This is a genomic window from Xanthomonas sp. DAR 80977 (genome assembly GCF_041240605.1).
Lineage (GTDB): Bacteria > Pseudomonadota > Gammaproteobacteria > Xanthomonadales > Xanthomonadaceae > Xanthomonas_A > Xanthomonas_A bundabergensis.
This window is the reverse complement of record NZ_CP162487.1, coordinates 2793384-2848727: the sequence shown is the minus strand read 5'-3', so window position 1 is coordinate 2848727 and position 55344 is coordinate 2793384. Positions and strand designations below refer to the sequence as shown.

Annotated in this window: 53 protein-coding genes (2 of these 53 running past the window's edge); 5 read left to right on the top strand and 48 right to left on the bottom strand. The window is 69.4% G+C overall.

Going from position 1 to position 55344, the window contains the following annotated elements:
- The 46 genes from AB3X10_RS12075 to AB3X10_RS11850 all read right to left on the bottom strand — a co-directional run.
- A protein-coding gene (locus AB3X10_RS12075) for a diguanylate cyclase (RefSeq protein WP_369975258.1) crosses the window boundary here: on the bottom strand, positions 1-2352 show its 5' portion. It extends 537 nt beyond the left edge of the window; 2352 of the gene's 2889 nt are visible here — the first part of the coding sequence; it begins with the start codon at positions 2350-2352; its stop codon lies off the left edge, out of view.
- Positions 2353-2549: 197 nt separating this feature from the next.
- The gene (gene fliR, locus AB3X10_RS12070; RefSeq protein WP_369975257.1) at positions 2550-3341 is read right to left on the bottom strand and encodes a flagellar biosynthetic protein FliR; all 792 of its coding nucleotides are present in this window, start codon (positions 3339-3341) and stop codon (positions 2550-2552) included.
- Positions 3342-3357: 16 nt separating this feature from the next.
- Complete coding sequence (locus AB3X10_RS12065; RefSeq protein WP_145708136.1) at positions 3358-3627, bottom strand: flagellar biosynthetic protein FliQ; 270 nt, start codon at positions 3625-3627, stop codon at positions 3358-3360.
- A gap of 4 nt (positions 3628-3631) precedes the next feature.
- Positions 3632-4462: a flagellar type III secretion system pore protein FliP gene (gene fliP, locus AB3X10_RS12060; protein WP_369975256.1), complete on the bottom strand. Its 831-nt coding sequence runs from the start codon at positions 4460-4462 to the stop codon at positions 3632-3634.
- A gap of 2 nt (positions 4463-4464) precedes the next feature.
- Positions 4465-4875 carry a flagellar biosynthetic protein FliO gene (gene fliO / locus AB3X10_RS12055; protein ID WP_369975255.1) on the bottom strand — a complete coding sequence of 137 codons (411 nt, stop codon included), beginning with the start codon at positions 4873-4875 and terminating at the stop codon, positions 4465-4467.
- Complete coding sequence (gene fliN / locus AB3X10_RS12050; protein WP_369975253.1) at positions 4872-5210, bottom strand: flagellar motor switch protein FliN; 339 nt, start codon at positions 5208-5210, stop codon at positions 4872-4874. Before fliN ends, fliO begins: the two co-directional genes overlap by 4 nt.
- A complete protein-coding gene (fliM, locus tag AB3X10_RS12045; protein ID WP_369975252.1) occupies positions 5207-6214 on the bottom strand; it encodes a flagellar motor switch protein FliM in 1008 nt (335 codons plus the stop codon). The genes fliN and fliM overlap by 4 nt, the downstream gene beginning before the upstream one ends.
- A gap of 12 nt (positions 6215-6226) precedes the next feature.
- Positions 6227-6754, bottom strand: coding sequence for a flagellar basal body-associated FliL family protein (locus AB3X10_RS12040; RefSeq protein ID WP_369975250.1), 528 nt, complete (start codon positions 6752-6754; stop codon positions 6227-6229).
- Positions 6755-6980: 226 nt separating this feature from the next.
- On the bottom strand, positions 6981-8270 hold the full coding sequence (locus tag AB3X10_RS12035; RefSeq protein WP_369975249.1) for a flagellar hook-length control protein FliK: 1290 nt from the start codon (positions 8268-8270) through the stop codon (positions 6981-6983).
- A complete protein-coding gene (gene fliJ, locus AB3X10_RS12030) occupies positions 8267-8734 on the bottom strand; it encodes a flagellar export protein FliJ (protein WP_179564511.1) in 468 nt (155 codons plus the stop codon). The genes AB3X10_RS12035 and fliJ overlap by 4 nt, the downstream gene beginning before the upstream one ends.
- Positions 8735-8737: 3 nt before the next feature.
- The gene (locus tag AB3X10_RS12025; RefSeq protein WP_369975248.1) at positions 8738-10114 is read right to left on the bottom strand and encodes a FliI/YscN family ATPase; all 1377 of its coding nucleotides are present in this window, start codon (positions 10112-10114) and stop codon (positions 8738-8740) included.
- Complete coding sequence (locus AB3X10_RS12020; RefSeq protein ID WP_369975247.1) at positions 10111-10731, bottom strand: FliH/SctL family protein; 621 nt, start codon at positions 10729-10731, stop codon at positions 10111-10113. The genes AB3X10_RS12025 and AB3X10_RS12020 overlap by 4 nt, the downstream gene beginning before the upstream one ends.
- Complete coding sequence (gene fliG, locus AB3X10_RS12015) at positions 10728-11717, bottom strand: flagellar motor switch protein FliG (protein ID WP_145708158.1); 990 nt, start codon at positions 11715-11717, stop codon at positions 10728-10730. The genes AB3X10_RS12020 and fliG overlap by 4 nt, the downstream gene beginning before the upstream one ends.
- A 10-nt stretch (positions 11718-11727) precedes the next feature.
- A complete protein-coding gene (fliF, locus tag AB3X10_RS12010; RefSeq protein ID WP_369975245.1) occupies positions 11728-13440 on the bottom strand; it encodes a flagellar basal-body MS-ring/collar protein FliF in 1713 nt (570 codons plus the stop codon).
- A gap of 11 nt (positions 13441-13451) precedes the next feature.
- Positions 13452-13814, bottom strand: coding sequence for a flagellar hook-basal body complex protein FliE (gene fliE, locus AB3X10_RS12005; RefSeq protein ID WP_369975243.1), 363 nt, complete (start codon positions 13812-13814; stop codon positions 13452-13454).
- Positions 13815-14074: 260 nt separating this feature from the next.
- Positions 14075-17596: a glycosyltransferase gene (locus AB3X10_RS12000; protein WP_420018509.1), complete on the bottom strand. Its 3522-nt coding sequence runs from the start codon at positions 17594-17596 to the stop codon at positions 14075-14077.
- Between the two features lie 200 nt (positions 17597-17796).
- Positions 17797-18918: an FkbM family methyltransferase gene (locus AB3X10_RS11995; RefSeq protein WP_369975242.1), complete on the bottom strand. Its 1122-nt coding sequence runs from the start codon at positions 18916-18918 to the stop codon at positions 17797-17799.
- Complete coding sequence (locus tag AB3X10_RS11990) at positions 18915-19544, bottom strand: acetyltransferase (RefSeq protein WP_369975241.1); 630 nt, start codon at positions 19542-19544, stop codon at positions 18915-18917. Before AB3X10_RS11990 ends, AB3X10_RS11995 begins: the two co-directional genes overlap by 4 nt.
- Positions 19541-20680, bottom strand: a complete 1140-nt coding sequence (locus AB3X10_RS11985; protein ID WP_369975240.1) for an aromatic ring-hydroxylating oxygenase subunit alpha — start codon at positions 20678-20680, stop codon at positions 19541-19543. The genes AB3X10_RS11990 and AB3X10_RS11985 overlap by 4 nt, the downstream gene beginning before the upstream one ends.
- Positions 20681-20693: 13 nt before the next feature.
- Positions 20694-21341 carry a NeuD/PglB/VioB family sugar acetyltransferase gene (locus AB3X10_RS11980; RefSeq protein ID WP_369975239.1) on the bottom strand — a complete coding sequence of 216 codons (648 nt, stop codon included), beginning with the start codon at positions 21339-21341 and terminating at the stop codon, positions 20694-20696.
- Entirely contained in the window at positions 21338-22117 is a 780-nt protein-coding gene (locus AB3X10_RS11975) for an SDR family NAD(P)-dependent oxidoreductase (RefSeq protein WP_369975237.1), read from the bottom strand. The genes AB3X10_RS11980 and AB3X10_RS11975 overlap by 4 nt, the downstream gene beginning before the upstream one ends.
- A complete protein-coding gene (locus AB3X10_RS11970) occupies positions 22114-22875 on the bottom strand; it encodes an SDR family NAD(P)-dependent oxidoreductase (protein WP_369975236.1) in 762 nt (253 codons plus the stop codon). The genes AB3X10_RS11975 and AB3X10_RS11970 overlap by 4 nt, the downstream gene beginning before the upstream one ends.
- A gap of 2 nt (positions 22876-22877) precedes the next feature.
- The gene (locus AB3X10_RS11965) at positions 22878-23918 is read right to left on the bottom strand and encodes a ketoacyl-ACP synthase III (RefSeq protein WP_369975235.1); all 1041 of its coding nucleotides are present in this window, start codon (positions 23916-23918) and stop codon (positions 22878-22880) included.
- A 1-nt stretch (position 23919) separates the two neighbouring features.
- Positions 23920-24144, bottom strand: coding sequence for an acyl carrier protein (locus tag AB3X10_RS11960; RefSeq protein WP_003466862.1), 225 nt, complete (start codon positions 24142-24144; stop codon positions 23920-23922).
- The gene (locus AB3X10_RS11955; protein ID WP_369975234.1) at positions 24141-25313 is read right to left on the bottom strand and encodes a DegT/DnrJ/EryC1/StrS family aminotransferase; all 1173 of its coding nucleotides are present in this window, start codon (positions 25311-25313) and stop codon (positions 24141-24143) included. Before AB3X10_RS11955 ends, AB3X10_RS11960 begins: the two co-directional genes overlap by 4 nt.
- Positions 25314-25606: 293 nt before the next feature.
- Complete coding sequence (locus AB3X10_RS11950; RefSeq protein ID WP_145708185.1) at positions 25607-27097, bottom strand: sigma-54 dependent transcriptional regulator; 1491 nt, start codon at positions 27095-27097, stop codon at positions 25607-25609.
- A complete protein-coding gene (locus AB3X10_RS11945) occupies positions 27094-27477 on the bottom strand; it encodes a response regulator (protein ID WP_010341669.1) in 384 nt (127 codons plus the stop codon). Before AB3X10_RS11945 ends, AB3X10_RS11950 begins: the two co-directional genes overlap by 4 nt.
- A 13-nt stretch (positions 27478-27490) precedes the next feature.
- Positions 27491-28888, bottom strand: coding sequence for an RNA polymerase factor sigma-54 (gene rpoN / locus AB3X10_RS11940; RefSeq protein WP_369975233.1), 1398 nt, complete (start codon positions 28886-28888; stop codon positions 27491-27493).
- A gap of 272 nt (positions 28889-29160) precedes the next feature.
- Positions 29161-29793 (bottom strand): response regulator, encoded by a 633-nt coding sequence (locus AB3X10_RS11935; protein WP_369975231.1) that lies wholly within the window; start codon positions 29791-29793, stop codon positions 29161-29163.
- Between the two features lie 91 nt (positions 29794-29884).
- A complete protein-coding gene (locus AB3X10_RS11930; RefSeq protein WP_369975230.1) occupies positions 29885-30463 on the bottom strand; it encodes a PilZ domain-containing protein in 579 nt (192 codons plus the stop codon).
- On the bottom strand, positions 30460-30762 hold the full coding sequence (locus tag AB3X10_RS11925; protein ID WP_369975228.1) for a hypothetical protein: 303 nt from the start codon (positions 30760-30762) through the stop codon (positions 30460-30462). Before AB3X10_RS11925 ends, AB3X10_RS11930 begins: the two co-directional genes overlap by 4 nt.
- Positions 30759-31178: a flagellar export chaperone FliS gene (fliS, locus tag AB3X10_RS11920; protein ID WP_369975227.1), complete on the bottom strand. Its 420-nt coding sequence runs from the start codon at positions 31176-31178 to the stop codon at positions 30759-30761. Before fliS ends, AB3X10_RS11925 begins: the two co-directional genes overlap by 4 nt.
- 171 nt (positions 31179-31349) lie before the next feature.
- Positions 31350-32684 carry a flagellar filament capping protein FliD gene (fliD, locus tag AB3X10_RS11915; RefSeq protein WP_369975225.1) on the bottom strand — a complete coding sequence of 445 codons (1335 nt, stop codon included), beginning with the start codon at positions 32682-32684 and terminating at the stop codon, positions 31350-31352.
- Between the two features lie 200 nt (positions 32685-32884).
- A complete protein-coding gene (locus AB3X10_RS11910) occupies positions 32885-34069 on the bottom strand; it encodes a flagellin (protein WP_369975223.1) in 1185 nt (394 codons plus the stop codon).
- A 333-nt stretch (positions 34070-34402) separates the two neighbouring features.
- The gene (gene flgL, locus AB3X10_RS11905) at positions 34403-35611 is read right to left on the bottom strand and encodes a flagellar hook-associated protein FlgL (protein ID WP_369975221.1); all 1209 of its coding nucleotides are present in this window, start codon (positions 35609-35611) and stop codon (positions 34403-34405) included.
- A complete protein-coding gene (gene flgK / locus AB3X10_RS11900; RefSeq protein WP_369975220.1) occupies positions 35608-37482 on the bottom strand; it encodes a flagellar hook-associated protein FlgK in 1875 nt (624 codons plus the stop codon). The genes flgL and flgK overlap by 4 nt, the downstream gene beginning before the upstream one ends.
- Before the next feature lie 11 nt (positions 37483-37493).
- Positions 37494-38723 (bottom strand): flagellar assembly peptidoglycan hydrolase FlgJ, encoded by a 1230-nt coding sequence (gene flgJ / locus AB3X10_RS11895; RefSeq protein WP_369975219.1) that lies wholly within the window; start codon positions 38721-38723, stop codon positions 37494-37496.
- A 1-nt stretch (position 38724) separates the two neighbouring features.
- Positions 38725-39843 (bottom strand): flagellar basal body P-ring protein FlgI, encoded by a 1119-nt coding sequence (locus tag AB3X10_RS11890; RefSeq protein WP_179564558.1) that lies wholly within the window; start codon positions 39841-39843, stop codon positions 38725-38727.
- Between the two features lie 8 nt (positions 39844-39851).
- The gene (gene flgH, locus AB3X10_RS11885; protein WP_369975217.1) at positions 39852-40553 is read right to left on the bottom strand and encodes a flagellar basal body L-ring protein FlgH; all 702 of its coding nucleotides are present in this window, start codon (positions 40551-40553) and stop codon (positions 39852-39854) included.
- Positions 40554-40577: 24 nt separating this feature from the next.
- Positions 40578-41363 carry a flagellar basal-body rod protein FlgG gene (gene flgG / locus AB3X10_RS11880; protein WP_369975216.1) on the bottom strand — a complete coding sequence of 262 codons (786 nt, stop codon included), beginning with the start codon at positions 41361-41363 and terminating at the stop codon, positions 40578-40580.
- 117 nt (positions 41364-41480) lie between these two features.
- Positions 41481-42236, bottom strand: a complete 756-nt coding sequence (locus tag AB3X10_RS11875; RefSeq protein ID WP_369975215.1) for a flagellar basal body rod protein FlgF — start codon at positions 42234-42236, stop codon at positions 41481-41483.
- 150 nt (positions 42237-42386) lie between these two features.
- Complete coding sequence (flgE, locus tag AB3X10_RS11870) at positions 42387-43610, bottom strand: flagellar hook protein FlgE (protein WP_369975213.1); 1224 nt, start codon at positions 43608-43610, stop codon at positions 42387-42389.
- Between the two features lie 25 nt (positions 43611-43635).
- Positions 43636-44310: a flagellar hook capping FlgD N-terminal domain-containing protein gene (locus AB3X10_RS11865; RefSeq protein ID WP_369975212.1), complete on the bottom strand. Its 675-nt coding sequence runs from the start codon at positions 44308-44310 to the stop codon at positions 43636-43638.
- A 40-nt stretch (positions 44311-44350) separates the two neighbouring features.
- On the bottom strand, positions 44351-44758 hold the full coding sequence (flgC, locus tag AB3X10_RS11860) for a flagellar basal body rod protein FlgC (RefSeq protein ID WP_145708233.1): 408 nt from the start codon (positions 44756-44758) through the stop codon (positions 44351-44353).
- Positions 44759-44760: 2 nt separating this feature from the next.
- Positions 44761-45162, bottom strand: coding sequence for a flagellar basal body rod protein FlgB (flgB, locus tag AB3X10_RS11855; protein ID WP_369975211.1), 402 nt, complete (start codon positions 45160-45162; stop codon positions 44761-44763).
- Positions 45163-45333: 171 nt separating this feature from the next.
- Positions 45334-46278: a chemotaxis protein gene (locus AB3X10_RS11850; RefSeq protein WP_369975210.1), complete on the bottom strand. Its 945-nt coding sequence runs from the start codon at positions 46276-46278 to the stop codon at positions 45334-45336.
- A gap of 118 nt (positions 46279-46396) precedes the next feature.
- On the opposite strand from AB3X10_RS11850, the gene flgA reads away from it, so the two are divergent.
- The 4 genes from flgA (at position 46397) to AB3X10_RS11830 (ending at position 49120) form a co-directional block, all read left to right on the top strand.
- Positions 46397-47041 (top strand): flagellar basal body P-ring formation chaperone FlgA, encoded by a 645-nt coding sequence (gene flgA / locus AB3X10_RS11845; protein ID WP_369975208.1) that lies wholly within the window; start codon positions 46397-46399, stop codon positions 47039-47041.
- A gap of 65 nt (positions 47042-47106) precedes the next feature.
- The gene (gene flgM / locus AB3X10_RS11840) at positions 47107-47424 is read left to right on the top strand and encodes a flagellar biosynthesis anti-sigma factor FlgM (RefSeq protein WP_369975206.1); all 318 of its coding nucleotides are present in this window, start codon (positions 47107-47109) and stop codon (positions 47422-47424) included.
- A complete protein-coding gene (locus tag AB3X10_RS11835) occupies positions 47421-47765 on the top strand; it encodes a flagellar protein FlgN (protein ID WP_369975204.1) in 345 nt (114 codons plus the stop codon). Before flgM ends, AB3X10_RS11835 begins: the two co-directional genes overlap by 4 nt.
- Positions 47766-47890: 125 nt before the next feature.
- Positions 47891-49120, top strand: coding sequence for an ATP-binding protein (locus AB3X10_RS11830; protein WP_369975202.1), 1230 nt, complete (start codon positions 47891-47893; stop codon positions 49118-49120).
- A 176-nt stretch (positions 49121-49296) separates the two neighbouring features.
- Here the strand turns inward: AB3X10_RS11830 and AB3X10_RS11825 are convergent, their stop codons facing one another.
- Both AB3X10_RS11825 and AB3X10_RS11820 read right to left on the bottom strand, forming a co-directional pair.
- Positions 49297-51021 carry an EAL domain-containing protein gene (locus tag AB3X10_RS11825; protein ID WP_369975200.1) on the bottom strand — a complete coding sequence of 575 codons (1725 nt, stop codon included), beginning with the start codon at positions 51019-51021 and terminating at the stop codon, positions 49297-49299.
- Positions 51022-51025: 4 nt separating this feature from the next.
- Positions 51026-53125, bottom strand: coding sequence for a PAS domain S-box protein (locus AB3X10_RS11820; RefSeq protein WP_369975198.1), 2100 nt, complete (start codon positions 53123-53125; stop codon positions 51026-51028).
- Positions 53126-53298: 173 nt separating this feature from the next.
- Here AB3X10_RS11820 and AB3X10_RS11815 point away from each other — a divergent pair, with 173 nt between their 5' ends.
- On the top strand, positions 53299-55344 hold the 5' portion of the coding sequence (locus tag AB3X10_RS11815) for an EAL and GGDEF domain-containing protein (RefSeq protein ID WP_369975196.1). It continues 744 nt past the right edge of the window; 2046 of the gene's 2790 nt are visible here — the first part of the coding sequence; its start codon is at positions 53299-53301; its stop codon lies off the right edge, out of view.

Here is a 55344-nt window from a genome sequence, read left to right as displayed (position 1 = left end):
TGCCTGCTCCAGTTCGCGCTTGTCGTGTTCCAGTTCGCGGGTGCGCTCGGCGACCAGCCGTGCCAGGGTGCGCTCGCGGCCCAGCAACTGCTGTACCCGCCAACGCCATACCGCGGTCACCAGCAGCGCCGCGGCCAGCGCGTACGCCATCCACGCCAGCGGGCTGCGCCACCAGGGCGGCAAAATGGTGAATTCCAGGCGCACCACGTTGCTGCGTGCGCGCTGGCGTTCGTCCAGCGCCTGCATTTCCAACGTGTAGCGGCCAGGCGACAGCAGGGTGTAGCTGAGATGCGCCTGCTGGGTGCTGGCCCATTGCTCCTGCAGGCCTTCGAGGCGGTAGCGGAAGCCGAGGGTGTCGTTGCCGCCGACCGCGCCGGGCACGGCGAAGGCGATCTCGATCGGTTGCTGCGACCAGGGCAGCTGCGCGCCAGTGGTGACCGGGCGGCCGGCGCGGGTGGCGTGCAGCAGTTGCAGGTGCAGCGGCCGCGCGGCGAACAGCCGCGCCGGGTCCAGGATCTGGCTCAGGCCCTTGCTGTTGCCGATCCACACCGAGCCGTCCGCGTCCTCGAAGAACGCCGATTCGGAAGTGTCGTCCCACAGCAGGCCCTCGGCCTGGGTGACCCGGATCCAGCGGCCGCCCGACCACAGGTCCAGGCCCTGGCTGCTGCCGACCCACAGCCGCTGCTGCCGGTCCTGGCGCAGCACGTAGGGCACGATCCGCGCCAGCAGCGGGTCGTCGACCTTGCGCAGGTCCAGGGTGGCGCTGCGCGGCTCGAAACGCCCGCGCCAGATCCCGACGTCGCCGAAGGACAGCCAGGCCTCGTCGTCGGCGCCGATGCTGAACTTGTCCAGTTCCGCGTCCGGCAGCGCGGTGCCGCGCAGGCGGATCGACTGCCAGCCCTGCGCCTGGCGCAGGTACAGGCCGTTCTGGCCGACCAGCCACAGGCGGTGGCGGGCATCGTAGCCGCCGCCGACGAACTGGTCGCGCGGCAGGTCGCGCGCCGGCTGCGCCTGGGCCTCGCCCGGCGGCAGCTGGAACAGGCCGCGGGTGGTCAACAGCCACAGCGTGCCGGCGTCGTCGAAGAACATCCATCTCAATGCCGAGGGCACCTTGGTCCGCTCGAGCATGCGGCCGCTGTCGCGATCCAGCCGCAGCACCCGCCCCGACGACTGGCCCAGCCACAGCGTGCCGTCGGCGGCATCGACCAGTTGCACGGTCTGCCGCAGCGCCTGCCCATCGCGGTCGGTCAGCGGGCGCATGCGCCCGCTGGCGGCGTCGAGCACGTTGGCGCCCATTTCGCTGCCGACGTACAGGCGGCCGTCGCCGCGGCTGCGCAGGATCGCCCAGGTCGGCCCGGTCGCCAGTCCCTGCGGCTCTTCCCAATGCTGGATCAGCCCATAGCCCAGCCAGCGTTGCACGCCGCGGCCGCGCGTGCCCATCCACAGGCGCCCCTGGCGGTCGCTGAGCAGCGGAGAAATGTTGGGCGCCAGCGCCCCCAACCCCTGCGCGCGCTCGAACGCGTGCCAATGCGTGCCTTCCCAGCGCAGCAGGCCGGTGTCGCTGCGGGTCAGCACCCGGCCGGCGGCGTCTTCGACCAGGTTGATGCCCACCGCCATGGTCGACAGGCCGCTGCCCGGCGGCGGCACACGCTCGGCGAAGCCCGCCGCCCCGGCCGGCCAGGCCAGCACATGGTGGATGCCGCGCGCCCACAGCGTGCCGTCGCGGTCGCGCAGCAGCGCCAGCCAGATGTCGTCGGGAACGCCGTCGGCGCGGCCGAGCCGGCGCAACCGGCCCTGCGCATCCAGCCGGCACAGCTGCCGGCCGCAGCCCAGCCACAGCGCCTCGCCGATCGCGGTGACGCTGGAGACCTCGGCCAGCGCCGCGCCGTCGGCGCTGCGCAGCGGCGCGACCTGCCAGCGGCCATCGGCAGCGGCGGCGATGCGCAGCGGCCGCTTGCCGCTGAGCGCGACCATGTCGGCGCCGAAGGCGGCCAGCGCTTGTCCCTGGTCGATCGGCAGGCGTCGCCCGTCGGCGCCGGGGACCGCGGCGAAGCGGCGGCCGTCGCCCACGTACAGCGCATTGGAGGCGCCGACCCACATGCGTTGCCGGCGATCCTCGGCGATCGCATAGACCAGCGGGCTGCCGAAGCCGCTGTCGGCGCCGACCTGCTCGAAGCGTTCGCGCTCGTAACGGTGCAGGCCGAGCTCGGTGCAGGCCCAGACCACGCCATGCCGATCGGCATACAGGCAATTGATGCTCAGGCCCTGCAGGCCGTCGGCCTGCGCGTAGTCGCGGAAACTGTATTCCTGCGCCGGCGCGGCGGCGGCGCAGACGCATAGCGCGAACAGCACGACGAGCCGCCATGCGATGCCGCGCGACAGGGGAGGCGATGGCGGCGGGTGGCTGATCGGCACGGCGATGACTGGCGTCCCCGGGAGGCGCGGCGCGGCAATGGGCGCTGCACCTGCAACGCCCTGGAAACACTATCGGCGCCGCCACGCACGGCTTGAATCGCTCAGGGCCGGGCGGCGCGCTTGCGGCAACGATTCTAGGCGGTGACCTGCCGCGCGGCGTCGAAGGCGGCATCGAACAGGCGCTGCACCGGCGGCCCCATCTCGCCGACCAGCACCGCCAGCAGCGCCAGGCCCAGCACCACCGCCACCGGCAGGCCGAGCTGGATCGGGTTCAGCGCCGGCGCGGCCTTGGCCAGCGCGCCGAACGCCAGGTTCACCGCCAGCATCGCCACCATCACCGGCAGCGCCAGGGTCACCGCGCCGCGCATCATGCTCATGAAGAAATCCGGCGCCACCGAGGCCATCGCCTGCGCGTCCGGCAGGGCGTTGCCGATCGGCAGCGCCTTGTAGCTGTCCACCAGCAGCTGCACCACGGCCAGATGCCCGTTGGCGGTGAAGAACAGCAGGCCGAAGGCCAGGTAGAACCATTGCCCGATCACCCCGGAGGTGACCCCGCGCAGCGGATCGGCCATCTGCGCGAAGCCCAGGCCGGTGCTCTGCGAGACCAGTTCGCCGGCCATCGCGCCGGCCTCGAAGATCAGCCGCAGCATGAAGCCCATGCTGGCGCCGACCGCCAGTTCGCGGGCCACGCTCAGCACCACCGCGGCGTCGAAGCCGTCCCAGTCCGGGACCGGCGGCAGCAGCGGCGCCAGCGCCATCGCCAGCGTCGCCGCCAGCATCACCCGGATCCGTGCCGGTACCGCGCGGGTGCCGACCAGCGGCATCACCATCAGCATCGCGCCGATGCGCAGCATGGTCCACAGGATCGCGCCGACCATCGCGAAGGCCTGCTGGCCATCGATGACCATTTGCGTTGCGGAATCCATCGGCGTGCGAACCCGGCTAGCCGATCAGGTGCGGGATGCGCTGGAACAGCATCGTGGTGTACTCGACCAGGTGCGCCAGCAGCATGCTGCCGGTGGCGAACAGCATCGCGGTCAGGGTGATGACCTTGGCGATGAAGGCGATGGTCGGCTCGTTGAGCTGGGTGGCGGCCTGGAACACGCCGATCACCACGCCCACCACCAGCATCGACAGCAGCAGCGGGCCGGCCACCCACAGCACGGTGATCAGGCCGCCGCGCAGTTCGGTCAGGGCCAGTTCGGGGCTCATCGGCTCAGACTCCGTTGAAGCTGGCGGCGAGGGTGCCGACGGTCAGCACCCAGCCGTCGACCAGCACGAACAGCAAAATCTTGAACGGCGCCGAGACCAGCATCGGCGACATCATCATCATGCCCATCGACATCAGCACGCTGGCCACCACCAGGTCGATGATCACGAACGGGATGAAGATCAGGAAGCCGATCTCGAACGCGGTCTTCAGCTCCGAGGTCACGAACGAGGCCACCAGCACCGGGAACGGGATCGCATCGGGGCTGCTGTAGGTGCCGTTGCCGGCCATGCCGGCGAAGGTCATCAGGTCGGCCTCGCGCACCTGCGCCAGCATGAACGCGCGCAGCGGCTGGGTGGTCAGGGTCCAGGCGGTCTGGAAGTCGATCTGGCCGTTGAGGTAGGGGCTCATGCCCTGGCCCCAGGCCTTCTCCCACACCGGCATCATCACCAGCGCGGTCAGGAACAGCGCCAGGCCCATCAGCACCTGGTTGGACGGGGTCTGCCCGGTGCCCATCGCCTGGCGCAGCAGGCCGAGCACGATGGTGATGCGGGTGAACGCGGTCAGCACCAGCAGCATCGACGGCAGCAGGGTGATCGCGGTCATCAGCAGCAGGGTCTGCAGCGGCAGGCTCACCGGCTGCGCGCCGACCTTGCCCACGTTGACCTGCGGCAGCGAGGGCAGGGTCGGCGCGGCGTTCTGCGTGGCCGGCGTGGCCGGTGCGGCGGGCGCCGCCGGCGCGGCCTGGGCCCAGCCCAGCGCGGGCAGCAGGCTCAGCGCCAGCAGGATCAGCAGCAGGCGCAGGCCGCGCGCGTAACGGTTCCAACGAGGCAACATGATCATTTGTCCTTGCGCAGCTTCTGCGCCAGCAGCTGGGCGAAATCGGGGAGGTTCTTGAGCTGCTTGAGGTTCGGCAGCGACGGCGCCGGCGCCTGCGGCAGCGGCTCGGGCAGGCGATGCAAGGTGCGTACCCCGCCCGGCGACACGCCCAGCAGCAGCTGCTCGCCGTTGACGTCGACCACCACCACGCGCTCCTTGGCGCCGACCGCCAGGCTGGCCACCACGCGCAGGCCTTCGGCCGGGCGGAAGCCGCTGCCGGGCAGGCGCTTGAGCACCCAGGCCATGCCCAGGATCAGCCCCAGCACCAGCAGCAGGGCGAACACCGCGCCGAGCAGGCTCGGCGGCGACGGCGCCGCGCTGCCGACGCCGGTCCTGGCCGCCTGGGTGGCGGCTGCGAGCAATGGGCTCACCGCAGTCTCCGGATGCGCTCGCTGGGGCTGACCACGTCGGTCAGGCGCACGCCGAAGCGGTCGTTGATCGTCACCACTTCGCCGTGCGCGATCAGGGTGCCGTTGACGTACACGTCCAGCGGCTCGCCGGCGCCGCGCTCCAGTTCCACCACCGAGCCCTGGTTGAGCTGCAGCAGGTTGCGGATCGGAATGCGGTTGCGGCCCACTTCCAGCGACAGCGTCACCGGCACGTCCAGGATCATGTCCAGGTTCAGCTCGTTGCCCTCGCTGCCGGCCTCCGGCTGCAGGCTGTCGAACTGGGCGGGGACGGGCTCGGGGATTTCGTTCTGGCTCATGACGCGTCTTCCTGGAAGGCGGGGCGGCGGCGCAGCGCGCCCGGGGGTTGGGTCGAAGTGATCTTCACCGCGTTCTGGCCGCGGGAAATGCCGAACTCGCCGGTGAACACCGGGATGTTCTCCACGCACAGCGGCACTTGCTTGGGCAGCTCGATCGGCAGGATGTCGCCGATCTTCAGCCGGGTCAGCTCGCGCAGGCTCATCTGTTTCTGCGCCAGCACGCTGGAGATGGTGACCTCGGCGGTATTGAGCTGCTCGCGCAGCATGATGTTCCAGCTCTCGTCGCGGTCCACGCGGTCGCTCTGGATGCCGGCGTCGAGCAGTTCGCGGATCGGCTCCAGCATCGAATACGGCAGGGTGATGTGGATCTCGCCGCCGCCGCCTTCCAGCTCCACGTGGAAGCGGCTGACCACCACGTACTCGCGCGGGGTGACGATGTTGGCGAAGTGCGGGTTGACCTCGGAATTGAGGTACTCGAACTCCACTTCCATCACCGGCGCCCAGGCCTCGTGCAGGTCGGCGAAGGTCTGCTTGAGCATCAGCTGGATCACCCGCATCTCGGTCGGGGTGAACTCGCGGCCCTCGATGCGGGTGGGGTAGCGGCCGTCGCCGCCGAAGAAGTTGTCGACCACGGTGAACACCAGGGTCGGCTCGAACACGATCAGGCCGGTGCCGCGCAGCGGCTTGAACTTGATCAGGTTGAGGTTGCTCGGCACGTACAGCGAGTGCATGTAGTCGTTGAACTTGATCAGGTCGATGCCGCGCACCGACAGGTCGGCCGAGCGCCGGATCAGGTTGAACAGGCCGATGCGCCACAGCCGCGCGAAGCGCTCGTTGACCATCTCCAGGGTCGGCATGCGCCCGCGGATGATCCGGTCCTGGCTGGAGAAATCGTACTGGCGCGCCTCGCCCGGCAGCGGCGGCGCCGGCCCGGTGTCGACCGCGCCGGCGTCGACGCCATGCAGCAGCGCATCGATCTCGTCTTGGGAAAGCAGGTCGGTCATCGCGGCGGCGCCTTACTGGGTCACGAAGCTGGTGAACAGCAGGTCTTCCACGCACTTCTTGCCGGTCTCGGCGGTCATCAGCTTCTGCGCGTCGGCCAGCGCCGCGGCCTGCAGCTTCTTGCGCCCGGCGATGTCGGCGATGTCCTGCGCCTGCACCTGCGAGAACAGCATCAGCAGGTGCGCGCGGATCGCCGGGGCGTTCTCGGTGATCAGCTTCAGTTCTTCCGGGTCGCGGGTCATCAGCTGCACTTCCATCTGCAGGTAGTGCGGGCCGTCCTCGGCGGCGCCGTTGAGGTTGACCACGAACGCCGGGTCCATCGGGAAGTACTGGGCCGGCTTGGGCAGCTCGGCGGTCTTGGCCGCGGCCTTGCCGTGGGCGGGGTCGGGCTTCTTCAGGAAGAACCACGCGCCGGCGCCGCCGCCGCCCAGCACCAGCACCGCGGCGGCGACGATGATCAGCAGCTTCTTCTTCGACTTGCCGCCTTCCGGGGCATCCTTGGCGTCGGCGGATTTCTTCGATTTGTCGGCTGCAGCTGCCACGGATTGGCTCCTTAAGGGGGGACTCTGCCCCTATGGATGCAATCGGCGTGCCGAAACGGCGGGCGTGGCCTGCCGGAGATTTGACGGCGGCGCTCGGCGCCGCCGGTGCAGGCTTCTTGGGGAAGGGAATCCAAGCCCGGCGGGCATTTCCGGCGAGGCCCGGCGGGGCCGAAGCCCCTCCCGCAAGCAGGGGTGGGGCCGGCGCGGCCGCGGTGGCGCGGCTGGATCAGGCGTAGGCGTCGAGCAGGCCGCGCTGGCGCAGGACCACCGACGGAATCCCGACGCTGCCCAGCAGCTCGTCGCCGCCGGCATCGCCGCCGCCGGAGCCGCCGCGCTGCGGCGCGTTCTGCGAGGCCTGCTGTTGCTGCTGGCCGACGTCGGCCTGGCCGAGCTGGAAACCGTGCTGGCCGAGCATGTCGCGCAGCCGCGGCAGGCTGTTCTCCAGCGCCTGGCGCACCTCGGGCTGGGCGCTGCTGAAGCTGGCGTTGACCTGGTCGCCGTTCAGATGCAGGCGCACCTCGACCGGACCCAGCTCGGCCGGGCTGAGCTTGATGTGCGCGTGGCCGATCTTCTGGTCGGCCAGCCAGCTCATGCGCGCGCCCAGTTCGTCGTCGAAGTTGTCGCCGTGCAGGTTCGGCGTGGGGGTCGGCGAGCCGGTGAACGGCGTGGCGCTGTCCGTGCTGCGCGACGGCGCGTGGATCCCGGCCGGCGCCATCAGGTTGGCCGCATCGGTGCCGGTGCTGGCGACCTCGCTGCCGCTGTCGGTGCTCTTGTCCGCGGCGGTCGCCAGCGCCGCCAGGGCCGCGACCGGGGCCGCGGCGGCGTCGCCGCCAGCGGCCTGCGCCGCGGCACCGGCGACCTGCGCGAGCATGCCGCCGAAGCCGCCGGCGGCGCTGGCGCCGGCAGTGGCGCCGGCCGCGGCCGGTGCGGCGGCGGTCGCGGCGGCACCGGCGGCCGTGGTGTCGGCAGCGGCCGCCGCCGCGGTGTCGCCGCCGAGCAGCGCGGCCACGCCCTGCGCGGCGGCACCGGCGACGCCGATCGCCAAGCCCGCCGCGCCCAGCGGACCGGCCGCCGCCGGCAGCGCCGCGCCGAGCGCCGGCAGCAGGCTCAGGCCGATGCCGGCCAGGCCCGCCGGCGGCCAGCCGGCGTCTTCCTCGGTGTCCTCGCCTTGCTTGGCGTCGCTCTTGCCGGCCTTGGCCGGCGCCTTGGCGTCCTCGCTGCTCTTGTCGGTGTCGCGCGCGGCCTTGGCGCCGGCCTCGGCGCTGCGCGCCGGCTCGCTGGCGGTGTCGTCCGCGGCCTCGGGCCGCTTCGCCGCGGCGTCCTTGTCGGCGGCATCCTGCTGCGACTTGGCGTTCGGCCGCGGCGCCGGCTTGGGCGCGGCGCGCGGGGTGCCGTCGTTGCCGAGCAGCTTGGCGAAGTCCTGGCCGCCGCCGCGGTCCTGGTCCTGGCTGTCGGCGCCGCCGCCGAGCTGGCTGCTGCGGGCGCTGCCGCCCAGCGCGGAAAGTGCGTTGCTCATCGGCTGTCCCCGTTGTCGTTGTCGCTGTCGGCCGCGGCCACCGCCAGGCGCACCCGGCGCGCGCCGAGGTCGTCCATCTCGCGCTGGCTGCGGCGGTCGTCGACCTTGCGTTCCTGGGCGCGGTAGCTGGCCGCCAGCTGCTCCAGCACCTGCTTGTCACGGCTGGCCAGCAGCAAGCGGCTGCGTTCCATCTCCACCTTCTCGCGGTTGCGGTCCACGGTCTGGCACTGCTGCTGCACCGCGCTCTCCAGACGGTCCAGGAACGCGCGCCGGTTGGCCAGTTGCGCCAGGCTGGTCGCGGCCATCTGGCTGTTGGCGTATTCCTCGGCGTAGCGGCGCAGTTCCTCCAGCCGCGACTCGTGGGTCTCCAGCGCGCGCTGGCGCTCGGCCAGGTCGCGGGCGACCTCGTCCTCGTGCTGCTGGGCGCGGCGGAGCAGGGGATCGATACGCTGTGATTGCATCATGGCTTAGTTCTCACGTTCGACCAGCCGCTTCAGGGCGGCCTGGCTGTGGGGCAGATCTGCGGCCTTGGCGACGTCCTGTCCGAGGAACTCCATGATCTCCGGCCAGCGCTCCAGCGCTTCGTCCACGGCCGGATCGTTGCCGCGCTGGTAGGCGCCGATGGTGATCAGGTCGCGGTTGGACGAGTACGCCGAGACCAGCCGCTTCAGCGCGCGGATGCGCAGCCGCCACGGCTCGTCGGCGATGTCCTGGACCACGCGGCTGACCGAGGATTCCACGTCGATGGCCGGATACAGGCCGCTGTCGGCGACGCGGCGCGACAGCAGGATGTGGCCGTCGAGGATGGCGCGGGCGGCGTCGGCGATCGGGTCCTGCGGATCGTCGCCTTCGGTCAGCACGGTGTAGAAGGCGGTGATCGAGCCGCGGCCCTTGGCGCCGTTGCCGGCGCGCTCGACCAGCGCCGGCAGCTTGGCGAACACCGACGGCGGGTAGCCGCGGGTGGTCGGCGGCTCGCCGACCGACAGGCCGATCTCGCGCTGCGCCTGGGCGAAGCGGGTCAGCGAATCCATCAGCAGCAATACGTTCAGGCCCTGGTCGCGGAACCATTCGGCGATCGCGGTGGCGCGGTAGGCGCCGTGCAGGCGCGCCAGCGGCGGACGGTCGGCCGGCGCGGCCACGACCACCGCGCGGCGCAGGCCTTCCTCGCCCAGCGTGGTCTCGACGAAATCGCGCACTTCGCGGCCGCGTTCGCCGATCAGCCCGACCACGATCACGTCGGCGGCGGTGTAGCGGGTCATCATCCCGAGCAGGGTGGACTTGCCGACGCCGGAGCCGGCGAACAGGCCCACGCGCTGGCCGCGGCCGATCGGCAGCAGCGCGTTGATCGCGCGCACGCCCACGTCCAGCGGCATGGTGATCGGTTCGCGCGCCAGCGGGTTGATCGACACGCCGGCCATGCCCACCGAGCCTTCCGCGCGGATCGGACCCTTGCCGTCCAGCGGCACTCCGTCCGAATCGATGACCCGGCCGAGCAGGCCTTCGCCCACTTCCACGCCGCCGCGGCGGCGCACCGGCACCACCCGCGCGTTGGGCAGCAGGCCGTAGGTCTCGGCGCTGGGCATCAGCGAGGTGCGCTCGCCGGAGAAGCCGACCACTTCGGCATCGACCCAGCCGCCGTCGACCTCGACCTTGCAGGTGGCGCCCATCGGCGCCTCGCAGCCGACCGCTTCCAGGGTCAGCCCGACCGCGCGGCGCAGGATGCCTTCGCGGATCAGGCCGCGGCCGGCGGCGGCGTCCAGGTCGAGCTGGCCCAGGCGCGAGGCCAGGCGCAGGTTGCGCGCGTCCAGCCAGTCGGCCGGATGGGTGCCGGACAGCGCGCTCACAGGCCCGCTCCGGACTTGCGCATCACCGTCTCCAGCGCCGCGCGCAGGCGCGCCTCCAGGGTGCCGTCGATGCGCACCGCCTCGGCATGCACGCGCAGGTCGCCGCGGCTCAGGGTCAGGTCCGGCACCAGCCGGGTGCCGTCGGCCATCGACGCCAGCAGCGGGGTCAGCGCGGCGATGTCGTCCGGGTGCAGGCGCACCTCGACCTCGCGGCGCGCGCCGCCGACCGCGTCCAGCGCCTCGCCGACCAGCTCGGCCAGCAGCGCCGGATCGGCCTCGTAGGCACGCCCGACCAGGCTGCCGGCGATGCGCACGGCCAGTTCGCCGAGCGCGCCGACCACTTCGTTCTCCAGCCGCGCCAGCGGCCGCGAGAAATTGTCCAGGATGCCTTCGATCTGCGCGGTCAGGCGGCGGATCTCGGCCTGGCCCTGGGCCAGGCCCTCGGCATGGCCGCGCTCGAAGCCCTCGTGCTGCGCGGCGGCCTCGATCGCCTGGATGTCCTCCAGGCTCGGCGGGCGCAGCACCGGTTCTTCGGGCAGCAGCTCCTCGTCCTGCTGCACCGGCAGCGGGACCGCATTGAGCTCCGGCGCCAGCCAGCGCACCACGTTGCCGCTCATACCATCGCCTCCGCGCCGGCGCCGCCGAGGCTGATCACGCCTTCATCGGCCAGCCGCCGCACGATCGTCAGGATTTCCTTCTGCGCGCCTTCCACGTCGGCCAGGCGCACCGGACCGCGCGCTTCCATGTCCTCGAGCAGGATCTCGGCGGCGCGCTGGGACATGTTCTTGGTGATCTTCTCGCGCACCTTGATGTCGGCGCCGCGCAGGGCCAGGCCGAGGCGGTCGCCGCTGACTTCGCGCAGCAGGGTCTGCAGCGCGCGGTCTTCCAGCTCGACCAGGTTGTCGAACACGAACATCAGGTCCTGGATGCGGGTGCTGAGCTCGGCGTCGATCTTGCTGATCGCCGCCAGCACGCCCTGGTCCTGGCCGCTGTCCATGAAGTTGAGGATGTTGGCGGCGACCTTGACCCCGCCGACGTTGGACGACTTCAGGTTCTGGTTGCCGGAGAACTGCCGCTCCATGATCTCGTTGAGCTCGTTCAGCGCGTTCGGCGGGATGCCGTCGAGGGTGGCGATGCGCATCAGCACGTCGGCGCGGGTGCGCTCGGGCAGCAGCTTCAGCGCCTCGGCGGCCTGGTCGCTGTCCAGGTGCGCCATGACGATGGCGATGATCTGCGGGTGCTCGTTGCGCACCAGGTCGGCGACCGCGCGCGGGTCCATCCACTTCAGCGTGTCCAGGCCGGTGGTGTTGCGGCCGAGCAGGATGCGGTCGATCAGGTTGCCGGCCTTGTCCGCGCCCAGCGCCTGCACCAGCACGTTGCGGATGTAGTCGTCGGCGCCCACGCCCAGCGAGGTCTTGCTGCCGAGCTCGGCGTTGAACTCGTCCATCACCTTCTCGACCTGGTCGCGCGAGATGCCGCTCATGGTGGCCATGGCGATGCCGATCTTCTGCACCTCCTTGGGGTCCATGTGCTTGAGCACTTCGGCCGCGTCGCTCTCGCCGAGCGACAGCAGCAGCACCGCGGCGCGCTGGGTTCCGTTCATGGCAGACGTATCAGGCTTCACTGGCGACCCATCCCTTCACGACTTGCGCAACGCGCTTGGAATCCTGCTTGACCGCTTCGCGCGCCAGGCGCAGACGCTCCTCGTAGGCATCGGGCAGGGCGATCGCGGGCCGGCTGCCGCTGCCGATGCTGGCGGTGTCCTCGGCCATCGACGGCAGCAGCGGATCCTCGTCGTCCAGCATCGAGACGTTGGCGTTCTGCGGTTCGGACTTGTCCTTGCTCTTGGCCTTGGCCGGCGCCGGGCCGGCGATCTGGCGCAGCGCCGGGCGCAGCACGCCGAACAGCAGGGCCAGCACCACGGCCGCGCCGAGCAGCAGGCGCAACCCGTTCATCACCCGCGGATCTTCCCACCAACCGGGCTTGTCCGCCGCTTCCGGCGCTTCGCGCACGAACGGGGCGTTCATCACCGAGACGGTGTCGCCGCGCTCGGCGTTGAAGCCGACCGCCTGCTTGACCAGGCCTTCGATGCGGGTCAGCTCGGCGGCGCTGAGCGCCTGCTCGACCATCTTGCCCTTGGCGCCCGGCCGCGGCACATGGTCGACCAGCACCGCCACCGACACGCGCTTGATCCGGCCCGGCGGCTGCCGGGTGTGCTGCAGGGTGCGGTCCAGCTCGTAGTTGCGGGTGGCGCTCTTGGAGGTTTCGGTCGGGGTCGCGGCGGCGGCCTGCTGGGCGTTGCCCGGGGTGGCGCCCGGGGTGCCGGCGGCGCCGGGCTGCCCCGGTGCGGCCGCGCCGGGAGGCGAATTGCTGGTCGCGCCGGGCACGCCCTGCGGGCCGGCCGCGGCCATGCTGCTGTCGCTGACCTGCTCGCTGCGCAGCTTCGGCGGCTCGCCGTTGTACAGCTCGCGCGCTTCCTCGGTGACCGAGAAATCCATGTCCACGCTGACTTCCGGGTTGACCCGGCCGGGACCGGTCATCGGCTCCAGCAGTTCGCGGATGCGCTGGTTGTAGGAGCTTTCCTGGCGCCGCACCTGCTCGAACTGGGCCGCGTTCAGGGCCGCGTCGCTGTTCGGGTCGGCGATGGTCAGCATGCGCCCGCTCTGGTCGACCACGGTGACCCGCTCCGGGGTCAGGTCGGGGATGCTGGAGGCGACCATGTTGACGATCGCATCGACCTGGTTGCGTTCCAGGGTGGTGCCGCCGCGCAGTTCCAGCACCACCGAGGCGCTGGCCACGTCGCGCTGGCGGGTGAACGCGCTGGGCTTGGGGATGGCCAGGTGCACCCGCGCCTCGCGCACCGGGCGCAGGCTGGCGATGGTGCGCGCCAGTTCGGTCTCCAGCGCGTGCTGGTAGCGCGCGTTCTCGACGAACTGGCTGACGCCGAAGCCCGGGTCCTTCTCCATGACCTCGAAGCCCATGTTGCCGTTGTCGGTCAGGCCGGAGCCGGCCAGCTTCAGGCGCGCGTCGTAGAGCTTGTCCTCCGGCACGGTGATCGCGCCGGTGGTCTGGTCGAGCTTGAACGGGATCTGCGCGGTGCGCAGCAGGTCGGTGGCCTCGGCCGTGCCCTTTTCGTCCAGGCCGGTGTACAGGGGAGTGTAGGCGGGCTTCTGCGACCAGAAGAACACGAACAGGCCCGCGGCCACGGCCACGGCGATCATCGCCATCAGGCCGATGCGGCGGGTGATCTGCAGGCTCTGCAGGCGATCGAACCAGGCGCCTGCCTTTTCGCCGTTGAGGGTGTCTTTGCTGAGCGCAAGGGCCATCGTCGTCTACCTTACAGCGGCATGTTCATCACGTCCTGGTACGCCTGGACGAGTCGGTTGCGGACTTCCACGGTGGCGCGGAACGCCACCTGGGACTGTTGCGCGGCCATCATCACCTTGGCTAGGCCGGCGTTGGGGTCGCCCATTTCGAAGGCCTTGGCCAGATCTCCGGCCTTCTGCTGGGTGTCGTTGACGCCGCTGATCGCGCTGCGCAGGGTGTCGCTGAAGCTCGGGCCCTGCGTGCCCTGGGTTCCGGTCAGGCCCTCGATCGCATTGCTGCGCCCGGCATCGGCCACCTGCGCAGGCGCGGCCTGGCCGACCTGGCTCTGGTAGCTGCGGATCTGCGAGAGGATGGAACTGATGGAGTCGCTCATACGGGGATGTCCATGCCGGGGCGGCTACCGGGAATGGATGCAAGCGGTGTGCCGAAACGGCGGGCGCGGTCGTCGCCCATCCGGACAGGTGCGGCGAAAGCGCGGCGCGTGGCGGCGTGCGCCGGCCGGCGCACGCCGGTGTCGGCTTCCCGGCGCGGTGCGGCCGCCGCCCGCGGCGGCGGGTGCCGGCCGATTGACGCGCGTGGGCCGGGCTGCCGGGAAAGCCGTTCAGGCCACTGGCGTGGCAGCGGCTGCGCGGCTCAGTCCGGCAGCCAGGCCGCGCGCCAGGCCTGCAGGTTGGCGCCCTGCAGCATCCAGTCGCGGCGTACCGCGGCGTGCAGTGCCGCCCCGGCCGCGGCGCTGGCCTCGGCATCGGCCAGGTGCATGCGGATCGCGTTGATCCAGTCGCGGAAGCGGTTCCTGACCAGGGTCGCCGGCAACCCGTCCTGGTAAGGAGGCAGGTCGCTGGCCACCACCGGGTAGCCGCAGGCGCCGTATTCGAGCAGGCGCAGGTTGCTCTTGCAGCGGTTGAACAGGTTGTCCTCCAGCGGCGCCAGCGCCAGATCCAGGCGCAGCGCGGCCAGGGCCTGCGGATAGCGCTCGAAGTCCACCCCCGGATGCACTTCGGCCACGTGCGGGCGCAGCCGCGGCGGGCACATGCCCATGAACACCCAGTGCACCTCGCCGGCCAGCGCCTGCACCACGTCGGCGATCAGTTCCAGGTCGCCGGTGTGGCTGGCGCCGCCGGCCCAGCCGACCCGCGGTCTGGCGCCGGCGCTGGTCCTGGTCGGCGCGGGCAGATCGCCCCACATGCGCGGATCCAGCCGGTTGTGGACCACGCGGATGTCCGCATGCAGGCCGGCGAGGGCCTCGGCCAGGGTCGGGGTCGACACCACCACCCGGTCCACCAGCGCCGCGGCGCGGCGCAGCGAGCGCAACACGTCCTTGGGCATCTGCTCGCGATGCGCGCTCTTCAGCGGCAGATTGGGCAGGTAGTCGTCGAGTTCGTAGACCTTGAACGCGCTGGAGAAGCGGCGCATGCGCTCCATCTTCGCCAGCTCGACGTCGCCGACCCGGCGCTGCACTACCACCGCATCGGCGGCGATGCGCTCCATCTCCACCGGGTCGAGCAGGCGCGCGTAGTAGACGCCATCGATCTGCCCGGCCTCGGCCAGCGCCTGGAACGGTTGGATCACCCGGTAGTGGCCGCTGCCGAACGCATCGCCGGGATGCGCCAGGATCCGTGGCAGCGGCTTCCAGGACAGCGGCTGCCAGGAGAACTCGGATTCGCCCAGCTTGAAGCCGCCGGGCTGCTCCAGGCCCAAGCTCGGCGAGTACGCCGGATCCTGCGCCATGACCGGCAGCCAGCGCTGCAGCAGGGCGTCGTCGGCGCTTTGCGGCCGTGGCGCCGCGGCGGACTGCAGCAGCAGCGCCTCGGGCGTCCAGATCGTCCACTCGCCCAGCGCCGCGGCGCGCAGGCACAGGTCCACATCGGCGCCGCCGTCGCCGAACCCGCCCGCATCGAAGCCGGACAAGCGTTCGAACAGGTCGCGCCGCACCAGCATGCAGCGCTCGGACACGGCGCTGTAGCGGTGCGCCACCTGCAGTCGGCCCATGTAGCCGGCGTGCGCCATCGGCTCGCCGGCGAAGGCGTGGCCGGCGCCGGGCAACAGCCCGGGCAGCAGACCCGCGTGGGTGATGGTGGCGTCCGCGGACACGCCCTTGGCGCCGACGATGCCTACCTCCGGGCGCTGCGCATGGTTCATCAGTTCGTGCAGCCAGCGGCCCTGGACCACGGCGCTGTCGGCGTCCAGGAACAGCAGGTAGTCGCCATGCGCCTGGGTCGCGGCCAGGTTGCGCGCCTCGGCCTGGGCCACGCGCTGCTCCAGTGCGAACACGCGGATGCGGCCGTTGCCCAGTTCGGCCACCGCCTGCAGCCATGCGCCGACCGCCGGCGCGTCGCTGGCGTTGTCGACCAGCAGCAGTTCGTAAGCCGGGTAGGCGGTGGTCTCGAGCAGACCGACCACCAGGCGCTGCAGTGCAGGCAGATTGTCCTGGGCGATGGTCACGATCGAGACCGGCGCCTGCTGCGCATGGCCATAGTCGATGCGATGCAGTCCGCCAGGCAGCGTGTCGATCGTGGCGTCGGCATAGCCGCGTGCCCGCAGGTGGCTGGCGACGGCGCGCTGGCGCGCCTCGGCGCCCGCGGCGGCGTCGGCCGGCGCCGCGATCAGCAGCGGCTCGGGCAGATGTACCAGGCTGGCGCCGGCATCACGCTGGAACAGGCGCAGGATCAGCTCCAGTTCCAGCGCGCCGTCGTGATCGGGATCGAACCCGCCCAGCTCCTGTACCAGGGCGCGGCGGAACACCCAGTGCCCGGCGGTCGCCAGCGGGTTGCCCAGCAACAGGTCCAGATCCGGATCCGGGCGCAGCACCGGCGCCAGCGTCTGGCCGTCCAGGGCCAGCCATTCGTCGGCATACAGCGCGCTGCCGTGCGGTTGCTGCGCCAGTTCCAGCACCAAGCGCAGCAGGCCGCCCGCGCAGAAAACGGTGCCTGCGCGGGCGCACAGGAACCAGTCAGAGTGGCCGAGTTCGGCCAGCGTGGCGTTGCGGTCGGCAGCCTCGTCGGCGGACGCCAGCGGCAGATGCCGGACCCGCGGATCCGGCCACGGCGTGGTCGTCGCGCCGCCGAGCACTGCCACGCTCAGCGTGGCGAAGGCGGCGCCGTCGAGCAGCAGGCTGTGCAGGCTGGCTTGCAGTGCGGCCGCGTCGGCGTTGCGTGCGTCCAGCATTACCGCCAGCCGCGCGCCGCCGCCCAGTTCCGCCAGGCGCGCGTCGAACAGGGCGCGCTTGGCCGGCGGCAGCTGGCGCTGCGCCTGCCAGTCGCGCAGCGCCAGCTGGGCGCGGCCGCGCGCATACGCGGCCTGGATCGCCTGCAGCAGATCGACCGGTTCGGCGCGGCTTCCGTCCAGCGGGGTCACATGGACCAGGCGCACGTCGCCGTCGCCGCGGTACCAGCCCATGGCGCGCACGCCGCGGCGGAAATCGTCGTGGCCCTGGTCGCCGATTCCCGGTTGGTCGCGGCCGGCCTGGCTGTACTGGTCCTGCGACACCCGGAAGCGGGTCAGCGGCCTGGCCAGCAGGGCGAGGTTGCCGCGGTGCAGGAGCTTGGCGTACAGCGCCAGGTCGCCGACCCAGTGGATCACCTTGCCGTCCAGCATCATCAGCTGGTCGCCGATCTCCAGCAGATCCTGGCGCCGGCACAGCACGCAACTGGGTTCGCCGATGAAGTTGATGGTGTGGTCGGCGAGGAAGGACAGCAGTTCGGGGCCGTCGAGCAGCACGTCGCCGGCGAACGGGAAGCTGGTGGCGTGGATGTCCGGCAGCGGCGCGTCGTCGCCGTCGATGCGCTGCCGGCGCGAGGAGGCCAGCACCACGTCGGGGCCGGCCTGCATGGCCTGCACCAGCGCGGCGATGCAATCCGGTTCCAGCACGTCGTCGTCGTGCAGGAACTTGACGTATTCGCCCTGCGCCAGGCCGATGCCCTTGATGGTGCTGCCGAGTTCGCCCAGGCGGCTGGGGTTGCGCTGGTAGCGGATCGGGAAGCGCGCCGCGGTACGCCTGCGCTCCACCGCCGCGGCGATCGTGCCATCGGGGTTGTCGTCGCAGATCACCAGTTCCAGCGCCGGATGGGTCTGGCCGAGCACGCTGTCCAGCGTCCGCTCGAAGTACCGGAACTTGTAGGCCGGCATGACGATGCTGACCAGGGCGTTGGAACTCATGCGGGATTGACCATCGTCGAAATTGATAAGGTGCATCGACCGCATCGGGGCGGCGGCGGGCCGATGCCGGCATTGGCGCGGCCGATCCGTTGCCGATGCAACATGCGTGCCGGTCGCGGCATGGCTGCCTGGCCGGCTCGCCGCGGCAGCGCGCTCGCGGTGCCGCTTCCTCGACTTCGCTGTGCCGTCCTCGCTCCCGCTCACTCCACGTAGAGGATGGTGTCGTAGAAGTACATCGAGTAATGGCGCAGCCGGAATTTGGCTCCCGGGTAGATCGCATCGATCACGGCGACGATGTCCAGCAGGTCCAGCGCGTGGTGGTAGCAGGTGATCGCCATGCGCGGACGGCACCGGCCGATCAGCTCGGCCGCGCCGCGCAGGACGTGCGGCTCGAAGCCTTCGACGTCCATCTTGAGCAGCGTGATCTGCTCCAGCACATCGTCCAGCCGCACGCTGGGGACCTGGATATCGCCGCCGGCCTCGACCCGGCTGCCCATGGTGCCGCTGGCCAGGAACGACAAGGGCTGGTCGGAATCGGACACGGCCTCGTTGTGCAGGAAGACCGGGCCGGTGGTGGACTGCAGGCGGCGCTGCAGGGCGGCGAAGTTGCGCGGGTCCGGTTCGTAGGCGTGGATCGAGGCGAAGCGGTAGCGTGCCGCGGTCATGAACTTGCCGACCGTGTCGCCGTCGTAGGCGCCGATGTCGACGTAGTGTTCGTGGTCGTGCAGCGCGATCGGGGCCTCGCTGGAGGAATACATGGAGAAGTATTCCTGTTCCATCGGACGGATCACGTCCAGCAACTCCGCTCGGTTGCCGGTCATGCGCAGGCGCAGTATCGCGTCGAGCGTCGCGCGGCTGAGCGCGTCCTCCAGGCGCGTCCGCAATGCCGCGAAATCGGCTGCGCGCTCCTGCGTCTGCGCGCGCATGACCGGTCCGGTGTGATAGATCCACGGCCTGTCCAGGATATAGAGGAGTTCCGGCAGGTCGATCGCCCTGCCTGGCAGCCCACGCTGCAGGTGATCGAAGTACAGCCACGTGGACAGCAGAAAGGAGCAGTTCACCGTGATCGAATTGGGCCCCTGCGGGCTTGCGAGATGGGCGGCGACGGTGCGGATCTCGTCGAAGTCCGGGGCCTTGCCGCGATTGACGTGGAAGTAGTCGTCCGCCGCGATCAGGCGCAGCTTCGCGGATCGCTGCCGCAGCTCGTCGACCAGGGGCGCGACGAAATCTCCCAGGTAGGAACTCGGTGCCAGGAACACGATCGTGTCCGCCTGCATGCAGGCTTCCAGCAGGTCCGTCTCGTTTTGGTTCGCGTTTGTCATGGTCGTCCGCTGTTGAGGATGCGTGCGCCTTGAGGCATCAAGGCGTCATGAAAGGAGCGGTCCGGCAGGGCAGGCGGAAGCGGGCTCGGCAGCAGCCACTCGCAATGGCGGCCGATCCTGGCCCCGGCCGGCGCGACGCAGCCCCTGCCCAGGGTGCTGCCTTGCCCGATCTCCACGTCGTGGCCGAGCACGACCCCGGCCTGCAAGGTGACGCAGGCGCCCAGGCGCGCGTTGCGCTCGACGATCACCTGCCGTTCCAGCCAGCTGCCAGGACCGATGGTGCTGCCGGAGGCCAGGTTGCAGCCGGGGCCGACATGGACATTGCCCATCAGGCGCACGCCGGCATCGACGTGGGCGTGCGGCGAGACCAGGTTGACCGTGCGATAGCCGGCCAGGCGCACGTCGGCCAGCAGCTTGTGCCGCGCGTGGTTGACGGCGCGCTCGTCGAGCGCGACGAACACCTCGGTGGCATCGGCGGCGTGGTGCGCCAGCAACGGGCCAAGGTCGAAGTTGTAGTGATCGGCCGAGGCCAGCGCGAGCGGGACGTGGGCCAGCCCGCAGTCCTGCGCGAGCGCCTGCGCCTGTTCCAGCGCGGCGCCTTCGCCCAGCAGCACCAGCGCCTTCATGCCGGCTCTCCCAGCACGTTGGCGCGGTACCACAGGTGCTGCCGGACCAGCTGGGTTTCGTAGTCGCCGTGCATGAAGCGCCGGGAATGGGCGCCGAAGCCGGCCTGCATGCGTTCCAGCAGCGCCGTGTCCTCGGCGATGACGGTGCGCTCGCCGCGGATCAGGTTGCTCAGCAGCGCGGTGAAGTCGGTGCGCTCGCTCTTGCGCCGCGCGGTCATGACCCACAGGTGGTAGTCGGTCTCGTGCGCCGAGACCGGATCGTACTGCTGCAGCAGGAAGTAATCGCCGCGCACGCTGCAGAAGTTCACGTTGGGATAGACGAACCAGTTGTAGTAGGCCGACTCGTCGCCGTATGCATCGCAGAGTGCGCGGAACCAGTTCTCCTGCGGCGTGATCGGCGCCTTGACCGGGAAGCTCAGTTCGCTCAGCGCCGGGCGCGCAGGCGCCTGCAGCAGCTGCTGCACCGCGGAGGGCACCTCCGCGGCGCGCTCGACGCTGGCGGAGGGCTTGCCCGAGCCAACCATCAGCGGGCTGAAGGTCTTGGGATGGACGAACGGGACATGGTTGTAGTCCTTGACGTTCTCCATGTTCAACTTCCAGTTGTAGCGCACGCGGTGGCAGCTGTAGATGATCTGCGAATCCAGGTGCGACGACGCGGTACGGAGGTTCTCCAGGTAGTCGGGAGCGAACTGTTCCTGCAACGGCAGCGGATCGTCGGAGAAATTGACGAACAGCAGCTGGCCGACCTGCTCCAGCCGGAACCTGGTCAGGCAGATGCCGGCCTTTTCTTCCGCGGTGAACTGGTACAGGTCGGAATTGGGCAGCCCGCGCAACTCGCCTTCCGCGCCGAACGACCAGGCATGGTAGGGGCAGACCAGCGGGCGCTTGCCCTGCGCGTCGATCTGGATCGCCGACTGGCGGTGCGGGCACTGGTTGAGAAACGCACGGATCCCGGCGTCGGTGCGCTGGACCAGGACCGGCACGCCGGCGACCTGGCGCGCGAAGAACTGGTTGCGTTCGCGCACCATGGAGGAAAAGCCGACGAAATTCCACAGCTTGCCGAACAGCCGCGCCCGTTCAAGGCGCAGGCTGTGCTCGCTGGTGTAGTGCTCGGCATCGAGTGCGTGGCGGGTCATGGTGCAGGTCCTGCTACTTGCTGAAGATGGTGCGCGCGGGATTGCCGGCCACGGTGACGTTGGGCGGGACGTCCCGGACCACCACGCTGCCGGCACCGATCACCGCGCCGTCGCCGACGCTGATGCCCGGGATCAGGGTGCTGTGCGGATGGATGACCACGTCGTTGCCGATGCGCACGCCGCCGCCGATGAACACGAAGTTGCCGATCTGCACGTAGTCGCCGATCGTCACGTCGTGGCCGATGATGGTGGTGGACAGCACGGTGACGAATTCGCCGAGCTGGCTGTCCGCGCCGATCGACACCCCAGGTTCGAACAGGCCGCCGCGCCCGATCCTGGTCGGCGATGCCTCGCGCAGGCCCGGCCGCAGCACCATGAAGTCCGCCCCCTTCTCGAGCAGCGCACGGGTGTAGCGGCGGCGCGTGGCCGGATCGCCCAGCGCGCAGACGAACAGGTCGCCTTCGACCGGCTGGTAGGTGTGCGGATCGCCGACGATCGGCCAGCGCGCGGTTTGCGCCAATCCGCTGCGATCGTCGAGGAAGCCCTTGATGTCCCACTTCGTTCCGAACCCCGGATCGTCGTGACAGGCCATGGCGGCGACGCCCTTGCCGAAGCCGCCGGCCCCCACGATCAAGACATGCCAAAACGAGAGATCGCTCATGCGAATTCCACGCCTCCGTCCATGCTGAACGCTTGTCCGGTGACCTTGTCGCTGGCATCAGAAAGGAAGTACAGGCAGGCCAGGGCGACATCGTCCGGTTGCCCGACGCCGAGCGGATAGCGTTTGCGGCTTTCCTCGAACCAGCTCTTGTCCTCGGTGATCAGCGTGGTCTCGACCAGGCCCGGACACAACGCGTTGGCGCGGATCTTGCGCCGCGCCAGCTCCAACGCCAGCGGTCGCAGCGTGCCGATCAGCGCGGCCTTGGAACCCGCATAGGGGCCTACGCCGACGGTGCCGGTCAACGCGGCAATGGAGGAGATGAACACGATGGAGCCGCCGGCGCGAATGGATTGGCGGGCGAGCAGGTGCCGGGTCAGCATCACCGGCGCCACGTAGTTGATGTCCAGCACTTCCTTGAGGAAACCGTCGCCGACCAGCTTCATCGGCGCCAGGCCGCGGATGCCGGCGCTGTGCACCAGGCCGTCGACCGGGCCGCTTTCCGCCGCCAATCGCTGCAACGTGGCCGCGTCGCTCAGGTCGCCGGCGAACAGCCGGTGGCCGCTGCCGTCCAGGGACGCGAGCACCGCCTCCAGGCGCGCGGCATCGCGTCCGGCGACCAGCACGCTGGCACCGGCGGCGGCGCAGCTGCGCGCGACCGCCTGGCCGATCCCCTTGGAAGCGCCGGTCACCAGCACCGTCTTGTCCTGCAGGCCGAACATGTCGCGCAACAGCGCGGAGGCGGGATCGAAAGAAGGCACGTTGGCTTGGTCGCTCATAGGCGGATCGGCAGGGAAATCCCGCCATCGATGGTCAAGGTGCTACGGGTGACCCAGCGGCTGGCGCCGGATAACAGGTACACGGCGCCCTTGGCGATGTCGTGCGGATCGATACGGCCCAGCGGGGTCAGTCCGATCTTGTCGTCCATGTCCGCTGCCGTCCCCAGCCTTTCCAGCATCGGCGTGTCGACATAACCCGGCGCGATGCAGTTGGCGCGGATGCCGTGCTTGGCCTGTTCCAGCGCCAGGGTGCGCACCGCCGCTTCCAGCGCCGCCTTGGACGCGGCATAGCCCGCCGCCGCTTGCGGCGCTGCGCGCGCCGACAGCGCGGACACGAATACCAGCGAGGCGTTGTCGTGCAGGCGCCGCTTGAACAGCAATTGCTGGGTCAGGCTGATCGGCGCCAGGTAGTTGACCGCCAGCATCTGCTGCAGGTGTTTTTCGGCGGCCATGCGGAACGGCACCAGCGCGGCGACCCCGGCGCAGGACACCAGGCCGTGGTAGCCGTCGGCCGCTTCCAGCAGCCGTTGCCGGGTCTGCGCGTCGGTCAGGTCGCCAATCACGCTGGCGTGGCCATCGCCTTCCAGCGTCTGCAACACGCCATCCAGGCGCGCGGCATCGCGTCCGGTGACGACCAGCCGAGCGCCCAGGCGCGCGCACAGCCTGGCGGTGGCGGCGCCGATGCCCGAGGACGCCCCGGTCACCAGCACGACCTTGCCGCCCAGTCCGAAAGCATCCGTCGCTGCGGCAGCGGCCATGCTCACGACTCGATCAGGTCGGGGAACACGGCGCCCTCGATGTCCACCAGGCAGCTGCCCCAGGACAGGCCGATGCCGAAGCCGCACAGCAGCACGCGCTTGCGCCCGGACTCCAGCTCCTTGTTGATCCGCGCGGTCATCGTCACCGGCAGCGAGGCGCCGCTGGTGTTGCCGAAATCGCGCAGGGTCGAGGGCACTTTCTCCACCGGCAGGCCGAGCTTCTTGCGGATGGTCTCGTTGATCATCCGGTTGGCCTGGTGGAACACGAAGTAGTCGATCTCGTCCTTGGACACGCCGGTGTAGTCGAGCAGCTTCTGCACCGCCGGCGGCACCCGCTGGGTGGAGAAGCTCAGCACCGCCACGCCGTCCAGCTGCAGGTCCACGCCGCGGTGCCAGTAGTCGTTCTCGTCGGCGCGGAACGGCATCAGATGCTGGATGGCGACCGGCTCGCGCTGGCCGCCCACCGGCAGGATGATCGCCTTGTAGCCGCTGCCGTCGCTGTTGAGGTCGAAGTGCATCGGCGCGGCGTCGGCGCTGAATTCCAGCGCGGTGGCGGTGCCCGAATCGGAGAAGATCGGATCCTCCAGGTTGGCGCTGCGGTCGCCCACCAGCAGCAGGCCCTTCTTGACCCCGCCGGCGGCGATCATCGAGCCCAGCAGGTTGATCCCGAACGGATACGCCGAGCAGCCCAGGTTGACGTCGAAGGCCACGGTGGCATGCGACAGGCCGAGGCGGTCCTGCAGGATGATCGCGGTCGCCGGGATCGGATAGTCCGGCGACTGGGTGACCACGATCAGCGCATCGATCTCCTCGCGCTGCCATTGCAGCCGTTCGATCAAGCCCTGCGCGGCATCGAACGCCAGGTCGGAAAAACACTGCCACTCCTGCGCCATGCGCCGGGTCTCGATGCCGATGTTGCGCACCAGCCGCTCGCGCTCGGAGCGGATCTGCGGCCGGCAATCGGTCAGGTTGGACACGATGCGCCTGGGCACGCAGGTCGCCATGCCGGCAAAACGCACGTTGTGCAGCGTGGAGGTCGGCATGCTACGCCTCGGTCAGCTGGTAGAGGTCGCCCACGGTGACGGCGGCGGCCAGGTGTTCGCCGGTGATGGTCTTGCCGTATTCCATGTCGAACATCACGATCACGCCCAGCGCCGCCAGCGAATCCCATTCGGGCAGTTCGCGCAGCACGGTGTCCGTCGTCACCTCGACCGGAGTCTGGAAATCGGTCGCCGACAGGAAGTTCTCGATAAACGTTGCTTGGCTCATTCTTGTTCCACGGGGTGGGCGGAGGAAGGGATGGTCGTTGCGGAACGACCGGCTTTTGACGCTGCGGTGCCGGCGCCGGCGATCAGCTCGGCGATGCGCTGCACATCGCCGGCACGCAGGCCGGGATAGATCGGCAGGCACAGCACGCGTTCGGACATCTGCCGCGCCACCGGCAATCCGGCCGGCGCGGCCGAGGGCAGGCCGCGGTACATCGGGAAATCGCTGATCAGCGGATAGAAGTAGCGGCGCACCAGGATGTCGTGCTCGCGCAGCAGCTGGTGCAGACCGTCGCGGCTCAACGGGAACTCGTCCTCGATCAGGATCGGGAACGAGGCGTAGTTGGCCAGTTCCGGCGGCCTCGGCGCCAGGCAGCGCACGCCGGCGACCTGCGCCAGGCGTTGCCGGTAGGTCGCGTCGATCTCGCGCCGCTGCTCGAGCGCGCGATCGATGTGCTTGAGCTGCAGCAGGCCGAAGGCCGCGTTCACCTCGCTCATCTTGCCGTTGATGCCGGTGGCCACCACGGTGGTCTCGTCGACGAAGCCGAAGTTCTTCAGCCGGCTGATGCGCTGGTAGGTCTTTGCGTCGGGGCAGACGATGGCGCCGCCCTCGAAGGTGTTGAATACCTTGGTGGCGTGGAAGCTGAGCACGCTGAGGTCGCCGTGGCGCAGGATCGAACCGCCGTCGTCCTTGACCCCGAAGGCATGCGCGGCGTCGTAGATGACCTTGAGGTTGTAGGTGTCGGCGATGCGTTCGATCGCGGCGGTGTCGCACGGCGTGCCGTAGCAGTGCACCGGCATGATCGCGGTGGTCTGCGGCGTGATCGCCGCCTCGATCTTCTGCGGGTCCAGGTTCAGCGTGACCGGATCGATGTCGACGAACACCGGCTTGATCCCTTTCCACAGCAGCGAGTGCGCGGTGGCGACGAACGAGTAGGGCGTGGTGATCACCTCGCCGGTGACGCGCAGCGCCTGCAGCGCGGTAAGCAGGGCCAGCGTGCCGTTGGTCAGCAAGGCCAGGTGTCCCACGCCCAGGTACTCCGCCAGCGCCTTTTCCAGCGCCCGGTGCATGTCGCCGCCGTTGGTCAGGATGCAGCTGCTCCAGATCTTCTCCAGATACGGCACGAACTCGTCCAGGGGAGGCAGCAGCGGACTGGTGACGGGAATGGGCATGGTGGCCTGCATGGGTGCGTGTGGAGAATCCGCGGCGCGGATCGCTGCGACGGGGCTCTATGTTCTGAAAGCAAGCCATATGCCAACAGACATGTCCACTGCCTCTGCGATCGCCTGCCAGGACGCGTGAGCGCGCTGCGATCCCCATCGCCGGCGACACGCACGCATCCGTCGGGCCGACCGGAGGCGCGTCCCGGAAGCCATGCGATGCGAGGGGTGAGGGTACTTCAGTTTCGAACCGCGGTCGTTCCGTGGCGCAGCAAGCGCGCGGGACGCGGGCGGCGACCGCGGCCTCAGCTGGCCAGTTCGGTCTGGTCGCGGTCGATGCCGTACTTGCGCAGTTTCTCCACCAGCGTGGTGCGACGCAGGCCCAGCAGCTGCGCCGCATGCGCGACCACGCCCTGGGTGCGCTCCAGCGCTTCGTTGATCAGCGCCAGTTCGATGTTGGCCATGTGCCCGCGCAGGTCCAGCCCGCTCTCCGGCAGCGTCGCCGCGGCCTGCGCGGCGGACTCGGACGGATCGGACAGCGACTTGGGGCCGACGTGCAGGTCGACCACGTTGGGCAGGCGGCGCGGATCCGGCGCGGCGATCGGCGCCGGCGGCGCCGACACGTCGATCGAGGAGGCGAAGTCGCCGCGGTAGCGCGCCGGCAGGTCCTGCACCCGCACCAGGCCGCTGGGATGCAGCACCGCCAGGCGCTCGACCAGGTTGGTCAGCTCGCGCACGTTGCCCGGCCAGTCGTAGCCGCGCAGCGCTTGCAAGGCTTCTTCGGAGAAGCGCACTTCGCCGCGCCCGGTGCGCGCCAGCTGCGCGGCGATGGTGTTGACCAGCGCCGGCAGGTCGTCGCTGCGCTCGCGCAGGGCCGGCATCTCGATCGGGAACACGTTGAGCCGGTAGAACAGGTCCTCGCGGAACTGGTTGCCGGCGATGCGCTCTTCCAGGTTGCGGTGGGTGGCGGCGATCACGCGCACGTTGCAGCGGATGGTGACGTTGCCGCCGACGCGCTCGAAGCTGCGTTCCTGCAGCACGCGCAGCAGCTTGACCTGCATCGGCAGGCTCATGTCGCCAATCTCGTCGAGCAGCAGGGTGCCGCCCTCGGCCATCTCGAAGCGGCCCTTGCGCGCGGTCAGCGCGCCGGTGAAGGAGCCCTTCTCGTGGCCGAACAGCTCGCTTTCCAGCAGGTCCGGCGGGATCGCGCCGCAGTTGATCGCCACGAACGGGCCGTCGCGGCGCGGCGACTGCTGGTGGATCGCGCGCGCGACCACTTCCTTGCCGGTGCCGGATTCGCCCAGCACCAGCACGGTGGTGTCGAACGCGGCGACCTGGTCGATCAGCCGCCGCAGCCGGACCACCGCGGCGCTGTTGCCGGTGGGGCCGCTGTCCTGCACCGCGCCGGCCTGGTGCTCGGCATCCAGGCGCTTGAGGCTGGCGCGGCGCAGCAGGGTCTCCAGCTGCGCGTGGCGCAGCGGCGCTTCCAGCTGCCAGACGTTGGCCTCGTGCAGGCCGTGGCGCTGCGCGAACGCCTGCGCCTCGCCGTTGAGCAGCAGCACCGGCGGCGGCAGCGCACTGCGCGCGACCCAGCCGAAGAACGCATCGGCCTGGGCCTGGTCGTCGAGTCCGCCGACCAGGATCGCCATCCACTCGCTCTGCCGGTGGCGGCCGGGATTGACGTCGGCCACGTCGGTCACCCAGCGCGGGTTGAGGTCCATGAACTCCAGCAGGCTGACCGTGCGCTCGGCACGCACCGCGTCGTCATCGATCACCAGGATCCGCGACTCGCTCATGCCGGTACTCCCTCTGTGCGTAAGCCCTCCAGGATCGGCATCACTTCCTGGATGTAGGACAGCTTGCTGACGAAGTTGTCGGCACCGGCGCGCATGGCGTGCTCGCGGTGTTCGGCATCGTCGAAGTGGCTGGCGATCACGATGTACGGGGCCTGGTCCTGGGTCTTGATCAGGCGCGTGGCCTGCAGCCCGCCCATCTCCGGCATGGCCAGGTCCATCAGCACCACCTGCGGGCGCAGCGACTCGGAACGTTCGATCGCCTCCAGGCCGTTGGCGGCGCTGCCGATCACCTCCATCCAGTCGAGCTTGCGGAAGTGGCGCATCGCGGCGTTGATGAAGCCTTCGTGGTCGTCGACCAGAAGCACGGACAGTTTGTTCATGTGCATTGTTTCCTTAGCCTGCGCGGGCCAGCAGCGGTTTGGCGCGGCGGCGTTCGCGGGCGGGGGCGATATCCAGTTGTTCACGGTACTTGGCCACGGTGCGCCTGGCCACGTTCACGCCCTGTCGCGACAGCAGCCCGGCGATCGCCTCGTCGGCCAGCGGCCGCCCCGAGGGCTCGGACTCGATCAGGCGCCGCACCATCGCGCGCACCGCCTGCCCCGAGACCGCGGCGCCTTCCAGGCGCACGGCGAAGAAGTGCTTCAGCTCGAAGGTACCACGCGGGGTTTGCAGGTATTTGCCGGTGGTGATGCGCGAGACGGTGGACTCGTGCATGCCGATCGCGTCGGCCACTTCCTTCAGGGTCAGCGGCGCCATCGCCTCCTCGCCCTTGACCAGGAACGCGGCCTGGCGCTCGACGATGGCGCGGGTGGTGCGCAGCAGGGTCTCGTAGCGCATCGACAGGCCGCGGGTCAGCCAGCGCGCTTCCTGCAGCATTTCGCGCAGCGGCGCCGCCGCTTCGCCGGCCTCGGCCAGGGCGCGCTCGTGCATCGGATTGACGGTGACGCGGTGGGTGGTGGCCGGGTTCAGCGCGACCCGCCAGGTGCCGTCGCCGTGCCAGGCGACCACGTCCGGGATCACGTGGCCCAGGTTCTCCGGCAGCAGGCTGTCGCCGGGACGCGGCTGCAGCGACAGGATCAGCCGCACCGCCTCGCGCACGTCGTCGGCCTCGGCGTCGAGCTGGCGCGCCAGCAGCGGGTAGTCGTGGCTGGCCAGCAGGTTCAGGTCGCCGGCGAGGATGCGCGCTGCCAAATGTCGGCCGGCGACGCGGCCGGGCAGGGCGGCCAGCTGCACGCTCAGGCATTCGCGCAGGTCGCACGCGGCCAGGCCGGCGGGGTCGCCGTGCAACAGCTGCTGGCGCACCGCTTCCACCTGCGCGGCGGAGCGGTCGAAGCGCGCGCAGGCGAGCAGGGTCAGCGTATCCAGCGCGCCGTCCAGGTAGCCGGCATCGTCGCTGTGCTCCAGCCAGAATGCGGCCACTTCCAGTTCGCGCTCGTCCAGGTCCAGCGCCAGGCGCTGCAGCACGCGCAGCTGCGGATCGGTGGACTCGCCGGCGGCGATGCGCTGCATGCGGTCGTCTTCGCCTTCGCTCCAGCCGGCGGCGGGGATGTCCCACATCGAGGACTCGGGCAATTCGTCGAAGGCGGCGGTTTCCAGCGCGGTGTCGTGGTTGACGACCGGCTCGAGCACGCCTTCCGGCTCTTCCAGTTCCAGCAGCGGATTGGTTTCCAGCGCGCGCCGGATTTCCATTTCCAATTGCATCCCGTCCAGTTGCAGCAGCCGGATCGACTGCAGCAATTGCGGGGTCAGGTGGAGTTGCTGGCCTAACTGGGCGGAGACGGTCGGCTTCATGCGAACTTCCTCGGTTTGGCGCCAAGCCTCTGGCGCCCGTGGAATGCATAGTGCTTGCCACCTGACGGTAACAGAATCGGGAGGTTCCTGAGCGGGGTAGTCAAATTCCCGACAGCATGTAGGGAAAATCCCTACATCAATGTAGGGGGCGCCGGTAGGTCGGCGCCGCAGAGCCAGCGCTGGCGGGCTTCGCCGGTTTCACGGCGGCAGCTGACCGGTTAAGGCAAGCGGCATGCCAGCGCGGAGCGTCGGGAACCCGTTGCCGCCTGCGCTCAGGTCAGTTCGTTCTGGTGGCGCGCGGCCAGCAGGACCAGGTCGTTGGCGCGCCGGCAGCCCAGCGATTCCATCATCCGCGCGCGGTGGGTCTCGACGGTCTTGACGCTGATGCCCAGGTCCGAGGCGATTTCCTTGTTGCTCTGGCCGCGGCCGATCTGGCGCAGGATCTCGCGCTGCCGCGGCGACAGCGCGGCGATCCCGACCGGGCGTTCGCGGCCGAGCATCGGCGCGATCATCTTCGAGGAGATCTGCGGGCTCAGGAACACCTGGTTGGCGCTGGCCGCGCGCAGCGCCAGTTCCAGTTCCAGCGGCGCCGCGTCCTTGACCACGAAGCCGGTGGCGCCGCGGTCCAGCGCATCGCGCACGTGCACCGGGTCGTCGTGCATCGACATCATCACCACGCGGGTCTTGGGCGAGGTCTGCAGCACGTCGGTCAGCGCGTCCAGGCCGCTGCGCCCGGGCAGCGACAGGTCCATCAGCACCAGGTCGGGGCGGTGCAGGGTGGCCAGGTCCACCGCCTGCTGCGCGTTGCTGGCCTCGGCGACCACGTCGATGTCGGCGAACGTCTGCAACAGCCGGCTCAGGCCGGCGCGGACCAGGGTGTGATCGTCGACGATGATGACTCGCACGGTGGGAAGATCCCTCTATCTAGTGACGCACCTTAGCCGAGCGCGCCGCCGCCGCCAACCTCGCCCTGGACCGGGAGCGGCCGGGGCCGGCTCAGCGCGCGCGCCGGCTGTCGGCGATCTGGCGCCGGTGCAGGCGGAACAGGTGCCGTTCCAGGGCTTCTTCCAGGCCGGGCGGCTGTGTCTCGAAGCGTAGCCAAAGATAGAAACCGCCGGGGGCGGCGGCCTCGGCCACGACCTGCACCGGCAGTTCCAGGTGGTCCGGCAGCCAGTCGGAGGGCTGCAGGCGCAGCAAGCCGGCCGCGCCGGCGGTCGCGCCGGAGCGCGACCCCACTTCCAGTCTCAGGCCTCGGCGCGACCAACGCACCGGGCGCAGGGGCAAGGCGTCCTCGTGCTGCCGGGCCAGGCGCCCGAGCAGCACCAGCATCAGGTCGAGCTTGGCGTCCATGCGCTGCAGCTGCAGCGGTTGCTCGCTGCGCTCATCGCCGCCGTCCTCGCTGCGCAGGTCCTCGACCTGGGCCAGGCCGCGCAACAGGGCTTCGCCGGCGCCGAAGCGGCCGATGCTGTTGCCGAGCCGGAAGTCGGCCGGCAGCGCCAGTTCGCAGCTGAGGGTGTCGTGAAACAGCTCGGCTTCGGCAGGATGGTGCACGGCGCCGTCGGACGCGCTGTTCATCTCAGCGATCCGGCCTGCGAGTAGGCGCGCGCGGCATTGTTGGACAGGCGGTTGGCGCGCAGCCAGTCGCCGGCTTCGTCGCGCGCCTGCAGCATCTGCGCGATCACCGCCTGCTGCAGCTTCAGCAGCGAGCCGATGCCGTCGCGGGAGACGTCGCTGCCGGCCTGCTGCAGGTATTCGCGCAGGTGCTGGTCGTGCTCGGCGACCATGCGCTCGGCCAGCGCGTGGTCGTCGCCGTGCAGCACCTGCTGCAACTGCTGCAGTTCGGCGTGCAGCGATTCGATGTTGACGGTGATCATAGGGTGGCGACCGCGGCGAGTTCGCGTTGCTGGACAGGAATGGCGTTCCACGCCGCATCGATCTCGCTGAGCAGTTCCAGCGATTCGACCAGGGCGCTTTCGTCGTTGTGCAGGTTGGCTTCGGTGAGCCGGTGCATCACGTAGTCGTACAGCGCCGAGAGGTTGTTGGCGATTTCGCCGCCGGCCTCGTGGTCCAGCGAGCCGTTGAGGTGGCCGACGATGGCGCAGGCTTCGCCGATCGCCTTGCCCTTGCGCGCCTGGTCGCCCTGCGCCAGGCAGGCCTGGGCCTGGCGGATGCGCTGGCACGCGCCGGCGAACAGCAGCGCCACCAGCTTGTGCGGGTCGGCATCGGTGATGCTGGTGGACACGCTCATCTTGCGGTATTGCTCGGCGTACTGGCGACTGGAACCGTGCATGGAAAACTCCCTCGGGTGGCCTGGTGCCGCGCTGCCGCGCCGGACGGCGAAGGCGCCGTGGCGACGGTAGGTGCTGCCAGTCCGGAATGACTGTCGATGCTAAAGATATCGGCCGCTGCCCGGCCGGACTTGAGCACCGACAGCGTCTTTCTCATTCCGATGCCGTTGCCGCTACGACGAGAACTGCTTGGTGAGGCTGTCGCTGATCGTCTGCATCTGCGCGACGATGGTGTCCATCGCGGTGAACCTGGCGGTGTACTGGGTGGTCAGCGTGTCCATCCGCTTGTCCAGGTCGCTGAGCTGGTCGGTCAGGTCGCTGATGTGCTTGTTGAGCGAGGCCGTGCGCTGGGTGATGGTGCCGCTGGTGGTGTCCAGGTTGCTGTCCAGCAAGGTGCTCATGCCCGCGGTGAAGGCGCCGTCGGTGCCGAACATCGTCTTGGCCGAGGCCGGGTCGCTGGCGATGGCGCTGTCGAACTTGGCGCTGTCGAAGCTCATCACGCCATCCTTGTCGATGGTCACGCCCATCGCCTTGAGGTCGACGACGTTGTCGCTGACCTGCCTGCGCAGCGATTGCTGCAGCCCGCGCACCATCGAATCGCCGGTCAACGCCGAAGCCTTCTTGTTGGTGGCGTCGTAGGCGCTGGAGGACTTCAGCAGGGTGTTGGCGGTGTTGTAGGCGGTCACGAACGCGGTGAGGTTCGCTTTCAGGCTGGTGCTGTCGTTGGCGATGCTCAGGTTGTACTTGGTGCCTTCCGCGGCCTTGGTCAGATTCAGGGTGACGCCGGGCACGAGGTCGGCCACCGCGTTGCTGCTGGAGGTGCGTTCGAAGCCGTCCACGCGCACGACCGCGTCGGCCGCGGCCACGGTCTGGGTCAGGCCGCCGCTGCTGCCGCTGCTGTAGGTCAGCGCGCTGAGTCCGCCGTTGCCGCCGGAACTGGTGATGGTCAGCGCGCCCTTGGTGCCGGAATCGACCGCGTTGAGCACCAGGTGGTCGCCGTCGTCGGCGCTGACCACGCTGGCTGTCACGCCGCTGCCGTTGGCGGCCTTGTTGATCGCGGCAGCCACGTCGCTGAGCTTGCTGCCTTCGGCCAGGGTGACGTTCAGCGACTTGTCTCCATAGCCGATCGTCAAGGTTCCGTCGCCGACCACCGCATCGCTGGCATAGGCCGCCGAGGTCAGTTTCTGTCGCTCGGCCAGCTTCACCACTTCCACGCTGTAGTTGCCGGCGGTGGCGCTCTCGGTGACGCTGGCGGTGTAGCCGGCGCCGTCGGCAACGGTGGCCTTGACCGCGCTCTTGTCGGCGCTCTTGGCGATCGCGTTCATCGCCGTCTGCAGGTTGGACAGCGCGCCCTTGATCGTGCTCAGCGCCGAAAGCTGGGCGCTGGACGCGGTACCGTCGGCGTTGATCCGGTTTTCCTGCGGTGCGCGCTGCGCGGCGACCAACGATTTGACGACGGCGGTGACGTCCATGCCGGAGCCGACGGCAGACAGCGATGAAGTAGCCATGGGTGGGCTTCCTTACGATGGCGGGCACGAAGGCCAGCGGTAGATAGGAGTATCGGCGGCGCACGGCGGTTCTTGAGGCCGCCGGCGCGCGTCGGGAATGCCCCGATGGCGATGCAAATCCTGTGCCGGCGGGCGGCCGGGCACAAAAAAGCCCCTCCTTGCGGGAGGGGCTTCGGGTCGTGCCGGTGTCGAGCTGGCTGTTACTGCAGCAGGCTCAGCACGTTCTGCGGGACCGACTTGGCCTGCGCCAGCATCGCGGTACCGGCCTGCTGCAGGATCTGCGTGCGGGTCAGTTCGGCGGTTTCCTTGGCGTAGTCGGTGTCGCGGATGCGGCTGCGCGAGGCCGACAGGTTCTCCGAGGTGGAGCTCAGGTTGGCGATGGTGGAGGTGAAGCGGTTCTGCACCGCACCCATGTCGGCGCGCGAGGAGTTGACCGAGGTCAGCGCCTTGTCGACGATTTCCAGCGCCTTCTGCGCACCGGAGAAGGTGGAGATGTCCAGGTCGCTCAGGGTGTTGGTGGTGCCCGCGGTGACCGCGGCCGTGGTCGCGATGCCGGCGTTGCTGAAGGTGATGCCGGTGGCGCCGGTGGCCGAGCCTGCGGTGAACGAGAAGTCCTTGCCGGCCTTCAGCGATTCCAGCTTCAGCGCGCCGGTGGTGCTGTCCACCGAGGCGTAGACGCCGGTCTGGTCCAGCTTGTCGTTGATCGCGGCGGCGATCTTCTTGGACACGTCCGAGTCGACATCGCCGACCGCAACGGCGACCGAGGCGATGCTGACGCCGTTGACCGACATGCCGGAGAAGCTGCCGCTGGCGGTCGCGGTACCGGAGGCCAGGGCGGCCGAGCCGGTCTGGGTGGCGGCGAAACCGGCCTTGCCCAGCGAGTTGACGTTGGCGTCGACGATGCTGTTGATGCCGATGGTCTGGCCGGCGTCGGCGCCGACCTGGAACAGCGCGCCGGAGAACGAGCCGTCCAGCAGCTTGGTGCCGTTGAAACTGGTCTGGTTGGCGACGCGGTCGATTTCCGAGGTCAGCTGCTTGACTTCCGAGTTCAGCGCTTCGCGGTCGGTGGTGGAGTTGGTGGCGTTGGCCGACTGCACCGACAGCTCGCGGATACGCTGCAGGTTGTTGCCGATTTCGACCATCGCGCCTTCGGCGGTCTGGGCCAGCGAGATGCCGTCGTTGGCGTTGCGCGAGGCGACGTCCAGGCCGCGGATCTGGGTGGTGAAGCGCTCGGAGATCGCCAGACCGGCGGCGTCGTCCTTCGCGCTGTTGATGCGCAGGCCCGAGGACAGACGCTGAATCGTCGTGGCCATGCTCGAGCTGGTGCTGTTGAGGTTACGCTGAGCGTTCAGCGACATTACGTTGGTGTTGATTACCTGTGCCATTTTGATATCTCCTCTAAGCGATTTATCCGGCAACCCATCGGTGCCTGGAGCCTCCGCAGGGGGGCCATCAATTGGCCGTTGCCGCTGCTGAGATAAATAACGGCGAGATGTCAACAACCTTTAGCGATTCGCTGCGGAAAATATCGCGATGCGGCGAACCGGGAGCCTGTGGCACTCGCGGCGAAGAGCTAGTTTCGGCCGCCTTTTGCCAAACTTTAGCGGTCCCGGGATGACACTTCCAAGACCTGGCGGCGATGACGAACTCTGTATAACGCGAAAGGCCGGCGAGCGCCGCCGCGCTCCGTGCCTTTCCTTATAGAGTGGAATCGGGGTTCAGCGGATCATGTTGAACAGCGACATCGACTGCATCTGGGTGAAGATGGTCTGCGCCGACTTGAGCGCGGCCTGTTCCAGCTGGTACTGGCCGATCGCGTCGGCGTAGTCCAGGTCGCGCAGCGAGGACAGCGTCGTCTTCAGCGTCACTTCGTTGGATTCGCGCAGCTCGGCGGCGTTGTCGAGCGCGGCCAGCTGCGCGCCGCCGGCCGCGCGCGCATCGATCATCTTCGCCGAGGCCTGGCTGATGTCGCGCATCGACGATTGCAGGGTGTTCTGCAGCGCGGCCTTGTCGGTGGCGGTGACCGGGTCGGTGTTCAGCGCGTTGACCAGGTTGGTGATGGTGGAGAACACGTCCTTGTTGGTGGAGGCGCCGATCTGGAAGCTGTCGCCGGTCGCCGGCGCGCCGTCCAGGCGCATCTTCAGGCCGCCGAAGCTGATGGTCTCGCCGGCGGCGTAGGTGCCGGTCTTGACCACGGTGCCGGTGCTGTCGCGGACTTCATAGGTGTCGGTGGCGGTGAAGGCGACGTTGTAGCTGCCGCCGTTCCAGCCGCCGGCGCCGGAGTCGCGGCTGTAGTCCAGCAGCAGGCCGGTGCCGGTATTGGTGCTGGCCGCATGCGCATCGACGGTGCCGTCGCCGGTCCGGATGCGCATGAAGATCTCGCTGCCGGGCAGGGCGTCGGCGACCTGGGTGTCGGCCGCCACCTCCACGCTGCGCTGGGTCTGGTCGCCGCTGTAGACCACGCTGCCGTTGACCACCGCGAACGGCGCCTTGTCGTCGGCGGCGCCGGCGAACAGGTAGCGGCCGCTGCCGTCGGTGCTGTTGGACAGGCTCAGCAGGCTGTCGTGCAGCGACTTCAGTTCGGAGGCGATCGCCTTGCGGTCGTCGGTGGTCAGGGCCGAGCTGTTGGCCTCCACCGTCAATTCGCTGACCCGCGCCATCAGGTCGCCGGCCTGGGACAGCGCGTTCTCCTGCAGGCCCAGGCGGTTCTGCACGTTGTTGGCGTTCTGGCCGAAACGTTCCAGTTCGGCGACGGCGCGGTCCAGGTTGACCGCGGTGCCGGAGGCGACCGGATCGTCGGCGGCGGTGACCAGGCGCTTGCCGGTCGCCAGCTGCTGTTCCAGGTGCGAGATCTTGGCCTGCTTGCCCAGCATGTTGTTGACCGACTGGCTGAACATCATGCCGGTGGAGATGCGGTTGCTGCTCATCGGATTGCGCTCAGGATGGACTGGAACATCGTGTCGGCGGTGGAGATCAGCTGCGAGGCGGCCTGGTAGGCCTGCTGCAGGCGCAACATGTCCGAGGCTTCCTCGTCCAGATTGACGCCGGACACCGAGTCGCGCGCGTCCTGCGCGCTGGTGTGGATCACTTCCTGCGCGTCGGCCGAGTACGTCGCCTGCCGCGCCGCCGAGCCGATCGTGGTGGTCAGCCCGGACACCGCGCCGTTGAGGGTGATGGTGCCGCCGTTGAACGCCTTGCTGTCGTCCAGGTTGGACAGGGTCAGGGCGTTGCCGTTGTTGCTGGAGCCGGCGCCGGTGGGCGCGACCGCGAAGGTGTCGCCGGCGACCGGCGCGCCGTCCAGGGTCATGCTCCAGCCGTTGGCGCTGATGGTCTGCCCGGCGGTGTAGGTGTACGGGCCGGCGCCGTCGATGGTGTACTGGTTGGCGTCGATGAAGGCGATGCTGGAAGGCGTCAGCAAATTGGCGTTGCCGGCGTCGGTGGCGCGCACGTTGCTGACCTTGCCGGTGCCCAGGTTGTCCAGGTCGGCGCTGGCGGTGATCGGCGTGGCCGCGGCGATGCGCGAGGGATCGGTGATCGCCACGCCCAGGTTGGTGACCGCGTTGGCGGTGGGCTGCAGCAGGAACTTGTCGCCGGCGGCGGCGCTGCCGGACAGCTGCAGCGACACGCCGTTGACCACGAACGGATCGGTGCTGCTGCCGGTGCCGGTCATGGCCACGCTGGCGCCGGTGTCGGCGCGGCTGGCGGTCCAGGTGCTGCCGTCGAACTTCAGCAGCAGGTTCTGCCCGTCTAGCTTGCTCAGGTCGCTGACGCTGGCGCTGAAGCTGGCGCTGCCGGTGTTGGCGGCGTTGGCGTTGACGCTGGGCGCGGACAGCGAGAAGAAGTCGCCGCCCAGGTTGCCGTACAGGTCCACGCCGGCCTTGTGCTGCTGGTTGTAGGTGACCGCCAGGCCGGTGGCGATGCGGCCCAGTTCGGCCTTGGTCGGGTCCAGCACGCTGCTGCGGAACTCGAGCAGGCCGCCGATCTGCCCGCCCAGCGCGCTGTCGCTCAGGGTGATGGTGGCGCCTTGCGCCTTCAGCGCCACCTGCAGGCGCCCGGGCTGGTAGGGATCGGTGACCGTGGTCAGGGTGGAGGCGGTGGTACCGACCACCAGCGCCTGGCCGCCGGAGGTATAGACGTTGATCGCGCCGCCGTCCTGCTGGATCGCGCTGCCGCCGGTGTAACCGACCAGCTGGCTGATCAGTTGGTCGCGGCGGTCGAGCAGGTCCGGCGCGGCGGCGCTGGCGTTGCCGCCGATCTGGCCGTTGATCTTGGCGATCTCGGTGGCCAGGCGGTTGGCTTCCGTGGTGGCGGACAGCAGGCCGTTGTTGACCTCGTTGCCGAGCGAATCCATCTGCCCGTTGAGCTGCTTGAAGCGGGTCACCAGCGAGGTGGCGTTGTCCAGCAGGTTCTGCCGGCTGGCGGTGGCCGAGGCGTTGGACGACAGCCCGGTGGTGGCGTCGAAGAAATTCGACCACTGCCCGGAGATGTTGGTGGCGGTATCGGAGAACAGCCCGTCGACACGGTCGGACAGGCTGGACAGCTGCTTCAGCCGCGCCAGTTCGCCGGTGCTGTCCAGCAGCCGCGAGGTCGCCAGCTGGTCGGCGACGCGGGAGATGTCGGTGATCTTGGTGCCGTTGCCGATGTAGTCCGAGCCGTACTGGGTCGGCGTGGTGGTCGCGAACGACACGCGCTGCCGGCTGTAGCCGTCGGTGTTGATGTTGGCGACGTTGTGGCTCACGGTCGCCAGAGCGCGCTGGAAGGCGATGAGGGCGCTGGTGCCGGTGGAAAGGACGGACATGGGCGGCTACCTCAGCGCAGGGCGCTGTTGGACGGATCGGAGGTGCTGGCGAACGCGCGCTCGATGCCGCTGGCGGCGGCGTTGCCGATCGCGGCGACGGCGCGGCCGATGGTCGGGCCGCCGGCGATCGCGGCGATCTTGGCCGCATAGGACGGATCGGTGGCGTAGCCGGCGCGCTGCAGGCCCTGGGCGAAGCCGCGGATATTGGTGCCGGCACTCAGCGCCTGCTGGTAGCGCGGATTGGTCTTCAGCAGGCGCACATAGTCGGCGAAGCTCTCGGCCGGCGAGGCGTAGGCGCGGAAATCGGCGCTCTGCGACTGCTTGACCCCGTCGACGTACTCGTGGGTGCCGGTGGTGACGCGCTCGCCGCTCCAGCCGGTGGCCTTGATCCCGAACAGGTTGTTGGAACTGGCGCCGTCGCCGCGGGAAATGCCGCGGCGCCCCCAGCCGGTTTCCAGCGCGGCCTGCGCGACCAGCGCCCGCGCGTCCACGCCCAGTTCCTTGGCCGCCTTCTGCGCATGGGTCCAGATCTGCGCGACGAAGCCTTCCGGGCTGCGTTCGCCGAAGCTGGCCGCGGCGGCCTTGGCGGCCGCGGTGGCGCTGGCATCGATGCCGGCGCTGTCGTCGGCGGACGTGGCCGCCAGGTCCGACCAGCGGTCGTTCGCGCCGGTCCAGGCCACGGCGGCGCTGCCGTCGGCCGGGTTGCTGCCGATCGCCTCGTGCATCGCGCTGGTCTCGCGCCCGGCGATCATGTCGAGCACGCGCGCGACCTGCTGCTGCGACGCATCCCCCGCGTCCATGCCGCCCCAGGCCGCGGCGCCGGCGCCGGCCGCGGCACCGGTATCGGCCAGCGCGGAGGCACCGGCGGCCGCGGTGTTGCCGGCAGTGCCGCCGCCCTGGCCGGACACCAGCGAGTACGCCTTGGCCGCCTGCGCGGCACCGATCGAGGTGTTGGTGGCCGGCGCGTCGGCGCTCTTGCCGCCGCCCAGCTGCTTGGCGATCATCGCCGCCAGGCCCAGCCCCTTGCCCTCGGTCAGCGCCTTGGCCATCTGCTGGTCGTACATGTCGCGGAAGGTCTGGTTCTCGCCCGGGAACAGGGAATCGCCGAAGCTGGCGTCGCGCATGCTCTTCACGAGCAGGTTCGCGAACTGTCCTTCCAACTGGCGCGACACCTTGTCGATCCGGGCCGGATCGTTCTGGGTGGTCGCGTTCAGCTCGATGGGAGAGGCCGAGATGCGCATGTCAGATCACCTCCAGCTCCGCGCTCAGCGCGCCGGCCTGCTTCAGTGCTTCCAGGATCGCGATCAGGTCGCCCGGCGCGGCGCCGACTTCGTTGACCGCGCGTACGATCTGGTCCAGCGAGGTGCCGCCCTCGAACTTGAACATGCGGCTGCCTTCGTTGGTGGCGGTGATGGTCGATTTCGGCGTGGCCACGGTCTGGCCGTTGCTCAGCGCGTTGGGCTGGCTGACCTGGGTGCCTTCGCTGATGGTGACGGTCAGCGAGCCGTGCGAGATCGCCGCCGGGCTGACCCGCACCTGCGCGCCGATGACCACGGTGCCGGTGCGGGCGTTGACCACCACCTTGGCCGGTGCCGCGCCAGGCGACAGCTCCACGTTCTCGATCCGCGCCAGCAGGCCGATGCGCGCGCTCGGGTCGGTCGGCGAGCGCACCGCGACGGTGCCGCCGTCAACCGCGTGCGCGCTGCCCGGGCCGAAGGTGTTCTCCAGCGCCGCGACCATCCGCGACACCGTGGTGAAGTCGTTCTGGTGCAGGTTCAGGGTGATCTCGCCGCTGCTGCCGAACACGTCCGGCAGCGCGCGTTCCACCGTGGCGCCGTTGGGGATGCGGCCGACGCTGGGCACGTTCACCGAGATCCGCGAGCCGTCCTTGCCCTGCGCGCCGAAGCCGCCGACGATCAGGCTGCCCTGGGCGATCGCGTAGACCTGGCCGTCGGCGCCCTTCAGCGGCGCCATCAGCAGCGAGCCGCCGCGCAGCGACACGGCGTTGCCGATCGAGGACACGGTGATGTCGATCGGCTGGCCGGGCTTGGCGAACGGCGGCAGTTCGGCGTGGATCGCCACCGCGGCCACGTTCTTCAGCTGCGGGTTGACGTTCGACGGCACGTTGACGCCCAGCTCGCCGAGCATGTTCTTCAGGCTCTGCACGGTGAAGGGCGCCTGGCTGGTGCGGTCGCCGCTGCCGTCCAGGCCCACCACCAGGCCATAGCCGACCAGCGCGTTGCCGCGCACGCCGCCGACCTGGGCCAGGTCCTTGATGCGTTCGGCGGCGGCCGGGGCGGCCAGGCCGGCGCACAGCGCGAACGCGGCGAGCAGGCGGCAGGACAGGGACAGAAGGTTCATGGCAGGCCTCAGTACGGCGAGATGCGCGAGTTGAAGAAGCGGCTCAGCCAGCCCATCGCGTTGGATTGGGCGACGGCGCCGCGGCCGCCGTAGGCGATGCGCGCGTCGGCGACCTTGCTGGACGGAATGGTGTTGTCCGCGCCGATGTCGGCGGCGCGAACGATGCCCTGCACCTGCACCAGTTCGTCGCCCTGGTTCAGGCGCAGGTTCTTCTGCCCCTGGATCACCAGGTTGCCGTTGGGCAGGCGCTGCATCACGGTGACGGTGATGCTGCCCTGCATGGTGTTGCTCTGCGCGGTGTTGCCCTTGCCGGCGAAGCTGCGGTCGCCGCTGGTGGAATTGTTCAGCACGTTGACGCCGTTGACCGTCAGCGGCGCGCCGAGCAGGGTCGGCGTGGCCATCGTCACCGCGTCCTTCTTGGTGATGCTGGTGTTGGCGGTGGAGCTGGCGTTGGTGCTTTCGACCAGGGTGATGGTCAGCAGGTCGCCGACGTCGCGGGCGCGCCGGTCCGAATACAGCGACAGGCTCGGGCCGGCGGCGTAGATCGCGCCGGCGCTGGGCTGCGCGGCCTGCGCCACCACCGGCACGATCGGCGCCATCGGCGCGTACGGGCGCACGTCGCCGGCGGCGATGCCCAGGCCGGCGCAGCCGCCGAGCAGCGCGGGCAGGACCAGCGCGGCGATGAGGGAAAGAGAGGAGGGACGCGACATGGCGGTTTCCAGAAAGTGTCGGGATCAGACGTTGTTGTTCAGATAGCCGAGCATCGAATCGGTGGTGGAGATCGCCTTGGCGTTCATCTCGTAGGCGCGCTGGGTCTCGATCATGCTGACCAGCTCCTCGACCACGTTGACGTTGCTGCCTTCCAGCGAGGCCTGCACGGTGGTGCCGAGGCCGTTGAGGCCGGGGGTGCCGTTCTGCGCCGGGCCGGAGGCGGCGGTTTCCGCGTACAGGTTTTCGCCCTTGGCCTGCAGGCCCGAGGGATTGATGAAGTCGCTCAGCGTCAACGAACCGATCTCCAGCGCCGCGGCGGTGCCGGCGACCTGCACGCTGACCGTGCCGTCGGTGCCGATGGTCAGCGACTGCGCGCCTTCCGGGATCTGGATGCCGGGCTGCACCGGATAGCCGCTGTTGGTGACTAGCTCGCCCTGCGAATTGATCTGGAAGCTGCCGTCGCGGGTGTAGGCCGAGGTGCCGTCGGGCATCTGCACTTCGAAGAAGCCGCGGCCGTTGACCATCACGTCCAGCGCGCGGCCGGTCTGCTGCGGGTTGCCCTGCTCGAAGTCCTTCGAGGTGGAGACCACGCGCACGCCGGTGCCGAGCTGCAGGCCCGACGGCAGCTGGGTCTGCGCCGAGGTCGCGCCGCCAGGCTGGCGCACCTGCTGGTACAGCAGGTCCTCGAAGCTGGCGCGATCGCGCTTGAAGCCGGTGGTATTGGTGTTGGCCAGGTTGTTGGACACGACCGACATGCGCGTCTGCTGCGCATCCAGTCCGGTCTTGGCGACCCACAAAGCCTGATTCATGACCCGATTCCTCTGATGGTGGCCCCGAGATCCGCGAGGGGCAGGGGGACTGATGCATGTGCCGTGCCACAACTGCGCCGGCTTTTCGGCGGCGGCGGCACGGCGCCCGTTCCGGGCTTAGCCGTTCAGGCGCAGCATGGTGTTGGCCGACTGCGCGTTCTCGTCGCCGTGCTTGATCACCTTCACCTGCATTTCGAACTGCCGCTGCAGCTGGATCATCTGCACCAGCGCGCCGGCGGCGTCGACGTTGCTGCCTTCCAGCGCGCCGGTGTGCACCGAAGTGCCGGTGGCCAGGGCGAAGGCCTGGGTGGGATCGTCGCTGATGTTGCGCATCAGCCCGTCGGGGCGGCGTTCCAGGCGTTCGGCCGGGGCCTGCACCACCTTGATCTTGCCGACCGCGGTCATCGCCTGCGGGCCTTCGCCCAGCGGCACGATAGAGACCGTGCCGTCGCCGCCGATCTCCAGCGCCTGGTGCGGCGGGATCGCCATCGGATTGCCCTGGTCGTCGAGCACCGCGCGGCCGCTGGAGGTGACCAGCTGGCCGTTCGGGGTCAGCGCCAGCTCGCCGCCGCGGGTGTACGCCTCCTTGCCGTCGCTGGCCTGCACCGCCAGCCAGTTGTCGGCGCTGAGCGAGATGTCCAGCGCGTTGCCGGTCACCTGCTGCGCACCGACGTCGCGGTTGAAGCCCTGGTCGACATGCAGCGCATCGATCCGCGACGGATAGCCGGCGCCCTTGATGCGGAACGCCTCGGTATTGGCCAATGCCGCCTTGAAACCGGCGGTATCGACGTTGGCCAGGTTGTGCGACACCGTGCCCTGCGCCTGCAGCGAAGCGCGGGCGCCGGTCATGGCGACGTAGAGTGCTTTGTCCATGGATATGAGCCGTGATTCGGGATGGGGGGGATTCGGGATTCGAAGAAGCGGGGTTGCCGCGGACGATTAGGAGCGATGTGCAAGGCTGGCTTCCGATCGACGGAATGCCAGCCTCGACGAATCACCAATCCCGAATCACCAATCCCGGCCTCAACGGATATTGATGATGGTCTGCGTGACCTGATCCTGGGTGGAGATCATCTGCGAGTTGGCCTGGAAGTTGCGCTGCGCGACGATCATGTTGACCAGCTGTTCGGTCAGGTCCACGGTCGAGGCTTCGAGCGCGCCGGACTGGACGCTGCCGAAGTCCGAGGTCCCCGGCGCACCGGTGCGCGCGTTGCCCGAGGCCGAGCTTTCCGCCCACACGTTGTCGCCGAGCGAGCTCAGTCCCTGCGGATTGACGAAGTTGGTCATCGCCACCTGGCCCAGCGCCTTGTCGGCGTTGTTCGAGTAGCGCGCGTAGACCACGCCGTTGGCGTCGATGCTGATCGAGTTGAGCTTGCCGCTGGCGTAGCCGTCCTGGCGCGCGTCGCGCAATGCGAACGCTTCGCCGTACTGGGTCGAGCCGCTGATGTCCAGGGTCAGGTTGAGGGTGCCGGCGCCGGTGCTGGGGGTGAAGGTGCTCAGCGCGATCCGGCCGTCGGCGGGCGTGGTGAGCTTGCCGTTGCCGTCGAACTGGATCGTGCTCGGAGTGCCGACCGCGGTGCCGTCGACGTAGTTGTGCACCTGCCACTCGTTGGCGTTGGCGGTCTTGACGAAGTACGAGGTCTGGGTATGGCTGACGCCCAGCGAATCGTAGACGGTGATGCCGCCGGTGGAATGGTTGTAGCTGTTGGCGTCGGCCGGATCGAAGGTGGTCACGGTCGGCACGCTGGCATTGCCGGGCAGGGTGAACATCAGGTTCACCGTCTCGCTCTGCTTGGGCGAGCTGTCGGTGGTCAGCAGCTGCAGGTCGCTCAGCGTGCCGACCGCGAAACCGTTGCCGTTGGCCGCCGGCGGGAACACCTGCAGCCTGGCGCCCTGCGGGTTGACCACGTAGCCGTTCTCGTCGGTCTGGAAGTTGCCGGCGCGCGAGTACACCTTGGCGCCGTTGTTGGTCAGGGTGAAGAAGCCGTCGCCGGAGATCGCCAGGTCCAGGTTGCGCCCGGTCGGGTCGACGTTGCCCTGCGAGAACTGCTGGGCGACGTTGCTGACCCGCACGCCGGCGCCGATCGCGTTGCGCGCCAGGCCGTAGCCGGTGGCGGAGAACAGGTCGGCGAACTCGGCGCGCGATTCCTTGAAGCCGGTGGTGTTGACGTTGGCGATGTTGTTGGCGGTGACGTTGAGGTCGGAGTTGGCCGCTTTGATACCGGACAGCGAAGTATTGAAACCCATGATGGACTCCTGTGGATTGGCCGGCTCAGCTGACGCGGAGCACGTTGGCGAGCGGGGCGGTACCCAGCCCGGTCAGGTCGAGGTAGATGCCGTCCGAGCCGATGGTGGCGCTCTCGACCGGGGCTTGGACGTAGGTGGACAGCGAACTGTTGGTGCCCGTGCTGTCGGTGTGCGTGGCGGTGACGCTGTAGCTGCCGGCCGGCATGCGCGCGCCGGCGCTGTTGGTGCCGTCCCAGCTGAAATTGACTTCGCCGGCCTTGCTGGCGCTGACGCTGATCTGCTTGACCGCGTTGCCGTTGGCGTCGCTGACGGTGAGGTTGACGATGCCGGCGCTGGGCGCGGCGACCACGCCGCTGGCGCCGCCTTCGCTGTCCAGCGGCAGCGTCGCCGACGGCACCAGCACCTTGTGCCCGACCAGCTGGGCGCCGCGCAGGATCTGGTCGGTGCTCATCGAATCGGACAGCGCGGTCACGGTCTTGTTGAGGTCGCCGATGCCCTGCACGGTGGACAGCTGCGCCATCTGCGAGACCATCTGGCTGTTGTCCATCGGCTTGAGCGGGTCCTGGTGCTGCAATTGCTCGGTCATCAGCTTCAGGAAGTCGGCCTGGTCCAGCGACGACGACTTGTTGGACGTGGTGGTGGTGCTGCTGGAGGCGGTCAATCCGAGGCTGGAATAGATGTCGCTGGAAACGGTGCTCATCAGTACGTCCTAGGCCGTGAGGCGGCGGGAGGGAGGGCGCTTAGCGGCCCATGGACAAGGTGGCCAACGCCAGTTCCTTGGCGGTGTTGAGGACTTCCACGCCTGCCTGGTAATTGCGCGAGGCGGAGATCAGGTTGACCATCTGCGACACCGGGTCCACGTCCGGCGAGTAGATGTAGCCGTCGGCATCGGCGAGCGGATGGCCGGGCTCGTAGCGCTTGATCGGCGGATCCTTGCTCTGGGTGATTTCCTTGACGTTGACCGCGGTCAGGCTGCTGTCGTGCGGGTTGCGCACCGCCTGGAAGATCGGCTCGATCGGCTTGTAGGCGGCCTCGGCCGACCCGGCCACCGAATCGGCGTTGGCCAGGTTGCTGGCGATGGTGCTCAGGCGCACCGACTGCGCCTGCAGCGCGGAGCCGGCGACATCGAAGATCGGCAGATTGCTCATGCTTATTGGCCTGTGATCGCGGTGAGCATGCTGCGCACCTTGGATTCGACGAAGCTCAGCGAGGCGCGGTACTCCAGCGCGGCGCGGCCGTAGGCGGCGCGCTCGGTGTCCGCATCGACGGTATTGCCGTCGAGGCTGGGCTGGTTGGCCTCGCGGGTAACCTGGAACGGATTCAGGCCGGTGCTGCCGCCGACCGCGATGTGGCGGCTGTCGGTGACCTGCAGCTGGCTGCCGTCGCGCTGGCCCTGCGCGGCGCGCATCGCCGCGTCGAAATCCAGGTCCTGGGCCTTGTAGCCGGGGGTGTCGACGTTGCTCAGGTTGCTGGCGATCAGCTTCATCCGTTGCTCGCGCAGCGGCAGGGCGTCGGCGTGGACACCTAGGAAGGATGCAATCGGATTGGGCATGGCGCGCTCCCGCGGTTCGTTGCAGGGAGACAGGCAAGGCCTGTGCCAAACCGGGGAGAAGGGGCGCCGCGCAGGGCCGGAACGACGGCCTGCCGCGCGCCGCGGGGGCCAGGGGCGGCGCGGTGGCGACGCCCGGTACGGACTCCCGGCGTGGCGCCGGGGCCGCGGAAACTAGGCCGCCTGGGCCTCGGCCACCACCCGCAGCCGCGCCAGCACGTAGTCGGCCAGCTCGTGCGGGCTGTACTTGGCGACGAAGGCGTTGGCGCCGACGCGCTCGACCATGGCGTTGTTGAACACGCCCGACAGCGAGGTGTGCAGCAGCACGTACAGGCCGGCCAGGCCGGGGTGGCGCCGGATTTCCGTCGTCAGCGTATAGCCGTCCATCGCCGGCATCTCGATATCGGAGATCACCATCGCGTAGCGGTCGGCCGGATTCTCGCCGCCGGCATGGATCTGCAAGAGGTGGTCCAAGGCCTGGCGGCCGTCGGACAGCAGGGTGGCGCCGACCCCGAGCTGGTCGAGCACGCTGCGGATCTGCTGCCGCGCCACGCGCGAGTCGTCCACCACCAGCACCTGCAGCTGCGCGCCGGTCAGCGCCAGCGACGGGTCGATCTGCGCCTCGGTGCGGTTCTGGGCGATGTCGGCGAGCACGCTTTCCACGTCGATCACCTGGATCAGCTCGCCCTGGAAGCGGGTCACCGCGGTCAGGTAGCTGGACTCGGCGCCCAGTTCCGGCGGCGGGTGGATGTCTTCCACCGCGATGTTGACGATGCGCTCCACGCCGCTGACCAGGAAGCCCTGCACCGAGCGGTTGAACTCGGTGACCACCAGGTAGCCGGGCGCCTTGTCGGCCTGCGTCTCGCGCTCCGGGTGGCCGATCGCCAGGCCCAGGTCGAGCACCGGCACCGAACGGCCGCGGACATCGGCGACCCCGGAGAATTGCAGTGGCAGCCCCGGCACCTGGAACAGCTCCGGCCGGCGCAGCACTTCCTGCACCTTGAAGACGTTCACGCCAAAAAGCTGACGGCCGCCCAGCCGGAACAGCAGCAGGGCAAGCCGGTTGTGGCCCGCCAAGCGGGTGCGCTGGTCGATTCGGTTGAGCAGGTCATGAGACATGGCGTTCATATCGGCGCATTCGCGGCGGAACTTGAGGCCTGGCTGCCCGGCAGCGCTGCCCGAATCGCGGCATGGGGCTTGCATGGCACTTGGCACACATCCATGAGAGAGACGGCCGATGCGCCTGATCCTGTTAGTGGTCCTGCTGGCGGCGACGCCGGCCTGGGCCGCGGAATTCCAATCGGTGGACTCGATCCGCGCCGCGGCGCTGGCCACCCTGGGAGCCGACGCCGATGCCGAAGCGACCCTGGACCCGTCGGTGCGCGTGCCGTTGTGCCCGGCGCCGCTGCAGGCGCAGCCCACCGGCACCACCACGGTGGAGGTGAGCTGCCCGCTCGAGGCCGGCTGGCGCCTGTTCGTGCCGATGAAGATCCGGCGCCTGCAGAACGTGCTGGTGCTGGGCCGCGGCCTGGCCGCTGGAGAAACCGTCGGCGCGGCCGATATGGTCGTCGAAAAGCGCGATGCGGCGCGGATCGTCGGTGCGGCGATGACCGATCCGGCGGCGGCGATCGGCCGGGTGGTGCGGCGCACGCTGCCGGCCGGCACGCTGCTGTCGGCCAACGATCTGGTGGCGCAGCGGCTGGTGCGGCGCGGCGACAATGTGGCGCTGGTGGCGCGCAACGGGGCGCTGGAAGTACGCATGGCCGGCCGCGCCCTCAGCGATGGCGGCGAGAACGAGCGGGTGACCGTCGAAAACCTGTCGTCCCGGCGCGTCGTTCAGGGAACTGTGTCACAAAATGGCGACGTTTTTGTGACGCGTTGAGATCTGGCCTAAAGTTCGTCGGTGTAGGGCCGTTACCTACACCGAACCCGTAACAGGATTTCGTCATGAGCCAGAAAATTGAAGGGAATTCGCCGACCCAGGCCACCCTTCGTACTTCGACTGTCAATACCAAGGCCGCGTCCGCCGCGTCCGAGGATGGCAAGAACAGTACGGTGAGCGCCACGGCGGCCGCCGACAGCCTGCGCCTGACCGGCGAGGCGTCCGGCCTGCAGACCCTGCAGCGCCAGCTGTCGGCTGCGCCGGCGGTGGACAGCAATCGCGTCGAGTCGGTGCGCAGCGCGTTGCAGGGCGGCAGCTACAAGATCAATCCGGACGTCGTCGCCAGCCGCATGCTCGATCTGGACCAGCAGCTCAGCGCATGAACACGACCGTGACCAACCCCTTGCAGCAGCTCAGCGACGCACTCGCCGGCGAACGGCAGGCCTTGTTGGATCACAACGTGGAAGGGCTGATGCGGGCGACCAGCGACAAGCTGGCCGCGCTGCGGGCGCTGGAGGCCGACGTGCCGGCCGGTGCCGAGGCCGAATCGCTGTTGCGCGAGCTGGCCGACGCCAACCGCGCCAACGGCGCGTTGCTGTCGCGGCGGCGGCGCGAGGTCAACTGGGCGCTGCGCCACCTGGGCCGCAGCGAAAGCGCCTCGTCCTACGATGCCAACGGCCAGTCCAGCACGTTGCGGATGAGCCGCCCGCTGGCGATCGCCTGAGGCCCGTCGACGACGCCAACCGCGTCGACGGTTCCGATCCTGCGCGCCGGCGACATGCCGGTGTCCACGCACGTGGCGATGGCATCGGCGTATATTGAGCGTCCGCTCGTTACCCGCTGCCTTTCGTGAATTTCGCCGATCCCGATACCACCGATACGGTGCCGTTGCCTTCGCGCAAAAGCCTGCTCGCGCTGAGCGAGCTGATCGACGAAGGACTGGTGCTGTTCCGCGCCGACGGCCGCCTGCTGCTGGCCAATGCCGCCGCGCGCGGCCACCTGTGCGATACCGACACCATCGACGATCGCGCCCTGGGCGAACGCCTGGCGCAATGGTTGCCCAGCGACGCGCTGTCGCAGGCGCGCAGCAGCGGCCGCTGGAGCGGCAGCCTGCCGACCGAAGCGCACGTGGTGCTGGCGCACCTGTATTTCCATGCCGACGGCGCGGACGGCCACTACCTGGTGCTGATCCAGGGCATCGAAGGCCAGCAGGACTACGAACAGGAACTGCAGCAGCGCCACGCCGAGCTGCGCCAGGCCTATCTGCGCCTCAACGGCGCGCAGGAAAAACTGCTGCAGTCGGAGAAGATGGCCTCCATCGGCCAGCTCGCCGCCGGCGTCGCGCACGAGATCAACAACCCGATCGGCTACGTGCATTCCAACCTGGGCAGCCTGCAGGAATACCTGCGCAGCCTGTTCACCCTGATCGAGGCCTACGAGCGCGCCCTGCGCGCGCCGGATCCGAAGGCGCTGATCCCGGAGATCGACGACATCCGCAACCGCTTCGACATCGACTTCATCAGCCGCGACCTGCCGCAGCTGATGGCCGAATCGCGCGAAGGCATCGAGCGGGTGACGCGCATCGTGCGCGACCTCAAGGACTTCTCCTACTCCGGCCGCGAGGAGTCGTGGAAGCTGGTGGACCTGCATTCCGGGCTCGAATCCACGATCAACATCATCTGGAACGAGCTCAAGTACAAGGTCACCCTGGACCGCCACTACGGCAACCTGCCGCTGGTCGAGTGCCTGCCGTCCGAGCTCAACCAGGTGTACATGAACCTGCTGCTCAACGCCGGCCAGGCGATCGGCGAGCGCGGCACCATCGTGGTCAGCACCGGCCAGGATGGCGAAGAGGTGTGGATCGAGTTCAAGGATTCCGGCGCCGGCATCCCGGCGGACCTGCTGCAGCGCATCTTCGACCCGTTCTTCACCACCAAGCCGGTCGGCAGCGGCACCGGCCTGGGCCTGTCGATCTCCTACGGCATCATCAACAAGCACCACGGCCGCATCGACGTGATCAGCAGCGTCGGCGAAGGCTCCAGCTTCCGCATCGTGATTCCGGTGAGGCAGCCGAAGTAGGAGCCGGGATTCGGGATTGGGGATTGGGGATTCGCAAGAGCCGTACATCCCGCATTCTTGTTGGTACGCCGGGAAGGGAACAGCGAACGGCAAACGCTTTTGCCAATCCCGAATCCCGAATCTCCAATCCCGGCCCTTTAGCGAATCCCCAATCCCGAATCCCCAATCCCGGCCCCTCAGGGCCCCGCATCCCGCCGCTGTTCGTCGTGCGTGCGGAAGGCCTGGCGGATGTGCTCGCGCAGTTCGTCGTCGTTCCAGGGCTTGGTCAGGAAGCGGTAGATCGCGCCGCGGTTGATCGCGTCGGTGACCGTGGCCAGGTCGGTGTAGCCGGACAGCACCAGGCGGATGGTGTCGGGGTAGAGCATCTTCACCCGGCCCAGGAACTCGGTGCCGCTCATGTCGGACATGCGCTGGTCGGACAGGATCACCTGCACGTCGTTGGTGGCGAGCAGGTCGAAGGCGTCGCGCACGTTGCCGGCGGCGAGGATGCGGTAGCCGTCGCGGCGGAACAGGCGCACCAGCGAGCGCAGCACGTTCTCCTCGTCGTCGAGCAGCAGCAGGGTGCGGTCCGGGCGGGTCTCGGTGAACGACTCCGGGCGCAGGTAGCGGCGCCGCAGCGCCATGCCCGCGGCCTCGGCCGACATCGGCTCGCCGAACAGATAGCCCTGGAAGATGTCGCAGTCGTTGCGGCGCAGGAAGCCCAGCTGCGCCTGCGACTCCACGCCGTTGGCGATCACCACCATGCCCAGCTGGTGGCCCATGGCGATGATGGCGCGCGCGATCGCCGCCTCGCGGTTGCCGGCCGGCGCGCTCTTGATGAAGCTGCGGTCGATCTTCAGCTTGTCCACCGGATAGCGCACCAGCGCGCTGAGGCTGGAATCGCCGGTGCCGAAGTTGTCCAGGCTCAGGCTGATGCCTTCGCGGCACAGGTTGGCCAGGGTCTCGTGGACGAAGTTGACGTTGTTGGTCAGCGCGCTCTCGTTGATCTCCAGCACCATCATCTGCGGCGGCACGCCGGCGGCCTGCAGCGCCGACATCACTTCGTTGAAGAAGGTCGGGCGCAGCAGCTGCAGGGTGGAGACGTTGACCGCGATGGTGAAGTCGTCGAAGCCCTGGTCGCGCCACAGCCGCGCCTGGCGCAGCGCGCCCTCCATCACCCAGGTGCCGATCTGCACGATCACGCCCAGGCGTTCGGCGGTGCGCATGAACCGCTCCGGCACCAGGATGCCCAGCGTCGGCGACTGCCAGCGCAGCAGCGATTCCATGCCGACCACGCGGCCGTCGCGGGCGCTGACCATCGGCTGGTAGCGCAGGCGCAGCTCGCCGTTGGGGATCGCGTCGACGATCTGCCGCGAGATGATGCTCTCGCTGTGCGCGCTGGGCGGGCCGTCGGCCGCGTACAGGCGCACCATGTTGCCGCCTTCGCGCGCGGCCTGGTAGACCGCGTCCTCGGCGTAGTCGAGCAGCGTGGACAGCCGCGTGGAGTGTTCCGGGCACAGGCTCACGCCGATCTTGCCGGTCATGAACAAGGTGTACGGCAGCACCGACAGCGGCAATTCGATCTGCTGCCGGATCTCCTCGGCGAAGGCTTCCGGCGGCGGCACGTCGGCGGTGCGCGGCACCGCCATGACCAGCTCGTCGCTGCCGTGGCGCCACAGCAGGCCGCGCCCGCGCAGGTGCGCCTGCAGCCGTTGCGCGAGCAGCGCCAGCGCGTGATCGCCCACTTCCGCGCTCATGTTCTCGTTGATCGAGGCGAAGTGGTCGATGTCGATGTGCAGCAGCATCACCCCAGGCCCGCCGGCCAATGCCTCGGCGATCATGCCGGTCAGCGCCGGGTGGCCAGCGCCCAGGCGCGACGGGAGTTCGTCGTCTAGCGGCACGGGGGCAGCGGGATTCCACATCGTTTCAGGGTCCAGTCGGGTGCGGGGGCGTCGCCGCCGTGGTGTAGGGCAGGCACAGCGTCACCCGCGTCCCGGCGCCGGGCGCGGTGTCGATCTGCAGGGTACCGCCTGCGCTCTGCGCGCGCTCGCGCATCACGATCAGGCCCAGTCCGCGCGGCCCGGCCGGATCGAAACCGTCGCCGTCGTCGACCACCTCCAGGCGCAGCTGGCGGTGCTGTTCGTCGCTCAGCGCCATGCGCACTTCGCCGGCGCAGGCATGCCGCAGCACGTTGGTCAGGCTTTCCTGGGCGATGCGGAAGCAGGCCTGCTCGACCTCGCCGCTGGGCCGCGCGGGCAGGGCGGCGATGTCCAGTTGCAGGCGCACCGGCGAGGCGCGGAACAGCATGCCGGCCTGCCAGCGCAGCGCCGCCTCCAGGCCCAGCGCGTCCAACTGCGGCGGGCGCAGCAGGGTGGACAGGTTGCGCAGCTTGGTGATGCTGCTGTCGGCCAGCTGCACGATCTCGTTGAGGTCTTCGCGGCGGCGCTCGGCATCGGCCTCGTCCAGCGCCGCGTGCGCGGACAGCTTCATCGCGGTGATCGCCTGGCCGATGTCGTCGTGCAGGTCGCGCGAGATCGCGCGGCGCTCGTCCTCCTGCAGCGAGAACAGCCGCCGCGCCATCGCCTGCAGTTCGCGGTTGCTCAGCGCCAGCGCGTCGCGCATGCGCTCGGGCTCGCTGAGGTCGCGCACGATCAGCAGCTGGCAGTCGCGGCCGCTGTAGCGCACCTTGCCGAACGACAGCCCGGCGTGGAACGAGGAGCCGTCGCGGCGGCGCATGCGCGCCGCGGCGCCGCGCTCGCCCTTGTGGCCGGCATCGCGCATCTGTTCGCGCACCTGCTGCAGATCGCCGGGGTAGACCAGGCCCTGCAGCGGCTCGCCGAGCAGGTTCTCGCCGTCGTAGCCGAACTGGCCGGCGCAGGCCGCGTTGGCGTACAGCACGTGTTCCTGGTGCAGGATCGCCACCCCGTCGGGCAGCACCCGCACCAGTTCGCGGAACTGTTCCTCGCGCTCGTGCAGCAGGCGCCGCGAGCGCTCGTGTTCGGTCACGTCCTGCAGGGTGCCGCGCACGCAGGCCGCGCCGTCGTCGTCGCTGGCCGATTCGGCGCGCAGGTGCAGCATGCGCGCCTGGCCGTCGGCGGCCAGCACCGGCAGCAGCATGTCCAGCTGCAGCGGCGCCGCGCCGCACAGGTCCTCGAGCATGCGCTGGATGCGCGCCTGCGAGGCCAGGTCGGCGGGCACCAGCAGTTCTTCCAGGCGATGCAGGCGCGGCTGCTCCGGCACGCGCCGGCCCAGCATCCGGTAGACCTGGTCGGAATAGCGGCCCAGGCCGCTGGCCGGGTCCAGTTGCCAGGAACCGAGACGGGCGATCGCCTGTGCCTCCTCCAGCCGCAGCAGCGCCTGGTCGCGGCGCTGCTGCGCCTCGTGTTCGGCGCTGCGGTCGCTGATCACCACCAGCCGCGCGTTGCGGCCGCGATAGTCCAGGCTGGTGCTGCGCGCCTCGGCCATGCGCAGGCTGCCGTCGCGCAGGCGCAGCGGTTCGGCCACCACGCAGACCTTGGACGGCGTCTCGCGGATCGCCTGGATCACGTCGTTCATGCGCTCGGCGGCGCTCGGTGGCCACAGCCGGCCCAGCTCCAGCCCGATGAAGGCGTCGTGCGGCCAGCCGAAGAAGGCGACCGCGGCCGGATTGACGTCCATCACCCGCAGCGTTTCCGGGTCGTAGACCAGCATCGGACTGGGATTGGCCTGGAACATCTGCCGGTAGCCGGCCTCGGACAGCGCCAGTTGCGCATGCACCTGCACCGCGCCGCGCACCAGCGGGCGCAGCAGGCAATACAGGGCGATGGCGGTCAGCAGCAGGAACGCGGCATCGTTGACCAACTGCAGCACGGCCAGGGTGCGCGTATTGTCTACGAATTGCGCCAAAAGCAGGTCGCTGCCCAACGACCATAGCAGGCCTGCCAGCAGGTACAGCAGCGCGGTCCGCCAGATACCCCGGTCCAGCCGTTGCGCCAGGCGCATGCCCGAAGACGCGGAGGTCGGGGAAAGATCGAGTTGTGGTTGCATGCCCCGACAGCCTGGTGCGGCGGTATTCGTCCACTGTCATCTTACCGGCAAGCGGCCGCCGCGACCCAGCGCGACAGGCGCGCCCGCCCGGCCGGGCGCTCAATTAATGCCGCCGGGTGCCGTTATCACCTTCGTCCGCCGGCATCAGCGCGGTAGAAACGGAGCACCTCGGCGTGGATCAAGGCGTCATCGCAAGCTTGCTGCAGCATCCGCTCACCTCGGCCGTGGTCCTGTTGGACGCCGAAGGGCGGCCGCTGGCCGCGAACCGGGCAGCGCAGGCGCTGGAGCTGCCGCGCACGGTGGAGGCCTATGCCGAGCTGATGCGCGACGTGCGCGAACGCCTGCTTGGCGGCGAGAGCATGCTCGCCTGCGCGCTGCCCGGCACCGCCGGGCGGCGCCTGGACGGCTGGCTGCGCGCGGTGCGCGACGCCGCTGGCGGTCTGCTGGCGTACACCCTGAGCGTGCCCGAGCCGGTCGGCAGCGACGGCGCCACGCGCTGGGAGATCGCGCTGGACAGCGCCGAGCACGGGCTGTGGGACTGGGACATCCCCAGCGACAGGATCTTCCGCTCCGAGCGCTGGAAGCAGATGCTCGGCTACGCGGGCGACGCGCCGGACTACGGACTCAATACCTTGCTGCCGTTGGTGCACGCCGACGACCAGGCGCGCCTGCGCGAGGCGATCCGCGCCCATTTCGAGGGCCGCAGCGCGACCTACGTGTGCGAATTCAGGCTGCGCCAGCAGGACGGCCAATGGCGCTGGATCCTGGACCGCGGCCGCATCGTGGCGCGCACCGCCGACGGCAGCCCGCTGCGCATGGTCGGCACGCATACCGACATCCACGAACAGAAGCTGCTCGAGCAGCGCCTGCGCGACCAGCAGACCCTGCTGCGCGAGGCGCAGCGCATGACCAGCATGGGCAGCTGGTCGTGGGACCCGCTGCAGAACCGGATCTGGTGGTCGCGCGAGTTCCTGCGCGTGACCGGCCTGGCCGAGGACCAGGTGCCGAGCAGCCGCGACTGGTTGCGCATGCTCAGCCGCGAGTCGGCGGCGCAGGTGATCGCGACCTGGCGGCGCATGCAGCGCGACGGCAAGCAGGCCAACTTCGAGATCGAGCTGGTGCGCGGCAGCGAGGCGCCGCTGCACCTGCGGGTGTGGGCGCAGCCGCAGCTGGAAGCGGACGGGCGCATCCAGCGCGTGCTCGGCCAGGTGCAGAACATCACCGAGCAGCGCCAGACCGACGCGCTGATCCGCTGGCGCACCGAACTGCTCAACCGCGTCTCCGCGCTGGGCAAGATCGGCGGCTGCGAGATCGAGGTCGGCACCCGGCGCATGCAATGGACCGAGGAGTGCTACCGCATCCACGGCCTGCGCAAGGAGAACATCGACCTGGATCAGGCGCTGGCGCTGTACACCCAGGATTCGCGCGATGCGTTCGAAGCGGCGCTGGCGCGGATCGTCCACGGCGGCCTGCCCGAGCAGCTGGACCTGTGCTTCCACCGGCCGTCCGGGCAGCGGGTCTGGGTGCAGGTGCTGATCGAACTGGACGACCGCGACGGCCTGCCGCCGCGCTTCGTGGTGCTGTTCCGCGACATCACGCGCGAACGCGAGGCCAGCGAGCGCATCGAACTGCTGGCCCACTACGACCTGTTGACCGGGCTGCCGAACCGGCAGCTGCTGCGCGAGCAGGCCGAGACCGCGATGCACGACGCGGTGGAGCGCGGCAGCACGCTGGCGATGCTGTTCGTCGACCTGGACGGGTTCAAGAGCATCAACGATTCCTTCGGCCACGCCACCGGCGATGCGCTGCTGAAGCTGGCGGCCACGCGCATGCACCAGCAGCTGCGCACCAGCGACCTGTTCGGGCGCTTCAGCGGCGACGAGTTCCTGGTGGTGCTGCGCGACCTGGCCGAGCCCGGCGATGCCGGGCATGTGGCGCGCAAGCTGATCGCGGCGCTGGCCGAGCCGCTGCACAACGGCGAGAACGTGATCAAGATCGGCGCCAGCATCGGCATCGCCTTGATGGAGGAGGGGCGCCGCGATTTCGACAGCCTGCTGCGCGCCGCCGACGCGGCGATGTACGCGGCCAAGGAATCCGGGCGCAACACCTGCCACTACTACAGCCAGGACGTGCTGTTGCGCGCGCAGCGGCGCCTGGAGATCGAACATGCGCTGCACGGCGCGCTGGACCGCGAGGAGTTCTCGCTGGTGTACCAGCCG

What these genes read in the sequence shown, in the direction of transcription:
- flgC (WP_145708233.1), bottom strand. Translation starts at nt 44,758, where the DNA reads ATGAGCAATCTGCCGATCTTCGATGTCGCCGGCTCCGCGCTGCAGGCG.
- AB3X10_RS11965 (WP_369975235.1), bottom strand. Translation starts at nt 23,918, where the DNA reads ATGCCGACCTCCACGCTGCACAACGTGCGTTTTGCCGGCATGGCGACC.
- flgG (WP_369975216.1), bottom strand. Translation starts at nt 41,363, where the DNA reads ATGAATCAGGCTTTGTGGGTCGCCAAGACCGGACTGGATGCGCAGCAG.
- flgM (WP_369975206.1), top strand. Translation starts at nt 47,107, where the DNA reads ATGAGCCAGAAAATTGAAGGGAATTCGCCGACCCAGGCCACCCTTCGT.
- fliP (WP_369975256.1), bottom strand. Translation starts at nt 4,462, where the DNA reads ATGTTGCCTCGTTGGAACCGTTACGCGCGCGGCCTGCGCCTGCTGCTG.
- AB3X10_RS11930 (WP_369975230.1), bottom strand. Translation starts at nt 30,463, where the DNA reads ATGAACAGCGCGTCCGACGGCGCCGTGCACCATCCTGCCGAAGCCGAG.
- AB3X10_RS11990 (WP_369975241.1), bottom strand. Translation starts at nt 19,544, where the DNA reads ATGAAGGCGCTGGTGCTGCTGGGCGAAGGCGCCGCGCTGGAACAGGCG.
- flgA (WP_369975208.1), top strand. Translation starts at nt 46,397, where the DNA reads ATGCGCCTGATCCTGTTAGTGGTCCTGCTGGCGGCGACGCCGGCCTGG.
- AB3X10_RS11995 (WP_369975242.1), bottom strand. Translation starts at nt 18,918, where the DNA reads ATGACAAACGCGAACCAAAACGAGACGGACCTGCTGGAAGCCTGCATG.
- AB3X10_RS12000 (WP_420018509.1), bottom strand. Translation starts at nt 17,596, where the DNA reads ATGAGTTCCAACGCCCTGGTCAGCATCGTCATGCCGGCCTACAAGTTC.
- fliR (WP_369975257.1), bottom strand. Translation starts at nt 3,341, where the DNA reads ATGGATTCCGCAACGCAAATGGTCATCGATGGCCAGCAGGCCTTCGCG.
- AB3X10_RS11925 (WP_369975228.1), bottom strand. Translation starts at nt 30,762, where the DNA reads ATGATCACCGTCAACATCGAATCGCTGCACGCCGAACTGCAGCAGTTG.
- fliM (WP_369975252.1), bottom strand. Translation starts at nt 6,214, where the DNA reads ATGACCGACCTGCTTTCCCAAGACGAGATCGATGCGCTGCTGCATGGC.
- AB3X10_RS11820 (WP_369975198.1), bottom strand. Translation starts at nt 53,125, where the DNA reads ATGCAACCACAACTCGATCTTTCCCCGACCTCCGCGTCTTCGGGCATG.
- fliE (WP_369975243.1), bottom strand. Translation starts at nt 13,814, where the DNA reads ATGAGCGACTCCATCAGTTCCATCCTCTCGCAGATCCGCAGCTACCAG.
- AB3X10_RS12020 (WP_369975247.1), bottom strand. Translation starts at nt 10,731, where the DNA reads ATGAGCGGCAACGTGGTGCGCTGGCTGGCGCCGGAGCTCAATGCGGTC.
- fliD (WP_369975225.1), bottom strand. Translation starts at nt 32,684, where the DNA reads ATGGCTACTTCATCGCTGTCTGCCGTCGGCTCCGGCATGGACGTCACC.
- AB3X10_RS11910 (WP_369975223.1), bottom strand. Translation starts at nt 34,069, where the DNA reads ATGGCACAGGTAATCAACACCAACGTAATGTCGCTGAACGCTCAGCGT.
- AB3X10_RS11865 (WP_369975212.1), bottom strand. Translation starts at nt 44,310, where the DNA reads ATGAGCACCGTTTCCAGCGACATCTATTCCAGCCTCGGATTGACCGCC.
- flgE (WP_369975213.1), bottom strand. Translation starts at nt 43,610, where the DNA reads ATGGGTTTCAATACTTCGCTGTCCGGTATCAAAGCGGCCAACTCCGAC.
- AB3X10_RS11975 (WP_369975237.1), bottom strand. Translation starts at nt 22,117, where the DNA reads ATGAGCGACCAAGCCAACGTGCCTTCTTTCGATCCCGCCTCCGCGCTG.
- fliJ (WP_179564511.1), bottom strand. Translation starts at nt 8,734, where the DNA reads ATGATGCAATCACAGCGTATCGATCCCCTGCTCCGCCGCGCCCAGCAG.
- flgB (WP_369975211.1), bottom strand. Translation starts at nt 45,162, where the DNA reads ATGCCCAATCCGATTGCATCCTTCCTAGGTGTCCACGCCGACGCCCTG.
- AB3X10_RS11945 (WP_010341669.1), bottom strand. Translation starts at nt 27,477, where the DNA reads ATGAACAAACTGTCCGTGCTTCTGGTCGACGACCACGAAGGCTTCATC.
- flgK (WP_369975220.1), bottom strand. Translation starts at nt 37,482, where the DNA reads ATGTCCGTCCTTTCCACCGGCACCAGCGCCCTCATCGCCTTCCAGCGC.
- rpoN (WP_369975233.1), bottom strand. Translation starts at nt 28,888, where the DNA reads ATGAAGCCGACCGTCTCCGCCCAGTTAGGCCAGCAACTCCACCTGACC.
- AB3X10_RS11950 (WP_145708185.1), bottom strand. Translation starts at nt 27,097, where the DNA reads ATGAGCGAGTCGCGGATCCTGGTGATCGATGACGACGCGGTGCGTGCC.
- AB3X10_RS11825 (WP_369975200.1), bottom strand. Translation starts at nt 51,021, where the DNA reads ATGTGGAATCCCGCTGCCCCCGTGCCGCTAGACGACGAACTCCCGTCG.
- flgJ (WP_369975219.1), bottom strand. Translation starts at nt 38,723, where the DNA reads ATGCGCATCTCGGCCTCTCCCATCGAGCTGAACGCGACCACCCAGAAC.
- AB3X10_RS11985 (WP_369975240.1), bottom strand. Translation starts at nt 20,680, where the DNA reads ATGACCCGCCACGCACTCGATGCCGAGCACTACACCAGCGAGCACAGC.
- AB3X10_RS11955 (WP_369975234.1), bottom strand. Translation starts at nt 25,313, where the DNA reads ATGCCCATTCCCGTCACCAGTCCGCTGCTGCCTCCCCTGGACGAGTTC.
- AB3X10_RS11980 (WP_369975239.1), bottom strand. Translation starts at nt 21,341, where the DNA reads ATGAGCGATCTCTCGTTTTGGCATGTCTTGATCGTGGGGGCCGGCGGC.
- AB3X10_RS11970 (WP_369975236.1), bottom strand. Translation starts at nt 22,875, where the DNA reads ATGGCCGCTGCCGCAGCGACGGATGCTTTCGGACTGGGCGGCAAGGTC.
- fliS (WP_369975227.1), bottom strand. Translation starts at nt 31,178, where the DNA reads ATGCACGGTTCCAGTCGCCAGTACGCCGAGCAATACCGCAAGATGAGC.
- AB3X10_RS11875 (WP_369975215.1), bottom strand. Translation starts at nt 42,236, where the DNA reads ATGGACAAAGCACTCTACGTCGCCATGACCGGCGCCCGCGCTTCGCTG.
- AB3X10_RS11835 (WP_369975204.1), top strand. Translation starts at nt 47,421, where the DNA reads ATGAACACGACCGTGACCAACCCCTTGCAGCAGCTCAGCGACGCACTC.
- AB3X10_RS11850 (WP_369975210.1), bottom strand. Translation starts at nt 46,278, where the DNA reads ATGTCTCATGACCTGCTCAACCGAATCGACCAGCGCACCCGCTTGGCG.
- flgH (WP_369975217.1), bottom strand. Translation starts at nt 40,553, where the DNA reads ATGTCGCGTCCCTCCTCTCTTTCCCTCATCGCCGCGCTGGTCCTGCCC.
- fliG (WP_145708158.1), bottom strand. Translation starts at nt 11,717, where the DNA reads ATGAACGGAACCCAGCGCGCCGCGGTGCTGCTGCTGTCGCTCGGCGAG.
- AB3X10_RS12065 (WP_145708136.1), bottom strand. Translation starts at nt 3,627, where the DNA reads ATGAGCCCCGAACTGGCCCTGACCGAACTGCGCGGCGGCCTGATCACC.
- fliF (WP_369975245.1), bottom strand. Translation starts at nt 13,440, where the DNA reads ATGGCCCTTGCGCTCAGCAAAGACACCCTCAACGGCGAAAAGGCAGGC.
- AB3X10_RS11890 (WP_179564558.1), bottom strand. Translation starts at nt 39,843, where the DNA reads ATGAACCTTCTGTCCCTGTCCTGCCGCCTGCTCGCCGCGTTCGCGCTG.
- AB3X10_RS12035 (WP_369975249.1), bottom strand. Translation starts at nt 8,270, where the DNA reads ATGAGCAACGCACTTTCCGCGCTGGGCGGCAGCGCCCGCAGCAGCCAG.
- AB3X10_RS11960 (WP_003466862.1), bottom strand. Translation starts at nt 24,144, where the DNA reads ATGAGCCAAGCAACGTTTATCGAGAACTTCCTGTCGGCGACCGATTTC.
- flgL (WP_369975221.1), bottom strand. Translation starts at nt 35,611, where the DNA reads ATGAGCAGCAACCGCATCTCCACCGGCATGATGTTCAGCCAGTCGGTC.
- fliN (WP_369975253.1), bottom strand. Translation starts at nt 5,210, where the DNA reads ATGAGCCAGAACGAAATCCCCGAGCCCGTCCCCGCCCAGTTCGACAGC.